Below are 55626 nucleotides of genomic sequence, written 5' to 3'. Positions count from 1 at the left end.
GACGGACCGCGAGTAGATCAACCCGGTCTGCTGGATCCGGCGCCGCCAGTCCGGACGCTCGGGGAACTCGATGCGCTCCATCAGCCGCCGAACCCACCGTGTCCGCCGAAGCCGCCCTTGGTGACGGAGCTCCCACGGGACGAGACGCCGGACTTCGCGGTCTTCCCGGCGGGCAGGGCGCTCGTGCCGCCGGAGACCGCATCTCCCACGCCGGGAACCCTCGTGGCACGGTTGGCGAAGAGCGGCAGGAAGTACCAGCCGGCGTGCCCGCCGTGGTTGTTGCAGTCGTCGTCCGGCAGACGCTTCTCGGTCGCGTTGTCGCGGCAGATCTTCGCGTAGTCGCTGTCGACGCCGGCTCCCTCGCCGCACCCGGTCAACGACGCTGCCAGGGCTGCGACCACCCCGATGGAGACGACACGGGAAGCACGGCGACGAACACTCACGAAGGGGAACAGTACCGCTCACCACGGACCCGTGTCCGCGTCGGCACGTCGGCCAGCGCAGACGATCGTCTGGCGAACCGGTAGCGTGTGCGGTGGCGGCACCCGCCGCACACCGTCCACGAGAGGGTCGACCATGTCGCGGAGCACCGATCGGGTCCGGGTGGCACCGATCGCCCTCGCCGTCGGGGTCGCGGCGCTCGCGGTCACCCTCGCGCTGCCCGCGCCGGCCGCGCCGGGACCCGAGGCGCTCGGGGTGGGGGCATCGGGCGCGCTCGGCACCGCACTCGGCGCGCCGCCCGCGGCGAACAGCACGCACCGGTTCGCGATCAGGCCTCCGCGGACGGTCGGCACGGAGCGGGTGGTGCGCGTCCGGTTCGCCGGCTCGGGGAGGCCCGGCGCCGTCGTGGTCGTCCACTACGCCGCCCCGGAGAGCCAGGTCGCGACCGTCCACGTCGCGGAGGTCGGGCCGGGCAGCAGCACCGTCGGCCCGACCGGCCGGTTCGCCTTCACCGCGGCACTGCCCGAGCTGCCCCGCGACGCCGACCGAGCGTCCTGGAGCGCCCTGCTGATCGACCCCGCGTCGCTGGCCGTCATCGGCCGCGTCGAGGGCGTCCACCTCGTCGAGCAGACCGACCCCTGACGCCCCGCTCCGTGGCCCCGCTCGATGAGAGGGCGCGCAGGGTGCTGGCCGCCGCACCATCCTGCGGTTACGTTCGCTAGACGAACGTCTGGCCAGCAGTCAGCGGCGAGACCTGACCACGAGGAGCCCCCGTGTCGACACCCCACCGCACCCCGTCATCCCGACCCGTGTCCATCGCACTCGGGGCCGCGCTGCTCCTGGCCCTCGGCCTCGCCGGCTGTTCCACGGCCGGGTCCGCGACACCGTCACCCTCACCGTCCCCCGCCGCGCAGGGCGACGCACCCGCGACGACCGGCTCGTCACCCTCGGTCGACGTGACCGTCGCCGCAACGTCGCTCGGCACGGTCGTCGTCGACGGCAAGGGCATGACCGCCTACTACTTCGACGCCGACGTCAAGGACTCCGGCACGAGCACCTGCACCGGTGGATGCGCGACCGCGTGGCCCGCGATCGAGGCGACCACCACGACGCCGAAGGTGTCCGGCATCACCGGCACGGTCGGCACCATCACGGGCGTCGACGGCGGACGGCAGATCACCATCGACGGTCGGCCGATCTACACCTTCGTCGGGGACGAGAAGGCCGGCGACGTGACGGGTCAGGGCGACAAGGGCGTCTGGTACGTCGTGAACCCGGACGGGACCGAGCAGAAGAAGTAGACCGGAGGCCCCGGCGGGACGGCAGACATGCCGGGACCGCCGGGGTCAGTTCTCGGCCAGGCCCGGGTCCCCGCCCACCCGCACGGGCTCCACCCGCTCGAGCAGCGCGTGCACGCCCGGCAGTCCGAGCCCGGTGAACAGCGCCGCCCACAGGTCACGGAGCTGCCCCTCGGTGTCCCGCGTCAGCCGCACGCTCGTCCGGGCCCACATCACCCCGAAGGTGGACGTCAGCACCAGATCCGCCGCACGTGCCCACTCGGGATCGGTGTCCGGGCCGACACCTCCGCTCGAAGCCGACAGGTGCCGACGGACGTAGTCATCCCAGGTGAAGACCCGCGGGATCACCTCCCCCGCACCACGGAGTTCGTGACTCAGCCGGATGGCCCCGGCCGCCACCGAGCACCGCATCGCGTCCGAACAGGCGGACGTCAGCATGACGAGCAGGTGCTCGAGCCCCGCGGGCTGCGTGATCCGCGAGTCGATCGCCGCCCAACGCCCCTGCTGCCGCTCGATGACCGCGAAGGCGAGCTCGTGCTTGGACGAGAACACGTGGTAGCCGATCGCCGACTTCGGCCGGTCCATCGCGGCGGCCACCCGTGCGAACGAGGTCCCCGCGTAGCCGTGGCTCGCGAACTCGGACGCAGCGGCCTCGATGATCTGCTCGCGGGTCTTGGTCTTCGCCTGCTGCCGCTGGTTCATCGCACTCCTCGGTCGGGCCTTCGTTCATCATACGAACGTCTGACCAGGCATGGGCAGTGGTCACACCGGGGGCGATGCCTCTGATCTCCTCAGGTTCACTGTTTCGCTAGACGATCGTCTGACGCGTTGTTAGCGTTCACGCACACCGAGCCGCCCGGCCGCACCGCCACGAACCGAGGAGTCCCATGCGTTCCACACCGTCCACCCACCGCACCCCGTCGGTCCGCCGACTGACCGTGCTCGCGACCTGCGTCACCCTCGGCGGTGCGCTCGCCGCCGGCGTCCTGGTGCCCGCGCAGGCCGGAGCTGCCACGATCTCCCACACGGCGCATGCCCCACACACCTCGACCCGAGCTGCGTCCGTGGCGTTCACCGCGAAGACCCACGGCGGGCCCGACCGGAAGAGCTTCACCGGCATCACCTTCGCCGGGACCGGGAAGCCCGACACCCTGGTCATCGTCTACTACGACGCACCGGGCAAGCCGCGGGGCCTGTTCAACAAGCACATCGCCGAGGTCACCTCGGGGGACGACGTCGTCAGCGCCAGCGGCCACTACCGCTTCACCGCAGCGTTCCCGGACCTGCCGCGCGGCACCACGACGCTGCACTGGCACGCCCGTCTCAGCGACCCGGACACCCTGTCGGTGATCGGACGCGTCAACGGCACCCGCACGCTCGGCTGACCCGTGACCCGCCACGCGCACCCGGCGCTCGTCCGCGCCCTGGCCGTCGCCGTGTCCCTGGCGGCCGTCGTCGGGGCCACCCTCACCTGGGCTCCGTCGGCCTCGGCCACCACGAGCGACCCCGACCGGGTCGCAGCGCCGATCATCGCCGGCACCGAGGTCGGGGTCCCCGGCGGCACCTGCACGGTCGGTGCCGTGCTGGCCGCGAAGGGGTTCCGCAGCCAGTTCACGCAGTACCAGCGGGCGACCCGGTGGGTCGTGCTCGCGAAGCACTGCGCGCCGCTGCAGGCACCCGTGCAGCTCGACGGTGCGACCGTCGGCAGCGTGGTCTGGCAGTCCGCGGAGTCGGACCTCGAACTCGCGGTCGTCCCGCCCCTGGCGTGCACCCGGGCCCGGGCGGCGACCGGGTCGTGCGACCCGTCCGTCGCGACCTGGACGCCCCGGGCATCGGGTCGCGTGTTCACCCGGGTCGGCGGGGTCCTGGCACGTCCCGCCGTGACCGGCATCGGCCAACCGGATGCCGCTCCCTTCTGCACCAGCGGGGCGTCGAGCGGGCTGCTGTGTTCCTGGACGTCCACACGTCTGCCGGCAGCGAGCCGTCCCGGCGCGCAGCACCTCGCCGCCGCGCGCGCCGGCGCCGGCATCGAGCCGGGCGACGCGGGCGGACCGGTGATCAGCACCACGAACCGGCTGTTGGGGATCATCTCGGGCAGCACGACGGGGGCTGCGGGCGCGACGGGCAGCACTGGCTCGACGGTGCTGCTCTACACGCCCGTCCGGCAGGTCCTGACCGAGCTGTTCCGGTACCGGCTGGCCCCGGCGTCCTGAGCCGCTGGCCGCTGGGTGGGCGACTGAGCGCTGCCTCATGACCCGGACACGCCCCGGCCACCTCGCCGCCACACCGCCGACGACCCGCGCCGCGATCATGCGGGGAGCCGGACGCCACCACGTCCGGCTCCCCCGACCCCCGGGTCCTGATCAGATCGAGGTTGCCCCGTGTCCCCGCTCCGCCGCTCCCCACTCACCCATTCCCCACTCACCCGCTCCCCGCGCACCACCCGCGTCGCAGCGACCGCCCTCGCCGGCTTGGCCGTCGTCGCCTCCGCCGCGTTCTCCGTCACGGCAGCCCACGCCGACGACACCCTGCAGCCGGCCTTCACCGCCGCCGACCACCCGATCACCGACGTCCCCGGGCTGGTCAACGGCCGTGAGCTCGCCGCGGTCCACGGCCGGTCTGGTCAGACCGTGAACGCCCCGCGGCTGATCCGCTCCGAGTCACTCGACAAGATCACCGCCGCCGGGGCCACGACCCTGGCCGACGAGTACCACGTCGACCTCGTCGTCGACCTGCGCACCCCGTCCCAGATCGCTGCGAAGCCGGACGTCGCGATCCCGGGTGCGCGCCACGTCGACATCTCGATGTTCGGCGCGGACGGCGACTACAGCGACGACAGCGACGACAGCGACGACAGCGCGATGTACCACGACCTGGTCGACAAGGGCCGGGTCGACCAGGCGACACCCGGGTCGATGATCACCGCGTACCGCCGGGTGCTCCGGATCCTCGCCACGCACACCAGCGGCACGGTCCTGATCCACTGCTCGCACGGCATGGACCGCACCGGCACCGTCGTTGACCTGCTCGACAGGGTCCTCGGCGTGGACAGCGCGGACATCCTGCACGATTACCTGCTCTCGAACACGCAGCTCGGGGTGACCTGGGCCACACCGCAGCTGCTGCAGGGCACCTTCGAGCAGGACATCGCGACCGAGTACGTCGGCATGGGCTCGTACCTGACCGACACGATCGGCGTGACGAAGCACGAGGCCGCCGCCCTGCGCGAGCGCTTCCTCGTGTCGAACGACCCCACCGTGTCCTCGATCACGGTCGCGGGCGTGCGCGTCCACCTGCCCGCCGCTGCCTCGTCGCACGGCGCGACGGTGACCGCCCCGGTCCGGACGCTGCGGGCCTCCGACGTCCACGTGCACACGACGAACCCGAACGCGGTCGCCGCAGTACACGTGTCCGGGCGGACGGCACGCATCACGGTCACCGCCCAGGACGGCACCACGACCAAGGGGTATCTCCTGACGGTCCGTCGCCCGGCGACGAAGCGCTGACCCGGCACCCACGCCGACCGCCCGCGCGCCGCGCCGGGTGGTCGGCGTGACCAACTGTTCACCACCACCGTCGCCCGGTCCGGGCGTCCCTCCGGCTACCGTGACAGTCGTGCAGTCCTCCAGACAACGGCGCCCGCGGTGACCGGACACCCCGCCGTCCCGACCATCCACGACGTCGCCGCCCTGGCCGGTGTGTCGAAGTCGGTCGTCTCCCGCGCCCTCGCCGGCGCGTACGGCGTGGCTCCGTCGACGACCGAGCGGGTCAAGCGGGCCGCGCTCGACCTCGGATACGTCGCGAACGCGAACGCCCGCGGCATGTCGGCACACCGCACGCACACGCTCGGGGTGTTCGTCCGCGATGCCTCCACCCCCTTCTACGGGCACCTGCTGACCGCGTTCCAGCTGCAGGCCGCGGCGCGCGGGTACCGCGTCGTCACCGCCACCGGTGCGGGGTCGTTCCCGGTCAGCGAGGAACGCCGGGCGCTCGAGACCCTGGTCTCCCTGCGCGTCGAGGGGCTCATCGTCTGCAGCGGCGCCCTGCCGATCGCCGACGTCCTGCCGTTCGCCCGGCGCATCCCGACCGTGGTCTCCGGGCGCCCCGAGACGAACGATGTGGTGAGCAGCGCGTACTGCGACGAACGCGGCGGTGGACGCGGCCTCGCCGACCACGTCGCCGACCTCGGACACCGTCGCGTCGCCGTGCTGACGGTCACACCGTCCGGGTCACTGACGCAGTCGGCACGCACCGACGCGATGGTGCGCCGGCTGCGTGCGCGCGGCGCCGAGGTGCTCCGGATCCGCTCCGAGGACCACGGAGCAGATCCCGAGGACCTCGACTCGTTCGTCGAGCAGGTCCTGCGGGCCGGCGGTGTCACGGCGATCATGGCACCGAGCGACCGCTGGGCCGTCGGCGTGCTCGAGTCGATGCGCCGCCGCGGCCTCCGAGCACCGGACGACCTGTCGGTCACGGGCTACGACGGGGTCGCCCCGCTCGCCACCGAGTTGCTCGGCATCACCTCGTGGCGACAGCCGCTCGGCCTGATCGGGCGCCTGTCCGTCGACGACGTGGTCGACCAGATCGACGGCCGCTCGACGGGCGTGACCCACAACGCGGTCGACGGCACCCTGGTACCGGGCCGGACCGCCGCCCGGGTCTGACCCCCTGGCAGAACGCACCCCGGGCCTGCCCGGCCCGCTCCTCAGCCGCGACGTTCGGTCGTTCGAGAGTCCGAGTGACGATGTGGTCGGCGAACACGGTCAGCACGCGGGGAGCGTGACGCTGGCGACGGCACCCCCGGAGGGGACGTTGCGGAGGTCCGCCGTCCCGTTGGCACGTTCGGCGATGCCTCGTACGAGGGAGAGCCCGAGTCCGCTCCCGCCGAGGACGGCACGCCGTGCGCTGTCCGCCCGGGTGAAGCGGTCGAAGGCCTGTGGGAGGAAGTCGTCCCGGACGCCGGGTCCGTCATCGACGACGCGCAGCTCGAGCCGCCCGTCGGCGGACTGCTCGAACGTGACCCGGATCACGCCGCCGTCCTCCCCCGCTGCGATCGCGTTCGCCACGAGGTTGTCGACGACCCGGGCGAACGCCGCGGGCTCGATCCCGTAGTGCTCGTCCGGCGCAGTCAGGCGGACGGCGAAGTCGATGTCGCGCAGACCGACGGACGAGACGGCGCGAGCACGGTCGATCGATCCCATGAGTTCCGTGACGAGCGCAGCGACCGGCGTCGACGGAACGGCGCCGCCTTCACCCAGTCGACTGAGTTCGAGCAGGGCGTTCGCCAGCGCGACCAACCGGGCGGCATCGCTCTCGGCTGCGCGCAGCGCACGTTCGAGGGCCACGGCATCGCCGGACGAGCGATGCGCGAGTTCGAGCCGCGCGGTCAGTGCCGCCAGCGGCGTGCGGAGTTCGTGGCTCGCATCGGAGACCATCCGCCGCTCACGCTCGGTGTTCTCACGCTGCCGGTCGATGAAGGTGTTGAGGGTCCGGGCGAGTGCCGCGAGTTCGTCGTCGGACGCCCCGACGGGCAGGTGTCCACCACCGTTCCCGGCACTGAGGTGCTCGGCGATCCGGCGCATCCGCCCCACCGGGCGGAGGGCGAGCGTCGACAGCAACCACGCCGTCGCGGCGAAGGCGAGCAGCGCCAAGACCGTGCCGACGACCAGTGACCGGTCGACCCGCGCCACCGTCTCCTCTCCGGCCCGACCGTCGTGCGCGGCCCAGACGACGAACGACCCGGCGGCGTTCCGCACCGGCACACCGACGACCGTCACGACCCGGAGCGCGGTGTGGAGCCGCAGCGTGTCGCCGTCGTCCGGCACCGTCGAGGGCAGCGCCGCACGGACGTCGCGCGGCAGGGAGTCCACGACCCATCCGCCGGACGACGACCGAATCCCGACCAGGACGTCCTCTGCCGGACGGTCCGGCGCCTCGTCCGGGTTGCGCCGGAGATCGGAGACGAAGGGCGCGGCGTCACCGGAGGCGAGGGACCGGTCGGTCGCGAGCGTCGCGCGTTCGATCTGCACGTGCAGGACGACCGCGACCCCGGAGAGCACGACTGCACCGACCATCAGACTCCCGAGGGTGATCCGGGCACGGATCGACAGACGGCGCAGGAACCTCACCTCGCCGACACGACCTCGAGGGCGTACCCCACGCCGCGCACCGTCCGGATCACGACGTCAGCGCCCGAGGCCTGCAGTTTCTTGCGGAGGTAGCTGACGTACTGGTCGACGATGGTCGGATCGAAGTGCTCGGGGCTCCCCCAGACCTCCTCGAGCACCTCGGTTCTGGTGCGCGTGTCAGGGGCGCCCTGGATCAGGAACCGCAGCAACGAGAACTCCTTGACGCTCAGCGGCAGGTCCCGCCCGCGCACCGACGCACGCACGGCCAGGGTGTCGAGCCGCACCGACCCGGCCTCCACGATGGTCACCCCACCCGCGGCGTGACGCCGCAGGTGCGCCCGGATCCGCGCGTTGAGCTCGGTGATCGCGAACGGCTTCGTGAGGTAGTCATCCGCCCCGGAGTCCAGCCCGAACACCCGGTCGTCGACGGCGTCCCGTGCGGTCACCAGGATCACCGGGAAGTCCTGGCCGAGCTCACGGAGCCGCCGACAGACCTCGAAGCCCGTCATCCCGGGCAGCATGACGTCGATCGCCGCCGCCTCGAACGACTGGGCCCGGGCCTGGACGAGTGCGGCGATGCCGTCGGTCACGACCGTGACCACGTGTCCTTCACCGGTCAGGCCGCGCTCGACGAGGGCACCCATCTCCGGGTCGTCCTCCACCACCAGGATGTTCGCCATCTCAGACGACCCCGCTCGTGCCGAGCAGGGCCCCGATGACGAAGGTCGCCGCGAGGGCCAGGGCTCCACCGACGACCACCCGGGCGGTGGCGCGGCGCAGCGAGCCTCCGCCGATGCGGGCTCCCGTCGCTCCGGTCAGGGCCAGCGCGAGGAGGACGACGACGAACGTCGCGGGCACCCGGATCGCCTCCGGGAAGAGGAGGATCGCCAGGAGCGGAAGGAGCGCACCGATCGAGAACGCTGCGGCGGATGCGAACGCGGCGTGCCACGGGCTGACCACCTCGTCCTCGTCGATCCCGAGTTCGGTGGTGAGGTGTGCGGCGAGGGCGTCGCGCTCGGTCAGTTCCGAAGCCACCTGTTCGGCCGTTGCTCGTCGGAGACCGCGGGCCTGCCAGAGCTGCGTGAGCTCCTCGAGCTCGGCGGCCGGGTCGTCGGCCAGTTCGCGGCGTTCCTGCTCGATGAGGGACTGCTGGCTGTCCTTCTGGCTGCTCACCGACACGTACTCGCCGAGCGCCATCGACACCGCGCCGCCGACGAGGGCCGCGATGCCGGCCGTCGCGATCGCCGGCACGGACGACGAGGCACCGGCGACGCCGACGACGATGGAGGCCGTCGACACGATCCCGTCGTTCGCGCCGAGGACTCCGGCGCGCAGCCAGTTCAGACGTGCCGCGACGTCGCCGGTGTGCGCTTCTCCGGCGTGCGGCTCCGCGGTGCTCATGGTCTCAGCGAACCATGTCCGGGACGCCCTGTTCGTGTGAGGTTTCGAACGATCCGAGCCGCCAGATCCTGTTGTCTGGTCGAACCGCGCCTGCACCGTCGGGCGCTCGACGTGAAAGGCCGTCATGGACTGGCAGTTCGGCGGGATACCGCTCCACCCCCTCTTCGTCCACCTGACCTCGGTCGCCGTCCCGGTCGCGGCGTTGACCGCGATCGTGGTCGCGGTGTGGCCCGCGGCACGACGGTGGCTCGCAGTCGGCGCACCGATCATCGGCCTCGTCGCCCTCGTCTCGGTCCCCCTGGCGACGTCCTCGGGTGAGTGGCTCGAGCGCCGAGAGCGCGAGAGCGCACTGCTCGAACGGCACACCGAACTCGCCGACGGCCTGCTGCCGTGGTCGATCGCGGTCTTCGCGCTCCTGCTGCTGTGGTGGGCCTGGCACAGGTTCGCGACCGACCGGGTGACGAGTGGCGGAGCGCTGCGCGCGGTCGCGGTCGTGGGTCCCGTGCTGCTGCTCGCCGCCGGCGTCGTTTCGATGATCGAGGTCATCGTCATCGGACACGCGGGCGCCGCGTCCGTCTGGAAGGGCTGACCGCACGGACCGGGACGGCACCTGCTCGGCGCCGCCGACACCCATCGTTCACCGTCCCGCCACGGACCGACGGGTGATACCCGGGCCCGTCCGGTCGATCATGGGGAACGTTCCCGACCATCGGGAACGTTCCCCATCGACCGACCACGGACGGACCCATGCCCCAGAACGTCACCGCCAAGCTGCCGCGCGACCCGAGCGACCCGTACCGCCACGGCATCTACCTGCGCCCGGACGCCCGCACCTGCCGAGCCGTCACGGTCGTCACCGACCAGCTCCGCGCGCAGTACGGCCTGCTGTCGGCCGGCGCCTTCCCACCGCACGCCACACTCGTCGGCAGCCAGCCGTTCGGCAGCCACGAGGACCAGGTCGTCGCGGCCGTCACGGCGCTGCTCGACAGCCGACCGGCGTTCGACGTCCACAACGCCGGCGTCCGTGAACAGGGCATCGGGTTCGTCTACGACGTCGCGACCCGACCGGACGGCTCGCACAACGACGACTTCGTCCGGCTCGCCGCCGACATCGAGGCCGTGGTCGCACCGTTCCGGCAGCCGATGCAGGTCCCGCTGGCGAACGACTACGACCCGGAGCAGTACCGCGCGCACCTCTCCCTCGCCTCGCACGACCTGTACGGCCGGCCGGACCTGCACGACGAGGTCGGCGCGTACATCCGCGAGCTCGACGTCGACGTCCCGACCGGGTTCCGCGGCGACACCGTCGTGCTCTACCGCACCGCGAGCCCGGACTGGTCCGGTCGCTGGTGGCAGACGATGACCTGGGAGCACGTCCACACCTGGAAGCTCGCCTGACCGTGGCCGCGACCCTCCGCGACGTCGCCGAGCGGTGTGCCATCTCGCGATCGCTCGTGTCACTCGCCCTGCGGGGCGACGACGGTGTGTCCCGACCACGTCGGGAACTCGCGGTGCGGACGGCGGACGAGCTGGGCCTCCCGGTCGGTTCGCTCGCCAGGCGGCGCGCGCAGGGCGCGCCGCTCGTCCTCGGGGTGGTCGTCACCGAAGCCGCGAACCCGTTCCACGACGAAGCACTCCGGAGCGCACGCGCGACCGCGCGGACCCTCGGGTTCGCGCTCCGCGTCGTGGACGGGTTCCGTGACCCTGCCCGGTTGGCCGACGGCCTGGAGGCCCTGCACGCCTCCCGCGGATCGGCCGACGGTGTGCTCGGGGTCGCGGTCCTGAGCAGTCGGCTCGCCCCGGGACGGCTCGCTGCGGTCGCGCGCGACCTGCCGGTCGCGGTCCTCGGATCGAGCGGCTCGACTCTCGCCGGTCTCGGACTCGACACCGTGCGTGCCGACGAGGAGTCGGGCATGCGGGCACTGGTGCTCCACCTCGCCGCACTCGGGCACCGACGCACGTGCTTCGTGGCGGAGTCCGGCCACGCGTCGACGACCCGTCGTGCCGTCGCGCACGCCGCGGTCACCGCGCAGCTCGGCGCACCGGGCGAGCACCGCGTCGACGACGTCGAGGCCCTGGCGGCGGACCCGGCACGGATCGCGCGGCACCTCGGTGACGGGGTGACGGCCTTCGTCGCGACGAACGACGCGACCGCGGCGCGGCTCGTGTCGATCGCCGACGGCGCGGGGCTCGCGCTCCCCCGGATGGCGGCGGTGACCGGGTTCGACGGCACCGGTCTCGGCGAACGGCTCGACCTGACGAGTGTCGACCAGCCGCGCGTCCGGATGGGCGCGCGGGCGATCGAACTCGTGGTCGAGCGGCTCCGGGGCCGCCGCGGCGACCGGCACGAGGTGCTCCCGACACGCCTGCTGCCGCGTGGGTCCACCGCGCGGGCGGTCGCCGGGCACCCGCTCGGCTGACCGCTCGCGTCGCCCGCGCCGGGTCGCTCGGCGGGGCAGACCGACGGGCGGGCCGGCGGGCCGACTGGCGGCCCGGTCAGCGGCTCAGTCGGCGACGGTCGTGGCCGACAGCTCCTGCACCCGGCGCACCAGCTCGGCGTGCGATCCGCCGGCGCCGGCGGCGACGTAGTCGTCCGCCAGGTGTGGGCGGTCGACGGCTCCACCCCGACGGAAGCCCCGGAACCACCCACCGGCGCGCTCGAGCACCAGCGCTCCGGCGGCGACGTCCCACGGATGCGTGGCGAAGCCCATCGTGGCGTCCGACCACCCGGCGGCGACGTGCACCAGGTTGAGGGCGCCGCTGCCGAGGCTGTGGTGGTGGCGGTACCGGAGCGTCAGGTCCCGCAGCAGGTCGAACGCCGCGGCCTCGCCCAGCAGGTCGAGGTCCTGCTGCACCGGGAAGCTCGTCAGGACCGTCGCGGCGTCGTCCGGCCCCGACGACGAGTGCATCGGCGCACCGTCGAGCCAGGCGCCGACGTCGTCCGCCGCGAACACGTGGTCCGCGACCGGGTCGAAGACCACCCCGGCGACGACCTCACCGTCGACCTCGGCCGCGATCGAGATGCACCAGTACGCGAGTCCGCGGGCGAAGTTCGCGGTGCCGTCGATCGGGTCCACGATCCACCGCACCACGGGGTCCGCGGAGCCGTCTTCCCCGGTGGTGCCGGTGGTGCCGGTACTGCCGGTGGTGCCGGTCCTGCCGGTTTCTTCGCCGAGGACGACGGAGCCGGGCACGGCTGCGGTGAGCACCGCCGTGATCGCCTCTTCCGCCGCGCGGTCGTGCAGGGTCACCACGTCGTGCGCGTCGCGCTTCGTGCTGATCGTCATCGGGGCGCGGAACACGGCGAGCAGGTCGGGCGCGACGGCGCGCGCGGCCTCCTCGGCGATCGTCCGGAGTGTCTGGGGAGCAGGAACGGTTCGCATGGTCCCCGGTTCTACGACGTCGAGGCCACCTGGACGGCGAACCCCGCCGGTCGACGGACCGAACCCGAGGTGAACGCGCGGCGTGCGGCGGTGAACGTCGGCACCCGATCGGCGGAGGGGTTGAACGCGGCGTGAACGGGTGACGGCGGGTGGTCGACGTGCCTTGACCGGTCTCCGGCCCCCGCCGCACAGTGGAGTCGTTCCCGGTTAGGGAACGTTCCCTACTCGGAGGAGTCCGCCCCATGACGGTCCCCGTCAGGTCCGGCCTGGTCGCCGGTCCCCCGCGTACCGCAGGGTCGCCGCGGTCGCCGCGTCCACCCCGAGCGACCCGGACGACCCGGTCCTCGTTGCGCTCGGACCGCCGACTCGGTCTGGTGCTCCTCGCCCCGGCGCTGCTCGCGTTCGCGGTCTTCGTCTTCTACCCGCTCGGCCGCGTCCTGGTCCTCAGCACCCAGGGCACCGACATCTTCGGTCAGCCGGCGGGCTCGGTGGGGCTGCAGAACTACGTCCGCACGTTCACCGACCCCGCCTTCGGACGGACGATGCTGACCACCGCGGTCTTCTGCGTCGGCGTGGTCGTCGGCCGGATCGTGTTCGGTCTGCTCGTGGTGATCCCCCTGACCGTGAAGCTCCGCGGCCTGCCGGTCTTCCGCGCACTCCTGACGGCGCCCATGGTCGTGTCCGTGTCAGCGGGGTCCGTCGCGTTCGCGGCGATGCTCGCACCCGGCAACGGGCTGCTGAACACGGTGATCACCCAGTTCGGCGGCGCGCCCGTCCCGTTCCTGACGAGCACGCAGTGGGCCCTGGCGAGCGTCATCGTCGTGACGATCTGGGGGTCGCTCGGGTTCACCGTGCTGCTCCTGCTCGGAGCGTTCGGCGCCATCGACCAGGACGTCATCGAGGCGGCGCACCTGGACGGTGCCGGGCCCGTGCGGACACTCTGGTCGATCTCCCTGCCGCTCGTCACGCCGACGCTCTTCTTCGTCGTCGTGACCGGCACCGTCGAGGCACTCACGACCTTCGGGCAGATCCAGATCCTCACCGGCGGCGGTCCGGCCGACTCGTCGAAGACCCTCGTCTACGCGATCTACCAGCAGGCGTTCGGGTCCGGCAGCGCGAACTTCGGCCTCGCCGCCGCGCTCGGGGTCGTCCTGTTCCTGCTGGTCCTCGGGCTGTCGCTGGTGCAGTTCGGCGTGCTCGAGAAGCGGGTGAACTACTGATGCGCCCCGTCACGGCACGCCGACTCCGGAGCGTCTTCGTCTACGCCTGGCTCGTCATCGCGGTCGTCGTCGTCTGCTTCCCGCTCTACTACGTGTTCGAGGGCGCGCTCACCCCGACCCGCTACCTGGACCAGGGCCTGGCCGGTCTGGTGCCGATCCACCTGACGCTCGACAACATCGTCCGGGCCACGCAGGTCGTCCCGCTCGGGCAGCAGTTCCTGAACAGCGTCGTCGTCACCCTCGCCCAGACGGTGCTGCAGGTCGTCATCGGCATCATCACCGCCTACGCCCTGGTGTTCTGTCGACTCCGGGGCACCCGTGCCCTGTTCCTCGTCCTGCTCGCCAGCATGATGATCCCCGGCGAGACGACGCTGATCGCGAACTACCTGACCGTCTCGTCGTGGCACCTCATCGACACGCTCCTGGTCGTCTTCCTGCCGTTCGTGGCCTCGGCGCTGACGATCTTCCTGTTCCGCCAGGCGTTCCTGAGCTTCCCCGACGAGCTGCGCGAAGCCGCGGTGCTCGACGGCGCCGGACACTTCCGGTTCATCCGGTCCATGCTCCTGCCGCTCACCCGCCCGACGCTCGTCTCGGTCACCCTGGTGAGTGCGACGGCCGCCTGGAACGGGTTCTTCTGGCCGCTCCTCGTCACGAACTCGCCGGAGCACCGCACCGTGCAGGTCGGCATCGCCCAGCTGTCCGACGCCGAGGCCGCCGACATCGGCGTGGTCCTCGCCGGTGCAGCCATGGTGACCCTCCCCGTCCTGGTCCTGGTCCTCGTCGCCCAGCGGTTCCTCGCCGGTGGCCTCACCGCCGGCGCGCTCAAGTGACGACACGTCCGCTCCCCTCCCCGACCCCCGCCCGCCCCACACCCGAAGGACGCACCATGCCCGCACGTCGCTCCACCACCCTCACCGCACTCGCCACCGGGGCCGTCGCGGTCCTCGCCCTGACCGGGTGCTCCACGTCGAGCTCCGCGTCGGACAGCTCCGGCCCCGTCACCGTCGACTTCTGGCACGCCATGTCCGGGCCGCCCGCGACCGAGCTCGACGCGCTCGTCGCCCGCTTCAACAAGGAGAACGACCAGCACATCACCGTCAAGTCGTCGTTCCAGGGCGACTACGCGGCCGTCCAGACGAAGTACACGGCGGCGGTCCAGTCCGGCTCGACGCCGGACCTGCTCATGATGAACGACGTGTCGACCGGTTTCATGATCGACTCCGGCCAGACGGTGTCGCCCGCGAAGATCAGCGGCTCGAAGTCGGGCACCGACACGATCGCGCCGGCCGCCGCGACGTACTACAGCGACGGCAAGCAACTCGCGGCGATGCCGTTCTCGGTTTCGATGCCCGTGCTCTACCTGAACAAGGCACTCGTCGCGAAGGCCGGCCTCGACGCCACGAAACCGCCGAGGACGCTGGCGCAGGTCGCGACCTGGGCCGAGAAGATCCACGCCGCGACCGGTGGCTACGGCATGAGCATGAACATGGGCGACTCGTGGATGCTCGAGGAACTCACCGCCTCGGGCGGCCAGGCGTTCTGCACGCCGGAGAACGGGCGGAAGGGCAAGCCGGTCACCGGCGTCTCGCTCACCTCGGACACCCAGGTGCAGTTCATGACCACGCTGCAGAAGCTCTACCAGGACGGTGCCGCCCTGAACCCCGGCACCGACTCGACCGTGCAGAACTCGGCGTTCTCGAGCGACAAGGTCGGGATGCTGCTGACCTCCTCCGGCGCCTACACGACGGTCGACCCGGACGGCTCCAAGTCCGTCGTCGCCCGGTTCCCCTCCACGTCGGCCTCCGACGACGCGGGTCAGGTCATCGGCGGCAACGCGCTGTGGATCTCCGGCAAGGGCCACTCGTCCGCCGAGCAGCAGGCGTCGTACACGTTCGCCGAGTGGCTCCAGACGCCGGACGTGCAGGCCGAGTGGGCGAAGGCGACCGGCTACGTCGCGATGAACACCGACGCCCAGGACACCACCGTCGGCAAGCGCTCCCTGTCCGACCCGAACATCGCCACGATGTACCAGCAGCTCACCGACGACCCCACGAGCGTCGCCGCGGCCGGCTGCATCACGGGCGCGTTCCCGACGGTGCGTGCCACCGTCATCGGCGCCTTCAACCGGATCGTCGAGGGTGCCGACGTCGAGTCGACGATGCAGGACGCGGAACAGCAGGCCGGCAAGCAGATCGAGTCCTACAACGAGGCCGCCGGCAAGTGAGCACGGTCGGCGCGTGAGCGCCCCGCGAGGCTGACCAAGGGTTCATGGAGCGCGACCGCCGTTCGCCATACGGTTGTCTGACGAAGCGGGCAGGCAGCCCGCACGGACGATCGGAGCCCTGTGGTGTCTGCTGCGAACGGCCGGCCCGGCTACCGGGCTCCGGCGCCCCTGCGCATCGTGTTCTCGTTCCCACGGGGCCGGGGACACCTCGCGCCGATGCTGCCACTCGCCCGCGCGGCCAGCGCAGCCGGACACCGGACCGCACTGAGCGGCGCACGCGAGGCCGTCCTCGAACAGACCGGGTTCTCGCACCGGCAGCCGCGCAACGTGGAGCTGCCGGCGAGCAGGCCGGGCACCGGCACCCTGACCCCGATCGACCCGAGCACGGTGCTCACCCGCGTCCCTCAGGTGTTCCTGGGGGACGCGGCCGCCGGGGCAGTCATCGACGTCGGACGGCTGGTCGCTCGGTGGACGGCTGACCTCGTGGTCTGCGGGGAGTTCGACTTCGGCGCGATGACCGCCGCCGAACGAGCCGGGGTGCCGTGCGTGGTGGTCCTGGCCTTCGCCTCGGCCGGCGGGACCTGGCGCGACGCGGTGCGGGAGCCGCTCGAGGCGCTCCGCCGACGCGCAGGGCTCGGGCCCGACCCGCAGCAGCAGATGCTCGGCGGGGCGCTCACCGTCATCCCGTTCCCGGCGTCGATGCGATCCGGGCACGAGCTGCGTGGCCGGGTCATCCGGATGCGACCGGACACCTGGTCGTCACCGCCGTCGGATGCCGCGGCGTGGTTGGCCGCCGGCGACGGACCGCGCGTCTACGTCACGCTCGGCACCGAGTTCAACACGAAGTCCGGCGACCTGTTCGCCCGACTCATCGACGGGCTCGCCGCCCTGCCGGCACGGATCCTCGTGACGACCGGACCCTGGGTCGACCCGACGACCTTCCCGGTGCCGGAGGGCCCGGGAGCGATCCGGATCGAGCAGTACGTCCCGCAGGACTCGGTGCTCGGGCTCGTGGACCTCGTGGTGAACCACGGCGGATCCGGATCGGTGACCGGGGCGCTCGCGCACGGCGTGCCCCTGCTGGTCCTGCCGCTCGGCGCGGACCAGCTGCCGAACGGCAGCTGCGTCGAGACCCTGGGCGCCGGACTCGTCCTCGACGCCGCGACGGCGACCCCGGAGGACATCCGCACCACCGCGTCGCGACTCCTGACCGAGCCGGCGTTCCGCGTCGCGGCCGGACGGATCCGGACCGAGATCGCGACAGGCGAACCCCCGGCCGTCGTCCTGGCCGCCGTCGAGCGCCTGGTCGGCTGGTCGCCCTGACCAGCGCTGACGAATGCTGACGAGCGGACGACCCGACGACCCGCGGGTCACCGCACCAGGCAGATCGTGCGGAAGTCGACGTCCGGGCCGGGCCGTGTGTACGACGAGCCGCTCTCGAGCCAGTCGGCGGTCGGCGCGATCTGGTCGGGGACCATGTCCTCTTCCGACCGCGCGTCGATGCCCTCGGACGCCCAGTACTCCCGGACTCCGTCCACGTCGCGGTTCGCACCCTCGATCACGGTGTGGTCCTCGGGCAGGAGCTCGTTGCCCTGCTCGTCGGTGTACTCCCCCGGGTCGTACCAGTACATCCACCGCACGCCCTGGTGGGCGTTCGACAGCTGGCAGTCCTCGCTGTACGCACCACCGGCTCGCTCGCCATCGCGGTAGGCGGACTTCCGGTCGCCGCCGAGGATCCGCACCGTGCGGTCCCCGATCCGCTCGAGCGTGGCCCGGGCGTCACCGTCGGCGAAGTGCCGCTCGGCGGCGGTCGGCGGCTGCGCCCACTGCTGGGCGTCGGCGGCCATGCTCCGCACCTGTGACGTCAGGACCAGGCCGTTCCACGGCACGGCGATGACCAGCACGATGACCGCCGCGACGACGGCGACCAGTGAGTGGCGCGGTTCACGCCGGCGAGCCCGGACCTGCACGACGAGCACCACCACGGGGATCGCCACGGCGAGCACGGCGCCGATGACCAGCCGCGTCAGCACGCCCCCTGCTCCGAGCCGGTCGTCCATCGACCCGAAGTCGCGCGCCAGGTACGCCCCGATCTGGACCGCCCAGCTCACGACGAGCAGCACCGGCAGCACGAGCGCGATCGCGATCGCGTTCCCTCGCCCCGTCGTCGGGCCCGTCCCCTGGTCACGCCAGTCCTGCTGTTCCGTGCCCATGCCGGCCCCCGCCCCCGTGGTGTCGGGACCATCCTGCCAGCAGAACGCGCCCCGGGCCGCGAGCGACGCCTCCGCCCACCCCCGAAGCGGTGGTGCCCCAACGGCACCTGTTGCTGCCAAGATGACCGACGTGACCACGACCACGTCTCGCGCCGATCCCGACGCCGCTGCCGACGGCTTCGAAGGCGGCTGGTTCCGCGTCGACGACGACCTGGAGCACCTGGACGACGTGGTGTGGCGACTCGCCACGGACGCGGACGACACCGCGACCACCCCCGGCCCTGCCGCCGTCATCGTCGGTGGCGAGCCCCGCGAGCACGTCGGTTCGACGCTGCCGTTGGCGCAGCTGGCGGAGATCGACGTGGCACGTCAACGCACCGTGCGGAAGCTCTGGCTCAGCCCGATCACCATCGTGGTTTGTCTGCTCGTCGTGACCGCGCTCGAGGTCTCGGGGCTGCCCTGGCGCACCGACCTCGGTCGGCAGCTCCTGGTCGGACTCGGTGCGATCGTCCCGGTCGACGCGCTCTGCACCGCTATCTGGTGGCGCATCACCCGCGACCCCTCGGGCGCCGTCGTCCGCAAGATGGGCGGACACCGGACCCGCCAGCAGTACGACCAGCAGCGCGCCGTCCTCGAACGCTGACCGCGCCCCGCCCCCTCAGCGAACCGGCGCCGACACCGCGGCTGCACCCGCAGCAGGCTCCGCCTCCGACGACGGCCGCACCCCTCGACCAGGACGCAGCACCGCGTCCACCCGCTCTCGGTCGAGCTCGCCCTGCCACCGCGCCACCACGAGGGTCGCGACGCAGTTGCCGAGCAGGTTCACGCTCACCCGCATCGCGTCCATGATCCGGTCGGCACCGAGCAGCAGCGCGACGCCAGCGACCGGGAACAGCCCGAGGCTCGTCGCCGTCGCGGACAGCGCCAGGAACGACGAGCCCGGCACCCCGGCCATGCCCTTCGACGTCAGCAGCAGCACCCCGAGTGCGGCGACCTGCTGCTCGAGCGTCAGCGGCACCCCGAACGCCTGGGTCAGGAACAGCAGCGAGATCGACAGGTAGATCGCCGCCCCGTCGAGGTTGAACGAGTAGCCCGTCGGCACGACGAGCCCGGCGACGCTCCGTGAGACGCCGACCTCGGTGAGCCGCGTGATCATCCGCGGCAGCACGGCCTCGGTCGACGCGGTACCCAGGGCCAGCCCGAACTCCGCGCGGGTGTGCCAGACGAACCGCCAGATCGGCACGCCGGACAGCAGCCGCCCGCCGACGAGCAGCGCCACGATGAACACCGCCGCCGCGCCGTAGCAGGCCGCGATCAGCAGCCCGTACGACCCCAGGGTGTCGATGCCGTACTGCCCGACCACGTACGACATCGCCCCGAACGCACCGAGCGGCGACAGACGCATCACCCAGCCCAGGATGCGGTAGACGACCTCGAGGCACAGGTCGAGGCCCCGCACGAGCGGCCGCGCACGGTCACTGCCGATCGCGGCGATCGCCGCGCCGACGAACACCGCGAAGACGAGCACCTGCAGGATGTCGTTCGTCGCGAACGCGTTCCCGACGCTCGACGGGATGAGGTCGAGGATGAAGGTCCCCGCGTCCGGAGCCGTGCCACCGGCGGTCTTCGCCGCCACGGCGGAGGCGTCGAGCGACGACGGGTCGATCCGCAGGCCGGCCCCGGGGCGCACGAGGTTGCCGACCAGCAGGCCGAACACGAGCGCGCACGACGACGCGAGCAGGAAGTAGACCATCGCCTTGCCGGCGATCCGTCCCACGGAGCGCAGGTCGCCGACGTGCACGATGCCCGTCACCACGACGATGAACACGAGCGGCGCGATCACCATCTCGATCAGCCGGATGAACCCCTGCCCGACGACGTTCAGCACCGGCGCCGCCGCAGGGAAGCAGACCCCGACGGCGATGCCCAGGGCCACGCCGATCGCGATCTGCACGAACAGCGAGTGGTACCAGCGGGCGGGAGCACGATCCGTGGTGGTGACGTCCATGCATCCACCCCACCGCGCGCGTGTTTCGACGACGTTGCGAGTCTGTTCCCACCTGCCGCGCCGCACGCCCCCCGAAACAGGGCCGCACGCCCACCGAAACAGGGCCGCACGCCCACCGAAACAGGGCCGCACGCCCACCGAAACAGGGCCGCTCGCCCACCGGAACAGGGGCCGCCGTCCGGGTCAGCTGCCGCCGACGACCGTCAGGGTCGGGCGGTGCCGAGCACCGGACTCGTCCTGGCTCGTCAGCACGCTCCACGACCGCACGACACCGGCCGACGGACCGACCAGGGTGTGGTCGATGGGCATCGCCAGCCGCGGATCGAGCCACGTCGGCCACGTGCCGAGCGCCGCGGCGTGCACGGTCGACGCGGCATCGCTGCACGACCCGAGCCGCCCGCCGTCGAAGCTGTCGACCGATCCGTTGAAGTCCCCCGACACGACCACGTCAGCGCCGCGGCCGCACTGTTCGCCGACCCACCGCAGATCGGTCCGCCAGCCCGCCAGGCCCCGCCCGATCGGATGCGGCGCGTGCACGGCGACGATCGTCGGGATCGACGGCCCGGACACCGTCATCGTCTTCACCGGATCGACGCCGGGCGACATCGACGCGCCGGACGCGCGGTCGGCCCCGACGAGCACCGCCACCTGCGTGTCGTCACCACCCATGAAAAGACGCACTGGCCGACCGTGCTGCCCCATCGCCCGCGCCACCGCAGCGGCGGCCCGTTGGTCGCCCGCGTCGGGGAGCACGACGACGTCCGCGCGTGCGGACAGCGCCGCACGGGCGATTCTCTGCGGACCGACGAGTCCTCCGTTGGTGTTCCACTCGAACACCCGGAGCGCACCCCGGGCACCGTCGCCCGGCCGCACGTCCCATCCCCGCACGCCGAGCACCGCCGTGTTCGCGACGGCGACGACGAGCAGGAGCGCACCGAGTGACGCAGCGCCCAGCCGCACGGCTCGCGTGCGTCGCAGGACGACGGCGACGAGCACCAGGGCGACACCGACGGCGGCCAGTCCCGCGGTCACGAGGGACCGGGCCGGCAGCACGGCGGCGAGCACCGGAGCCCGCCCGACACCGAGCCACGGAGCGGCGACGAAGACGGCACCGAGGACGGCACCGAGGACGGCACCGACCAGCAGCACGATCACGACCACCACGGCGGTCTGGACGGCAGCACGACGACGAGGCACCCTCGGATCATCGCGGACGGCAGCCTGCAGCCGCCGGTGAACGGCGACCTCCCGCTGAGGATCCTGCTGGATCCCTGCGCGCGCCCCACCCGCAGCGGCACCGGGGACCTGCCCACGCCGTGGGGCGTCACGACACCGGACTGGAGGCCCGGTGCCAGCTGGCACCGGGCCTCCAGTCCGTCGCCGCGCACGTCGCGGGCCGCGCGCGCGACCGCGGGCAGCTAGCTGCCGTTCGCCTCGACCACGTGCCACACGAGCATGCCGACCGTCACGAGGGTGCCGAGCACCGAGACGATCGCCGCGACGACGCCGAGTCGGCGACCGCGGCCAGGCGGCACGATCGCGACCACCGCCAGGATCGACGCGACGAACTGGAACGGCCACCCGAGCACGAACACCGACGGCCAGCAGCTGCTGTACAGCCCGGTCAACGCGAGGAACAGCGCGAGCAGGGCGATCCCGAGCCGGTTCGCCCCGGCGGTCTCGGCGGTCCCGCCGTCCGAGTCGTCGCCGAGTGGGCCGCCCGGGTACGGGTTGTCAGGGCGGAGCGCCTGCAGCGCCCGGATCCGTTCGGCATCGAGCGCACCGTCGCGGGCACGCGCCGCGTCGGCCAGCGCGAGGGCGTCGTTGCCGTGCCCCGCAGCCTCGTGCTGGGCGATCGCCCACGCGAAGAGCGCGCGCTGCCGGGGGTCCGAGCGGGTCGCGGCGTCGACCGCCCAGCCGAGCGTGGTGAGGAAGAGCAGGCCCCCGAACGCGAGCAGGACCGCGCGCCCCGGCTCGTCGGGATCCACGCGGAAGAGCACCACGCTGCACGCCACCATGCCGACGCCGAACAGGGCCGTCGCCCCGATCTGGCCGCGCCAGTAGCCGTTGCCCGAACTCGCCCCCGCGGGTGTGGTCATGCAGCGACCCTAGCGTCCGGGTGCCGATGCTCGAGGACCCGCAGCGAGCCGATCGTTCGTCGACTCGCTCGTGCCCCCCCTGGGAGCGGAGGCGGGAGGATCAGGTCGGAGTGCCGAGCTGGTAGCCGGTGCCGCGGATCGTCGTGATGAGGTCCCGGTCGGTCTTCCGCCGGATGTAGTGCACGTACGTGTCGACCGTGTTCTCCTGCTCGCCGTTCTCGAACACGGCGGAGAGCAGGTGCTTCCGCGAGAACGCGCGCGCTGGCTCCGCCGCGAGGAACCGGAGGAGGGCGCTCTCCTTCTCGGTGAGCAGGATCCGCCCGGAGTACGGCGAGTGGATGCTGTGGTCGTCGGGGTAGAAGGTCCAGCCTCCGATCTCCACCCCGGTCCCGGTGCCGGTGTAGTCCCGGGTGAGGGCTCGGAGTCGGGCAGCGAGTTCGTCGAACTCGAACGGCTTCACGAGGTAGTCGTTCGCTCCGGCGTCCAGACCGGAAACGCGGTCGCGGAGTTCACCGAGTGCGGTGAGCATGAGGACCGGGGTACTGATCCGTCGGCTCCGGATGGCACCGACGAACTCGGTGCCGTCCATGCCGGGGAGCCGGCGATCGACGACCATGACGTCGAAGTACTGCTCCACCGCCGCGATGAGCGCCTGCTCACCGTCCGGCGCGAGGACCACGTCCCAGTCGTCGCGGAGCACCTCGGCGACGAGCGGCCCGAGCCTGGGGTCGTCCTCGACGAGGAGCAGCCGCTGTCCCATGGCGTTCATCCTTCCCCGATCGTCCGTGTCGTGGTCGGGATGTCCGTCGGTGCGTGGCGTGTCGGGATCCAGAGGGCGAAGACTGTTCCCTGATCGCCGGTGGACTCGACGGTGACGGCTCCTCCGGCGCGGACCGCGATCTCCCGGACCAGCGCGAGCCCGATGCCGTACCCCGTGCGCGTCGCGGCGAGTTCCGGGCCGGGCCCGGTGCCGTGCGCGAAACGTTCGAACACCCGCGCCGGGGCGATCCCGGTGATGCCCGTGCCGTCGTCCTGCACGCGGACGCACACTCGGTCGGGCTCCGATGTGGTGGTCACGGTGACGCTGCCGCCCGGTGGGGTGTGGCCGATGGCGTTGTCGGTGAGGGCGACGAGACACCGGTGCAGCTGTGTCGGCGTCAGGGCCACGGTGGCGCTGTGGTCGGCCACGCGGAGGCGTACCTGCCGTTCGGCGGCCAGCACGCTCATGTCGCGGCGGAGCACCGCCAACCCGTCCTCCAGACGTGTGACGCCCGGTTCGGTGGGTGTCCCGGCAGCGGCTCCGAGGAGGTCGTCGACGATGTCGATCAGGATCCGCGTGTCGCCGGTGACCTCGTCCACGATGCCGCGGCGCGGATCGTCGGCGGGTGTCTGCATGCGGAGTCGTTGCACGCGGGCATGGAGGACGGCGAGCGGTGTGCGCAGTTCGTGACTGGCGTCCGCGACGAAGGTCCGCTGCACACGCAGCGCCTCGGTCAGCGGGCGGACCGCGCGGCGCGCGATCAACCAGGACGCGACTCCCGCGAAGACGATCGCGAGCCCGCCGACCCCTGCGATCGCGACCGTGAGATCGACGGTGTCCAGGGTGATGTGCACGTCGAACGGGCCGGCCTGCTCCCGCTGCTGGCCGGGGGTGAGCTGCCAGACCACGTACGCGACGACCAGGGCGATGATCCCGACGACCAACGCGGCTGACACTGCCGCGACGCGCACGGCGATCCCGATGACCGAGCGTCGAGACGCGAGGCGATCCGCGTCCTGGTCCGGCTCGCGACGGAGCGACCAACGTGCAACGGCATCGACGAGTCGATGCCATGTGGTGCCGATCATGCGGTCGCTCCGTTCCTTCCCGCGAAGCCGACCAGATCGGTCCACCGGGATTTCTTGGTGAAGTCTTGCAGGCCCCTTCGTACCGTCGTCAAACCGAACCGGGCAGCAGGCCCACGGCACGACGAGGAGCACGCCATGACCCATCTGACCGACAGGCCCCGCCCGCTGCGCAACAAGGTCCCCGACCCGACCCCGTCGTTCTGGATCATCAAGGTCCTCGCCACGACCGTCGGTGAAACCGCAGCCGATCTGCTCAGCGACACCCTCGGGTTCGGTCTCCCGCTGACGACGGCCGTGATGGCCGCAGTGCTCGTCGTGTTCCTGGTGCTGCAGTTCCGGACGCGGGCCTACCGGCCGGTCACCTACTGGGTCACGGTCGTGCTGATCAGCATCGTCGGGACCTGCATCACCGACAACCTCACCGACGGGCTCGGCGTTCCGCTGGGTGTGAGCACGACCGTGTTCGCGGTCGCTCTCGCCGTGGTGTTCATCGCCTGGTACCGGACCGAGCGCACGCTCTCGATCCACGAGATCGACACCACCAGGCGGGAAGCGTTCTACTGGCTGGCGATCCTGTTCACCTTCGCGCTCGGCACCGCGGCCGGTGACCTCATCGCCGAGCAGACCGGCCTCGGCTACCTGCCGTCCCTGCTGTTGTTCGCCGCAGCGATCGCCGCAGTCACTGCCGTCTGGTTCATCGGCCGTCGCGGTGCCGTCACCTGCTTCTGGATCGCGTACATCCTCACCCGTCCGCTCGGTGCGTCGACCGGGGACCTGCTCTCCCAGCCGACACACGACGGCGGGCTCGGCATCGGGACCATCACCACGAGCATCGTCTTCCTCGCCGTCATCGCAGCGCTCATCGCATGGATCTCCGTCGGCCGCCACGAACGCGTGCGGACCGGCGCCCACGAGCAGCTGTCGTCGTGATCGCCCGGTCCCGCTGACCGAGTCCCCTTCGCCCGCACCCAGCCGGAAAGGCCACGATGCTCACCGTCCCGCTCGCCGTCCACCTGTTCGACGCCGGATCCGTCCTGCACGCGTTCGGCCCCGCCGTCCTTGCGGGGATCGCAGTCCTCATCTTCATCGAGTCCGGGGTGCTGTTCCCGTTCCTACCCGGTGATTCGCTCCTGGTCACCGCAGCGATCACGAGCGCTGCACTGGGCATCGCGCCATGGCAGGTCGCGGTCGTCGCGTCGATCGCTGCCGTCGCCGGGGACCAGGTCGGCTACTGGATCGGTCGACGCTTCGGCCGCCGGCTCTTCCGTGCGGGTGCACGGGTACTCACGACCGCTCGGTTGGACGAGGCCGAAGCGTTCTTCACCAGGTGGGGCGGGCTCTCCCTGGTCCTCGGTCGGTTCGTTCCGGTGGTCCGGACCTACGTCCCGCTCGCGGCGGGAACAGCGGACATGCACTACCGCAGGTTCATCCTGTGGAACGTCGTCGGTGCGGTGGGCTGGGCCTGCGGACTCACGGTGGTCGGGGTGCTGCTCGGCGGGATCCCGTTCGTGGCGCGCAACATCGACGTCCTCATGATCGTCGTCGTCATCGTCTCGATCCTGCCCATCCTGATCGGGGTGGTCCGAAAGCGAGCGCGCAGCCGGACCGACAGGAGCCGCCCGGACGAGCAGCCCGTGGCGAGCGACCGATGAGCGTGACCGGCACCCGGACACTCCCGAACCGGGTCGCGGAACCGTCCGGGTCGTTCTGGGTGATCAAGATCCTCACCACGGGGATGGGTGAGGCGCTGTCGGATCGGCTCGTGACCCGCTTCGCCCCGGCCCCCACGGTACTGATCACCGCGGTCGTGTTCGTCGTGGTGCTCGCTGTCCAGTTCCGGTCTCGCCGGTTCTCGCCGTGGAAGTACTGGTCGGCGGTGGCGATGGTCGCAGTCTTCGGCACCATGATCGCCGATGTCGCGCACGTGGTGGCAGGGATTCCCTACCTCGTCTCCACACCGGTGTTCCTCGCAGTCCTCGTCATCGTGTTCGCCGCGTGGCGACGAACCGAGGGGACCCTCGACGTGCACACCGTCACCACCACCCGACGTCAGGGGTTCTACTGGGCAACCGTGATCGTGACGTTCGCCACGGGCACTGCGGCGGGTGACCTCATCGCCTCGACGCTGCACCTCGGGTACCTGCTCGGTGCCGGCGTCTTCCTGGGCGGGATGGCGGTGGTCGTCGCGCTGCGGCGGACGAGGACCCTCGGCCCGGTCGCGGCGTTCTGGACCGCGTACGTCCTGACCAGACCGCTCGGCGCATCGGTCGCGGACTGGCTGGCCGTCTCCCCGCTCCGAGGTGGACTCGGCTACGGCACCGGCTTGGTCAGCGTGATCGCGATGCTCGCGATCCTCGTCGTCATCGCGATCACGAGCGACCGCCGACGTTCTGGTCCACGCACGGCAACTGACGGCTGACACCGTTCCGGCCGTACAGTGCACCAGATGAGCGAGCAGCTGACATGACCGAAGACGTCCTGGTGCGCACGGTGCTCGGCGTCCTTGCGCTCGTCGCGACGGCGACCGTCGTCCTGCTCGCTGCTCGCGCGTCGGCACCCTGGGCTCCGGCAGCGGCGATCGCGCGAGGTGTCCTGCAGCTCGCTGCCGTCAGCCTCGTGCTCACCGGTGTCATCCGATCGCCCGTCCTGATCGGTCTTGCGCTCGGGGTGATGTTCATCGTGGCGACGTGCACGTCGGCCCGTCGGCTCGGGGACCTCCGGACGATGGTGCTGCCGGTCGCCGGAGCGATGGCGTCCGGCATCCTGGTCAGCGCGGTCGTCGTCTTCGGGAGCGGAGCCATCGCGCTCTCGCCCCGCTACGCACTTGCGCTCGGCGGCATCGTCATCGGCAACGCGATGTCGATCGCGACCATCGCCGGTCGTCGCTTCCGCGAACTCGTCGACGATCGGTGGGACGAGGTCGAGGGGTGGCTCGCGCTCGGAGCGACACCCGGCCGCGCCACCGCGGACCTGGTCCGACGCGCCGTGAGTGCCGCCCTGGTGCCGACGGTCGACCAGACGAGGACGACCGGGCTCGTCACCCTGCCCGGCGCATTCGTGGGGGCCGTGTTCGGTGGCGTGTCCCCGCTCGAGGCCGGGCGCTTCCAGATCGTGGTGCTCGCCGCGATCATGGCGACCGGCAGCATCACCGCCGTGCTGCTGACCCGTCGGCTCGCCCCGGTACGGACCAGGCCGGCCGTCGAGACGACCCGCTGACCGCTTCGCGAGGCCGGCAGCGTGCGCCGGTCCGGAGCGCGAGCGGTACTGCAGCGGGAGCGCCCCGACTACTGCAGACGGAGTACGTCAGCCATGCGCCGACGTGTGTGCGGTCGTGTGCTCGAGGACTCTCACCCACTCCCAGTCCGTGCCGCGCCACGCGCCTGCTCGCCGCGCCTACGCTCCGAGCGTCCGGCCATCCCCGACGGAAGCGGCCCCGTGTCCTCGTACCTGCTCTGCGCCCCGCCCGTCTACGGCCACCTCGCGCCCCTCGTCGACGTGGGACGCGACCTCGCCGAGCGCGGCCACGAGATCACCGTGCTGACGGGGTCCAAGTACCGCGACCTCGTCGTCGGCGCCGGGCTCCGCTTCGTGGCCCTGCCGGCCGACGCCGACTTCGACGACGCCGAGCTGCAGGACCGGCTCGCCGACGCCACGGCGGCCCGCGGGATGGCCGTCGTCCGCGAGGGCATCATCGCGATGTTCGTGCGGCCGATCCCCTCCCAGTACCGCGCGTTGACGGCCCTGCTGGCAGCGAGTCGGTTCGACGCGGTGCTCGGCGAGGCGACGTTCACCGGGCTCGCCCCGTACCTCGCGCTGCCGCCGGGCGACCGCCTGCCCGTGCTCGGGATAGCGACCACCCCGGTGACGCTCACCAGCGTCGACGCCGCCCCGTTCGGCACCGCACTCGCGCCGGGTCGCGGGCCGCTGGCGCGCGTGCGCAACCGACTGCTCACCGCCGCGATCCGGCCCGTCCTCACCCGCCCGCTGCAGCAGGCCGTCGACGCCGTGCTCGCCGAGGTGGGGGCGCCGCCGTCGCAGACCGGGACCTTCGACTTCGCCTACCGCTGCTTCGACACCCTGTTCCAGCTGAGCGTCGCGGAGCTCGAGTACCCGCGGCGCGAGCTCCCCGACTCGGTCCGGTTCGTCGGTCCGGTCGTGGCCCGCTCGGCACCGACGCCCGCGGCCGACCTGCCCGCGTGGTGGGGCGACCTGGACACCGACACCCCGGTGGTGCTCGTGACCCAGGGCACGATCGACACCGTCGACCTCGGCCGGCTCATCACGCCGACGCTCCGCGCGCTGGCGGACGATGACGTCCTCGTCGTCGCGACCACCGGTGGCCGCCCGGTCGACCAGGTCGAACGCACGCTCGGCACGGGGCTGCCCGCGAACGCCCGGGTGGCGACCTTCCTGCCCTACGACCAGCTCCTGCCGCGGTGCAGCGTCGTCGTCACGAACGGCGGGTTCGGCGGGGTGCAGCGTGCCCTCGCACACGGCGTGCCGCTCGTGGTCGCTGGTTCGACCGAGGACAAGCCGGAGGTCGCCGCCCGGGTCGCGTGGGCCGGGTGCGGGCGGAACCTGCGCTCCGGGACGCCACGGCCGGTGGCGATCCGTCGGGCGGTCCGCGAGGTCCTCGCCTCGCCGACCCACCGCGCCCGCAGCCGTGAGGTCGCGGCGTCGATCGCGACCCTGCCCGACCCCGTGGACGTCATCGAGGCCGGGCTGGCGGCGGCCGTCGCCGCCGCCGCGGACGGCTCACAGCGACGCTGATCCCGCCTGCCGGCCCACGCCGTGCGGTCGAGTGGAGCCGGACGGGAGGCACGGTGCCAGCTGACACCGGGCCTCCCGTCCGGCTCATCCCGCGTCGTCGTGCCCGGTGCCGGTCAGCGGTGTCGGTACCGTTGCGGACGCCGTCCGGATCCGGAGCGGCACGGTGCCGGCGACGTACCGGTCGTCGCCCGCCTCGAGCGGGCGGCCGTCCTCGGCGGTGCTGGACCGACGCACCTGCAGGAGCGCCGCTCCGGGCCGGACCCCGAAGAGCGCGGCGTCGGCGTCGTCCGCCAGCAGCGCGTCCACGGTGGTGACGGCGGCACCGACCCGGATGCCGAACCGGTCCTCCAGGGTCGCCGACACCGACGTCTGCCCGCCCGGGATCGTCCGGATGACGGCGGCGACCCACGGCGCGTAGGCGGTGCGCTCGAGCATGACGTCGACACCGTCGAGGGAGCGCACCCGCACGACGTGCAGGACACGCTCGTCGTGCGCGGCGCGGAAGAGGCGGCGCTCACGCACGGTGGCCGGCCGTTCCTCGACCGCCACGACCCGACCGCCGGGCTCGTGCCCCCGTGCCCTGGCCAGCTGACCGAAGGACTCGAGCGCGCCGGCGTCGTGGCCGAGCGACGTGGTGCGGACGCGCCAGCGAGACCCGGCCCGTGCTGTCAAGACCCGCCGGTCGCGGAGCAGCCCGAGCGCGTTCCGCACGGTGCCACGGGCGACGGCGTAGTCGGCCGCCAGGTCGTGCTCCGCCGGCAGGACGCCGGTGTCGTCGAACTCACCGCGGAGCACCCGGTCGGCGAGGTCCTCGGCGAGGTCCCGGAACAGTGGTCGCACCCGGTGATCCTCCCCCGCCCGGCACGAGCTGTCCAGGTGCGTCGTGGTTCTCGTGGCAGGGACCCCGGAAGCACAGGGCCGAGCCGCGGCGCACCTGGACAGGTCGATCCCGACTCCACCGGACGCGTTCACCCCGCTGCCACGACCGGGCAAGGCACGGTTCAGCGCACCTCGTTGTCATGCTGACGGGCGCTCCTCCCCCGCAGCGCCCGCACTCCCACCGACCTGGAAGGCCTGCGATGAGCACGAGGAAGCCCGAACACGGCGCACCCGACGTCAACCTGGACGCCGCCCCACCGCTGACCCCGGACGCCGCGTACTCCGCCGCGGTCCGACCCGGAGTCAGTCGCCGGAACGTCCTGATCGGCGGCGCGGCCGCGATCATGGCCGGTGTCGCCGCCGGCTCCGCCTCCGGTCCGGGCGCGGCCGACCGTGCCAGCGCCGCGACCGCCCGTGCCGTCCCCACCGGCACGATCGCCGATGTCGAGCACGTCGTCGTGCTCATGCAGGAGAACCGGTCCTTCGACCACTAGTACGGCACGATGCCCGGGGTCCGCGGGTTCTCGGACAAGCAGGCGCTCGAGCTGCCGACCGGACACGACGTCTTCCACCAGCCGTCGGCGGCCCGCACCGACGGTGGTGCGATGCTGCCGTTCCGGCTCGACACCACCCGGTTCAACGCGCAGAACGCCGACGGCCTCGACCACTCCTGGGGCGGTGGGCACACCGCCTGGAACGGCGGTGCCTGGAACCGGTGGGTCGACGCGAAGAGCGCCCAGACGATGGGCTACTTCACGAGCGAGGACATCCCGTACCAGCGCGCACTCGCCGGCGCCTTCACGGTCTGCGACGACTACCACTGCTCGCTCAACGGGCCCACGACGCCGAACCGCCTGTACCAGTGGTCCGGCACCATCGACCCCCGCGGTGCCCAGGGCGGACCGGCGACCGACAACCCGGCCGACTACGAACCGGTGTTCGCCTGGACCACCTACGCCGAACGACTGCAGGCGGCCGGGGTCACCTGGAAGACCTACGCCAACGACGAGGTCGGCGACAGCTCCGCCGACCCGTACGTCGGCGACTACGGCGACAACCCGCTCTGGCTGTTCGAGCAGTACCACCGTGCGCTCGCGTCCTCCGACCCCGCCCAGCAGGAACTCGCCGCGCGTGCCGGGCTGCACGACGGGTGGAAGCCCAACTCGGGCAAGGGCCTCGACGTCACCCACCTGCTCAGCCAGTTCGGGCAGGACTGCGCGACCAACAGCCTGCCGACCGTGTCGTACGTCGTCGCCCCCTACGGCTGGAGCGAGCACCCGGCGGCCAGCCCGGACTACGGCGCCCACTACACGAACGCCGTCGTGCAGGCGCTCTTCAGCAACCCGGACACCTGGGCCTCGACAGTCCTGCTCGTCAACTACGACGAGAACGACGGGTACTTCGACCACGTCGTCCCCCCGTTCGCCGAACCCGGCACCCCCGACGAGTACGTCGACGGCCTGCCCATCGGCATGGGCGCCCGCGTGCCGATGACCGTGGTGTCCCCGTGGAGCCGTGGGGGGTGGGTCAACTCGCAGGTGGCGGACCACACGTCCGTGATCCAGTTCCTCGAACACGTCACGGGCGTCCGCGAGCCGAACATCTCCGACTGGCGACGGACCGTCTCCGGGGACCTGACGAGCTGCTTCGACTTCAGCGCCGCCGACACGAGCATCCCCGGCGCCGACGTGGTCCCCGGCATCGAGCAGACCCGCGCGCTGGTCGCTGCCGCCGACGCGGACCAGGCGAAGCCGCCCATCGAGGAACCCGCGATCGGCGCGCAGACCGTGCCCGTCCAGGAGCCCGGCACCGTCCGCCGTCGGAGCCTGCCCTACCGGCAGCACGCCGACGCGACCGTCGACCACCGCACCGGTCGGGTCACCGTGACGCTCGCGAACGACGGCCGTCAGGGCGTCAACTTCCTGGTCTACCCGAACACCGCGATGCCGTTCGCCGCCCACCCGAAGACCGTCCCCGTCGGCGCCACCGCCGACTGGGCCTGGGACACCACGACGACCGCCGGTGCCTACGACGTCAGCGTCTACGGACCCGACCGGTTCCTCCGGCGCTTCGCCGGCACCGTCGCCGTCGGTGCTCCGGCGACCGGCGGCGTCCCGCACGTCTCGGTCGTCCGGGACACCCGCGGTCGGCGCACCCTGCAGCTCCTGCTCGAGAACACCGGCAGGGGCGAGCTCCGCTTCGTGCTCGTGGCCAACGACTTCGTCGAGCACCGCGAGACCGCACACGTCCGCGGCTCCGGGCACAAGACGATGCACTGGCCGCTCGACGAGTGGGGGTACTACGACGTGGTCGTCACCGCGGACGGTGTGCCCGGGTTCCGGTACCGCTTCGCCGGACGCGCGGAGCGCTGAGGCGGGCCGACCCGCGTGGGTCGGCAGGGGCGGTCAGGCCGCGTCGACGACGAGACGGGAGGCCCGGCGCCAGCTGGCACCGGGCCTCCCATCTCGTCTCGTGACCGTCTCACGTCCGTCCCGCGTGCCGTCTCACGCGTCGGCTTCGGCTTCGGCTTGCGCAGTCTGCCGAGCCAGCGCCGCGTCCAGGAAGCGTTCGACGAACGGCAACGCCACCACGATCGCGCCGACGGCGGCCGCGACGGGGACGTTCAGCGTCCAGCCGCGCAGGATCGAGTAGATGGTGGCGCCGAGGACGACCCACACCACGACCGTGAGCGGCCGCACCGGACCGGCGTCGGCGAGCAGGTTGACCGCGTCGACGGCCGCGGGCAGCCCTCGCCGTCCGAGCAGTGTCAGCATGACCCCGATGACGATGAGCCCCGTCGCCCGGACGGTGCCGACCCACGCGACGTCGCTCGCCGGATCCGCCAGCACACGCTGGATGAAGACCACCGCTGCCAGGACCCCGACGGCGAACAGGGCGACGATCACGAGGACGGTCAGGAGACGGACGGAGCGGCGCACGAGGACTCAGCATAGGGACCCGTCACGGCGACCCGTCGCACCGGCTCGCTAGGCGACGACCACCTGCGCGTTGACCAGGATGTCGTGCAGGTCGGGACGGAGCGCATCCTGCGAGGTCGTCCGCACCTTCACGATGAGCGCAGCGCCGGGCTTCGCGAAGGCCCGCGCGACCGTCGCCGACCAGGACCCGTCCGTGTTGTGCCCGGCGATCGACAGGAACTGCGCGGTGCCGCCGGTGATCGTCGGCAGGAGCTGCTCCTCGAGCCGGTCGGCCGGCAGCCCTGCGGCAGTGAACAGCTGCTCGGTGGCGGTGCGGTCCCCGATCGTCGGGTCGAGGTCGGTCAGCCGCTGCTGCGTGATCGTCGCCACGGAGCCGTCGGCGTTCGTGTACTCCCGCGACCCGGTCGTCGGGTCCTCGCCGGTCTGCTCCCAGCCGTCGAGCGCCGAGACCTGGAGCCCGAACGCGGGCAGCGTGCTCGCCGAGAGCGCGTCGCCGTCCTCGAACGTGAGGTCCTTCGTGGCGGAGTCGGCGGTGGCCGGCGCGGTCGGCTTCTCCGTCGGTACCTGCGTCGGTGCCGATGTCGGTGCCGATGACCGCGGTGTGGCGCGCTCCGCTCCCGGTGCCGTGGTGCCGGTCCCGGCGCAGCCGGACAGTGCGAGCACGGCGATCACGGTCGCCGTCCCCGCGGTGGTGATCCTGGATGTGATGGACATGTGGTTCCCCCTCGGATCCCGCCGTGCGCCCCGTGCACCGGTGGGTCCGACTGGAGAGCCTACGGGTCGGAGCGGTGGTGCGCCCAGGACCGCGGCCACCACGAGGACGCCCCTTGACGACGTGTCACTCGGTGACGTCGAACCGTGCCTGGTGTGCGGCGACGTCGTCACGGTGGGCCCCGACCAGCGCTTGAGCTGACGGACGGTCTCGTGCAGCGACAGTCCGAGTCCGGTGAGCTCGTAGGTCACGGACACGGGGACCGTCGCGATCGCGGTCCGTGCCACCAGGCCGTCGCGCTCGAGGGACCGGAGCGTCTCCGTCAGCATCTTCGGACTCACCCCGGCGAGCACCCGCGCGAGCTGACTCCCCCATGAACGACCCCATCACCGCAGGACTCCCCGGCGGCGCCTGGACACTCGGCGATCGCGTCGTCAGCCGGTTCGGGTACGTCGCGATGCAACTCGCCGGCCCCTGGGTCGTCGGCCTGCCGGAGGACCACGACGGCGCGATCGCGGTGCTCCGCGAAGCAGTCGCCAGCGGCATCACCCACGTCGACACCTCCCAGACGAAAGGCCCGCGGGTCGTGAACGACCTGATCCACGAGGCCTTGCCCCCTTACCGGTCCGACCTGCTCATCGCGACCGAGGCGGGCGGGCGACGGGGACGCGCAGGGCGGTTGGCCGCCCGGGAGCCGGACGAGATCCGGACGCGTGCAGAACGGCTACAACCCGGCTCGGAGCGACGTCGATGTCCGTCGCGCTCGCCTGGCTGCTGCAGCGTTCCCCGAACGTACTGCTCACCCCGGGCACGTCGTCGGTGGCGCACCTGCGCGAGAACATCGCCGGTGCAACGATCACACTGTCGAAGGACGACGTGCGGCAGCTCGACCAGATCGCGGGGTGATCCGCGGTGCCGGGCGTGCGCACACGCGACGTCCGACACCGGTTCGGCTACGAGTCCTCGGCCGCGTTCCGAGCACGGTTCCGTTCCTGCCTGCGGGTGAAGGACACCGACGCGAGTTGCAGGGCGGCGAGGATGATCCAGACGATCGCCATGGTGGTGTGGAACCCGGACGGTTCGACGATGGCGAGGACGAGCCAGATCAGGGCGAGGACCACCCACGTCCAGGCCAGCCACGGTAGGGGCCTCCCGATCATCCGTTCGAGCAGGGTGCGCTGCTTCGTCTCGGTCATGGGGGTGACGCTACCGCTCCTCCCGACGCCTCCGTCAGCCTGCTGGTGGCGTCTCGCGCAGTTCTGGGGACGTCGTCGTCCGGCGCAGCGGTCACGGAGAGGAGGCCGATCGAGACGTGGCCGGCGGACGCTTCCCTTCGCTGCCTTCACCCGGAAGCGTCTCGTCCTTCTCGAACTGGACTGCCGCTGGCTACTGCTGCACACGGCGGGCAGTCGCCGCGGTGACGATGAGGCCCGACCCGGTGACCCATCTGACGTCGATGTGCACGCCAGGCAGCCCGGGTGTGGTCTGGATCGTTCCGTCTGCATGTACCTCGGTGATCGCGATGTGGAGTGCTGGTTGGAGTTGGGTCTGCAGCTTGAAGACGGATTCCTTGGCGCTGAAGAGCAGGCGGTCCCAGTTGGTGCCGGCCGACAGGTAACGGGTTGCTGCGGTCTCCCCCGCGGTGAGGATTCCTTCTGCGACCCCGGGCGGCAGGGGTGCGTCGGGTTCGGCATCCACGCCGACGGCGAGGACGTGTTCGCGTTTGGCGACGACCGCGGCCCGGTACCCGACGCAGTGGGTGATGCTTCCGACGATTCCTGCCGGCCAGACAGGCGCACGGTCCACGCCGACGGGGATGCTGGTCATGGGTTCGCCGAGCGCCCGGAGGGCTTCTCGTGCGCAGGACCGTGCTGTGCGGAACTCGGCGAGGCGTTCGGGCGATGCGTACGCGAGGGTCGTCTCTTCCTGTTCGAAGAGTTCGAGGTCAGTTCGGTTGCCGAAGGTCTCGTCGGTCGCCGTGTGGTTCTCGAAGAGGGCGGCGGCAAGGGAGCCTGATCCGTTCACACTTGCCGCCGCCCCTGGCCGTCACATGGAGTAGCCCGGTTTGCGGACGAGGTCTTCGTGGCGCGGAAGGATCTCGACGTCGAACACGTCGGCCTTCCAAGCGTCCTCCGGAACGCCGATCTCGTCGACGGACACAGCGCTCGGCGAGGTTCCGAGGATGTCCACCGCGACGGTCTCGAGGGCAGCCGCGAGACGCTGCCGTTGGTCATCGGTGAGCTCTGGGTGGAAGTGCCAGATCTTGAAGTGGGGCATCAACCCTCCTGCAGTTGTCGGTCGCCGAGCAGTTCGGCGATGATCGCTGCCGTCCGGTCACGGAGGATCGTGTAGTGGTCGACGGGGAGGTGGCAGAGCCGACCAGCGTCTTCGAGGGTCGTCTCCGTTGCTCGGAGGAACGACGGGCTGTCCCCGGTGGCGGTGAACACTTCCATGCTCTCCAGCAGCCCGGTGACGTCCGGGGCTGGCGCTGCCCGGAACTGGAACGTGGTCGATGCGACCCGGAGGATCCTCCTTGCGAGTTCGGTGTCGAGATCGGGCCGCCATGCCTGCAACGCGGCAAGGAAGTGCCCCTCGTCGGTGATCGTGTCCAGGCGTCCAGACGCGTCGGCGTCCGGGAGCCGCCCGAGGAAGACGGAGTACGCCATCCTGAGGAAGTACGGGTCAGTGAACCGGTCGCCGGGGGTGACGTGGAGCCCCGGAACGAACGGTGAACCCGGAGCGACGAGGATGAGCCGACTGATCGTGCGTCCTCCCCGCTGCAGGGCGGCGGCAACGGTGGTCGCGACTCGAGCGCCGAACGAGTAGCCGGCGAGGGTCAGGTCCTGGTCGGGGAACGCTCCGCCGAGGAGCGCGACGTCCCGGTCGACCATCTCCTGCAGCGTCGGGTACGGGGTCTCTCCGACGTTCAGCCCATGGGTTTGGACGGCGTAGACGGCGAACTCCGAAGACAGGTGCTTCGCCAGCGCGCGGAGGTTCATCGGGTAGCCACCGAGGCCCGGCCAGATGATGCAGGGCTGCCCTGGGCCGTCGGCGAGTTTGATCAGCCTGGACGTGGGCGGGTCGGCGCTCAGCGCCGCGGCAAGGGCGCGGACCGTGGGCCGCTCGAAGACGGTCTGCACCGGGAGCGTCCCTCGGAGTTCCCGGTTGATGCGGTTGATCAGTTGCACCGCGTCGAGGGAGTTCCCACCGACGTCGAAGAAGTCCGCTGTGACGGAGTGCTGCTCGGCGCCGAGTACCTCGTTCCAGAGGGTGAGGATGCGCCCCTCGACGTCGCTTCCTGGTGGAACCGTTTCCACCGCGGGTGCGACGGTCGTTTCCATCGTGGTGATGAGCGCGGATCGATCGTGCTTCCCGCTGTTGGACACGGGGATGCTGTCGGTGACGGTGACCCGTGACGGCACCATGTAGTACGGGAGGGTCTTCCGGAGATCGTCGCGGAGGATCTCCTCCGGACCGCGCGTGTGCACGGAGTCTTCACGCATGCCGACCGACTCGACCTGCCCGTCGGACACCGCCCCGGCGACAGCGAAGTACATCAGAGGGTCACCTCCGACGATGCTCCGGTAGCGAACAGCGGATGGCAGGTCACGTCCCGTCATCGATGAGTACCCCGCCGACATCAGTCCGATGTTCGATGAGTTCATCTGCAGCCGTTGCAGGGTTCGACCGAGTTCCACGAAACCACGCCAGCCTGCTCCGGCGGGCACTGACATCGCCACTCCGAAACTGGACCGGTCGTACGTTTCCTGGTTGATGGCGATGACGTGCCGTCGTTCGATGACGTCCGCGCTCACACGTTCCAGGCCGTTCGGCCCGACATCGTAGGTTCCGGCGCGTCCGTCGGTGACGTTGCTGTGGAGCTGCACTGTCGTCCGCACCGGGAAGTCGTCCGGAGCCGGCCGTTCCGTGTGGAGGTCGATGACGGCGGTGCAGACCCGGTGGGTGTCGGAGATCCGCGGATCTTGCACCGGGGTGCGGTGGTTGGTGAAGTAGCCGAGCTCGGCGGACGCGTGGTCGAGGAGGCCAGCAATGTGCCCTGCTTCGAAGTGCAGCACCTCGTCGACGTTCGTGGCGTACACCGCTTCGATCGCGTCGCGGTCACCGACGAGCTGCACGCGGATGAGTCCGGGTGCTGTCTCGGTGGGCGCTGCTCCGACCTGCTGGAGCGCGTGGGTGTCGGGGTGGTACTCGTGGAGTCCGTCGTCGATACCGTCGACGCCGACGACCTCGAGGTAGATGGTGGTGGCGTTGAGGGCGCCAGGGGACGCGTATGCGTACTTGGGAAGGAGCCGTTCACTGCTGCTGAACGGCCCGAACCAGCGGAGCAAGTGTCCGATGCGTTCGACGTTCATCGGCGCGGGCGGCACGGCCGGTTCCGGTTGCCGGGAGTCGGCGATGAACGTGGCGATGTCGTCCTTGGTTAGGTCGCCGCCGTCGAAGAAGCGGTACGTCTTCCGGGCGAACGCCGTCTTCCGCTGTTCGGGGGTGCCGTTCGCGGTGGGAAGGGCGGTTTCGTCCGATGGCGAGTGGGCGCTGTCGCGCTTGAGCGCGGCGAGTTGTGCCCGGACTTGGTCGTGTCCCTTCTTCGACCGGTGATGCTGTCCAGCACGGTCGGCGTCCATGACCGCGGCCTCTTCCGGGTCGAGTTCCACGAACGCGGCGAGGCGCGCGAGGCCGTCGCGTGGGTCGGTCCAGGGGACGACCGCGGCGGAGCGCACCCAGTGATGCTGTTCGATGGCGAGGCGGACTTCTTCCGTCTCCACACGGTGGCCGTTGATCTTCACCTGGTCGTCCACGCGGCCGTGGAAGTGCAGGTCCCCGTTCGGGTGCTGGGCGACGAGGTCCCCGGTGACGTACACGCGCGTGCGTTCCCCATCGACGTCGATGTCGATGAACCGTTCCGCTGTTCGCTCCGGGTCGTTCTTGTACCCGGATGCGACCTGGGGGCCTCCGATGACGAGCTCACCGACGTCTCCGGCGGCGACGGGTCGGCGTGCGTCGTCCAGGACATGGATGGTGCAGCCGGGTACCGGCTGTCCGATCGTGATCACCGACTGGACATCGTCGATGTCGCGTGGGCCTACCCGGTGGAAGGTGGCGTTGATCGTCGTCTCGGTCGGGCCGTACAGGTTGATGAGCGCCGCGCGGGGTACCGCGTCGACGAGCTCTCGCGCGTCAGCGTTCGTCAACGCCTCGCCGCCGCTGAACACGTGGGTGAGCGTGTCGTTGGCGGTGAACGACGGCTCTCGGACGAGTGCGCGCCACAGTGTTGGAACGCACTGCAGATGCGTGACCCGTTGGGCGTGGACGAACTGCGCGATCCGTGCCGGGTCTCTGTGGATACCGGCGGGGCCGATGATGATGGTTCCGCCGGTGGCGTTTGCGAGGAGTTCCCACTGCGCGGCATCGAAACTCGTCGGCGTCTTGAGGAGGACGCGGGAGCTGCTGAGTGTCATCTCCTGGGCGAGCCACCGCATCTGGTGGCTGATCGCCCGATGCGGAACCACGACGCCCTTCGGCTTCCCGGTTGAACCGGACGTGAAGATCACGTACGCGGGTCCGGCGGGATTCGAGATGTGCTGGTCCGCCGTCGGGTTGACGGTTGACAGAGCGTGGTCGCCCGTCTTGTGCACCCGCACGGTGTCCGGCGTCAACCTCCGGACGGCCGCGCCGGATCGCTCATCGGTGATGACGTGCTCGAGCTTCGAGTGGTTGATCATGTACCGGATGCGTTCCGCGGGGTAGTCCACAGCCAATGGGACGTACGCGGCGCCGGCGAGGAGGACACCCCAGGCCGCGGTGATGAGTCCGGCACCCGGTTCCAGGAAGAGCCCCACGGCATCGCCGGGGCGGACACCGGACTTCATGAGATGCGTCGCCTGTGCGTGCGCATGTGTCCACAGATCCGCGAAGGTGACGGTGGTGTCACCGTCGATGACCGCAGCGTTCCGAGGATTCTCCTCGACTGCGGCTCGCAGCAGTGCGGTGAGTGTCTCTGCGTCCCCAGATGCAGCGACCGATGTGAGTGTTGCCATCAGATTCCCCTTCCTGACGGTGGTGCTTACGAGATGGCTTGGCGCAGAGCGGCGCGTGGCTTGTACGCCGGTGTCAGCTGCCCGCCGAGCGAGCCGCCGAGCGCGACGACGAACCCGATGATCTGCACGGGGGTGAGTGCCTGCCCGAGGACGACCCAGCCGAGGACGGCTGCGGTGACCGGGCTGAGGACACCGAGGAGTGCGATGCCGGTGGGAGCGAGGGTCCGAGCCCCTCGGAACCACAGGCTGTACGCGAGCGCCCCGCCGACGAAGGTCAGCCATGCGTACCCCACGAGGCCGCCCGTTGTCGGGTCCCACGGCCCCCGGTCGAAGACAGGGATGAGCGGGATGATGGCAGCACCACCGACGATGAGCTGCCAGGCAGTGGAGTTCAGCGGATGTGTGTTCGGTGGGGTGCCCCACCGACGGGTGAGGAGGATGCCGGACGCCATCGACACGGTGCCGAGAACGGACGCGCCGAAGCCGAGCAGGTCGAACGACGCTCCCCCGGTCACGGACACCAGGGACACTCCGAGGAGGGCGACGATGCCCCACAGCAGGTGTGCCAGCGACGGTCTCCCCCATCGAAGCATCAGCGTCAACGCGATGATGATGAGGGGTTGCAGTGCGCCGACGACCGACGCGAGTCCGCCGGGAAGGCGGTACGCGGCGATGAACAGCAGCGGGAAGAAGCAGCCGATGTTGAGCATTCCGAGGACCGCGGTCCGGAGTCGCCAGCCACGAGGCGGGATGCCGGGCCGCATCGCCAGCAGCAGCAGCCCCGCCGGCAGCGCGCGGAGGACGCTGGCGGTCATCGGGTGGGCGGCGGGGAGCAGCTGGGTGGTCACGACGTAGGTGGTTCCCCAGACGATGGGTGCCACTGCGGCTGCCGCGGTGATGCCAGCGACACCGATGGCTGGCGTGTTCGCGGGGGCGGTCATCGGTACGTTCCGTAGTACCTGTCGCCGAAGTCTCCGATACCGGGACGCATGAACGCCTGTTCGGTGAGCCCCTCGTCGATGAAGCTCGTGACGACGCGGATCTCCGGGTACTCGTCGAAGAGCCTCTCGAGCGCCTCAGGGCAGGTGAGGAAGTTGACGAGGATGATGTCCGCTGGCCGGACGCCGGCAGCAGCGAGGACGCTGACCGCCATCTTCACTGTGCCCGCGGTCGCCATCATCGGGTCGAGGAGGAGCACCTCGCTGCCGGCGAGGCCGTCCGGCAGCTTGCTCCAGTGGAAGACGGGGACCTTCCGGTCGGGGTCCCTCTGGATGAGGATCTTCCCCAGCCGCGCATCCGGGACGATCGCCCGCAGCTCCGCTTCGAGGGCGTCGCCTGCCCGTGGCACCGACACGGCGAAGGTCTCCTGCTGGACTCGGCGGCGTCCGGGGAACGGAGCGCCGATGGGAGTGGTCGGGGTGCTGTCCGTGTGTTGCAGCCTGCCGAGTGCGTCCTCGAGGAGGAGCCGCATGATCCGTTGCGTTGTGAGGACGAACTCCAGATGGGTGGCGTCGGCGTCCCGCGCTGCCGCGTGCAGGGTCAGGAGGGCGTCAGTGCGGGCGAGTTCGTGGACCTGACGGCCAGCTCCTGTCGGCCGGTCGAGCGTTTCGGTGCTGTGGTTGCTCACGAGTGGACCGCATCCTTCGCAGTGGAGTCGAAGGCGAGCGCCGATGCGACCGCCGGGAAGTTGTTCGCGATGAAGGTGGGGTGCAGGGCTGCCATCGCCGCTGCGCTGGTCGCCCCGTAGGTCACCCCGATGGACCGCATGGGGACCGCGTTGGCCATGTGGATGTCGTCGGCGGTGTCCCCGACCATCACTGCCGCAACCGGGTTCGCGGAGAGCAACTGCAAGGCGTGCTGGCCAGCGTCCGCCGCGGGTTTCGGGGTTCGGACGTCGTCAGCGCCGACGATGACGTCGAAGAACGGAAGGAGGCCGGCCGAGTCGAGAATCAGTTCCGCGGCACCGTGGTTCTTGCTGGTGACGATGGCGAGCTGCTTCCCGTCCGCTGCCAGCGCCGCGACGCCGGCGGCGACGTCGGGGAACAGCAGGTTCTTCGCGTTCGGGACGATGTCGCGCCGGTAGTGGTCCTGGTACGCGGCGGTGACAGCGGTCGTCACCGGGTCGTCTTCGTCCCGGTTGACGAGCTTCCCGCACAGTGCCGGCAACGGTCTGCCGATCAGCGGGATGATGCTGGCGAGGTCCAGTTCCGTACCGGTGGTGTCGACGACCGCCGCGCGAAGCGCGACCGCGATGGCGGGAGGGGTGTTGATGAGTGTGCCGTCGAGGTCGAACAGGACCACTTCGACCGCGTTCACGACCGCGGCTCCCTCGTTGCTTCGGCGTACGCGACTGCTGTCTCCGCGCCGATCGTGGTGGTGCTGATGAGGACGGCCGCGTTCGCTGTGCTCGCCCGCCCCTGCGTCGCGACGTCCACCGCGTCGAGGAGGTACCGGGTGACGCGTTGCCCGCTGATGCGTTCCGATGCCACCCGGAGGAGCGCTTCGTCGATGGCTGCGTCGACCTCGGCGGATGGCAGTGCGTCCGCTTCGGGGATCGGGTGCGTGACGAGGACCGCCCCGCTGTCCCGCATCGACCAGTGGCTGAGTGCTGTTCGCACGATCTCTGACATGTCGTCGGCTCGGTGTGGCACCGGGAGGCCACTGGAAACGCAGTAGAACGCCGGGAATTCATCGGACCGGTAGCCCACGACGGGGACGCCCGCTGTCTCCAGGTACTCCAAGGTGGCCGGCAGATCCAGGATCTTCTTCGCTCCTGCGGACACGACGATGACCTTGGAGCGCACGAGTTGTGGCAGATCTGCGGAGATGTCGAAGCTCTCGCTCGCACCGCGATGCACGCCGCCGAGCCCCGCAGATGACACGACGGCGATGCCGGCGAGGTCCGCGATGGCCATGGTCGCAGCGATCGTCGTCACGCCGGTGCCGCCGCGTGCCAGGCACGCGCCGAGGTCTCGGGTGGAGAGTTTCGGCAGTGTCGGCGAGGACGCGACCCGTTCGAGTTCCTCTCGGGTGAGGCCGACGCGGACGACACCGTCGAGGACCGCAGTGGTCGCGGGGACGGCGCCAGCCTCCCGCGCCGTTTCCTCCACCCGCAGCGCAGTGTCGAGGTTCCTCGGGTACGCCAGCCCCTGGGCGACGACGTTCGATTCGAGCGCCAGTACGGCAGCACCGTCGGCGAGTGCGTCGGCGACCTCGTCACCGAGGTGCAGTTCCATCGCGCCTCGAGTGGCGCTCCTCGTGTTGTTGCCCATCCGCTCGTCCCCCCATTTCTCTCAACGTCGTACTGTTGAACGTTGGCCAGTATAGGCAGCGTAGGGTTGATGTCAAACAGTTCAACGTGAAGGAGTGTGGATGCCGGACGCTGTCGATCGCGTGCTCGCGCAGTGGGCGAAGGAACGTCCAGAACTCGATGTGAGCCCGATGGCTCTGATCGGACGCATCAGCCGCGCGGAAGCGATCCTTGACAGGCGCATCGCCGCGGTCCTCGCGGAACACGACCTCCTGCCGGGTGAGTTCGACCTGCTCGCAGCGCTGCGCCGCGCCGGCTCACCACACCGGCTGACCGTCGGAGAGGTACTCGCCAGCACGATGGTCACGTCCGGCGCCATCACGAACCGCCTCAACCGGCTGGTCGCGAAAGGGTTCGTGACTCGAGAGACCGACCCCGAGAACCGCCGCAGCGTCATCGTGACCCTCACAACCCAGGGGCTGGCAACCGTCAATGACGCGCTCGTCAGCCACGTCGAGAACGAGCGGACCCTCCTCGCGGCGCTCGACGACGACGAGCAGTCGCAGATGATCGGCCTCCTCAGGAAGTTCCTCGAAGGCCTCGGCGACGTCGACGGCCGTCAGCCGTGACCTGCAGGACCATGCGGACACGACCGAGCTGGCGGACAGAGGCGGTCCGCTAGCCGATCCACTGCCCTCCACCCGCGTGTCGACGTTCCGCCCGGTCGGCCACTCGCTGCTCGCTCGCTGCGACGCTGCGGAGCAACTCAACGCTGGGCCGCAGGCCGCACGACGATCTCGTTCACGTCGACGTCGGGTCGCTCGGCCACCGCGTAGGAGACGGCGCGGGCGATCGCGTCGGCGGAGATCGACTCGGCACGGTAGACGACCATCGCTGCGGCGGCGGAGGCGTCGGTGATGGTTGCGGCGAGCTCGGACACCGTGACTCCCGGTGACACGGTGGTCACACGGATGCCGCGCGGTGACTCCTGACGCAGCCCCTCGGTGATCGCCCGTGCTGCGAACTTCGTGCCGCAGTAGACGGCAGCCGTGGGCGAGACGTCGTAGGCGCCGACGGACGCGATCGTCACGACGTGGCCGGTACCCTGCGCGAGCATGGTGGGCAGGGTAGCCGTGATGCTGTGGAGGAGGCCGCGGACGTTGACGTCGATCATCCTGTCCCACTCGTCGACGAGGCCTGCGGCGAGGGGTGACAGCGGCATCACGCCGGCGTTCGCGACGAGCACGTCGATCCGCCCGAAGCGTGCCCGGGCGGCAGCCGCGAACTCCTGCACCGAGGCGAGGGCGGTGACGTCGAGCGGCACTGCCATCGCCGTACCGCCCGCCCCCTCGATCTCGGTGACGAGCTCGTCGAGCCGGTCGGTGCGCCGGGCCCCGAGCACGACGGGGTGGCCGGCCGCGGCGAGGCGGACGGCCGTCGCGCGTCCGATGCCACTCGAGGCGCCGGTCACGAGGACGACCTTCCGCCGGTGCAGCACCATGCCCGCGTGGTGCAGGACGTCGTCCCTGAAGTCGCCGTCCGCGGTGAAACCGGTGTCGTCTCGGTAGTCGATGTGGTCGCCGTCGACCTCGTAGGTGCCCACGTAGGCCGCCTCATGGTCACCTCGGGCCTCCACGTAACGGCCGTCGGGCCGCAGCTCGTGGCGGATACGACCATCGGCGGTGGCCCAGAGGCCGAGGTAGGGGTGAACGGGCTGGGGTGCGCTGTTGGTGTCCATGCGCCCAGCCTCGACGCCGTGCAGCCCCCGACCATCGCCCTGTCCTGCCGGGGTGCGGCAGGACCAGGGAGGCGCAGTTCCTGCCACCTACCCTGGTCCCGTGCCCGCCGACGACCTCACCCTCGCCGCGTACCTGCGCGCCGTCCGCCGCCGCCTCACCCCGGAGTCGCTTGGGCTGCCAGGTGGCGGTGTCCGACGCGTGCCCGGGCTCCGCCGCGAGGAACTCGCGGTGCTCGGCGGCCTCAGCGTCGACTACTACACACGCCTCGAGCAAGGGCGGGAGGTGAGCCCCGGCGCCGCCGTGCTCGAGGGCATCGCCGACGGGCTCGAGCTCGAGGGCGACGAGCGCGCCCACCTGTTCGCGTTGGCAGGACTGGGTGCTTCCCCGCGAGTCCCCCGCGTGGCGACGTCGGTGACGCCGGCTCTCGGGCAGCTGCTGGACTCGTGGTCGACACACCCCGCCTTCGTGATCGACCCCGCGCACGAGGTCCTCGCCGCGAACGCTCTGGCCCGTGCGGTATACGCACCCTTCGGACGGTTCGACAACCTCGTGCAGATGACCTTCCTCGACCCGACGGCGCGGCACTTCCACGCCGACTGGGCCCGCGCCGCAGACGCAACCGTCGCGAGCCTGCGGGCGGCGACCGCGGAGTTCGGGAGCGACCCGCGCCTCCTCCGTCTCATCGAGGAAGTGAACGACGCCAGCCCGGAGTTCGCCGAACGGTGGAGCACGCAACGGGTACGGCGCAAGACGACCACCGCGAAGCAGTTCGCGCACGGGGAGGTCGGGCGGCTGGAGTTCGACACACACACCTTCGCCGTCGAGGGGTCACCCGGCCTGCAGCTCGTCGTCTACGGCTACGAGGCCGGCTCTGCAACGGCGCGCGCGCTGATCCTGCTCTCCATGGGCGCGGCGAGCACATCGACGATCAGCGAGTAGTGCTCCCGTCAATCGGGGCGCTCACCTGCGCGGGCGACCGTTCGGTACCGCCCGGGCGGGAGCGACCGTTCACGACTGAACGCTCGGCTGAACGCGTAGACGGAGGTGTACCCGACGTCGGCGGCGATCTTCTGGAGGCCGTCGTCGGTGTCACGGAGTCGACGCGCTGCGAGGTCCATCCTCCAGCGGGTGAGGTACTCCCCCGGCGTGGTGCCTGCGAACGTCCGGAAGCGGCGCACCAGCGTCTGCTTCGACGTCGCGATGTCACGTGCGAGCGCCTCGGTCGTCCAGGGGTGACCGGGAGCCTCGTGGATCCTCGTGACAGCCCGCATCAGGAGCGGGTCGCGGAGGACTCCCCACCACGAGGCGCCGGATTCTGGCGAGGAGGCGAGCCAGGTCCGCAGGATCGCGACGAGGAGGACGTCGACGAGACGATCGAGGACGAGGTGGGTCGCGAGGCCGGGACGAGCGAGTTCATGCCCGATGAGTCGGACGATGTCCGCGAGGCTCGCGTCGAGCTGCTGTGCTCGGAGGTGGATCACCGGAGGAAGCAGGGCGAAGACCGGTGTGGATCCAGCGGGGTCGTGCGAGTACGAAGCGCCCAGGATCTGCGTCTGCTCGTCCCCGTCACCCAGGCGCAGGAGGCCACCACCGCGGCGTGCCTCGTCGGCGGCCGCGACGTCGCAGGAGTGGATGCCGACGCCGGGCGCACTGGAGAGCGCATGGGCGGCGCCGGTGGTGAGGACGACGACGTCGCCCGTCGTCATGAGCCTTGGAGCCCCGCCCTCGACCGTCAGGTAGGCGACACCGGCAGTGACCGCGTAGACGACGGCGTCGCGATCCCGGACCCACTCCACGCCCCAGTCTCCGGCAGCCGCGATCCGGGCGCCGGCACTCCCCCGGACTCCGGAGACGTCGAGCACTTCGGAGAGGACGTCCACGTCGACGAAGGTACGCCGGACTTCCCGGATGGACCAGGGAACGATTCCGGATGGTCCTCGCGGACATGAAACTGGTCCTCAGGGTCATTGAACGTCCCACCGGCCGCTCCTAGCGTTGGCGACGTCCGGAGCACTCGTTCGGGACGGCAACGACACGAAGGAAGCAGTCACCATGAGCACGACCGAAGACACCGTCCCCGATGGCCTGATGCCCGCTGACGTCCTGGCCTCGACGACCCCGGTGGCCGTCTACGGGTTCGCCCGCGCCCGGGCCGGCAAGGAGCAGGAACTCGAAGACGCGATCCGCGCGATCATCCCCGCGGTGCGATCCGAGCACGGCTACGAGCAGTACTCGGTGCACACCACGAAGGAGCAGCCCGGGGCGTTCGCGTTCTACGAGCGGTGGTCCTCCGGGGCGGACATCGCGCGCCACGTGCAGCAGCCGCACATGCAGGACTACTTCGGCAAGCTCGCGGACCTCGTCGAAGGCGACCTCGAAGCCGAATGGCTGTCGCCCCTCAGCGACTGACTGATCGCTGGCCGGTCCTGGTGGGAGACCGGCCAGCGGTGGATCGGTGGGCCCTGCCGGGATCGAACCGACGACATCCACGGTGTAAACGTGGCGCTCTACCAGCTGAGCTAAAGGCCCTCACGACGATCCTAGGGCGTCGGCGCTCCATCGTCGTCGAACCCAAGTGGGCACGTCACGACACCCCGCACCGGGGTCGGTCGCAGCGGATCACGAGTCCTTGCACGTCCTCGTCCCGGTCCTCCGACACGCCCCCCGACAGCACGATGGGGGTGTCGTCGGCGCTGAGGCCGATCGCCAGCGTGCTGGTGCCCGACCGTTCGTCCTGCACCGGCGGGATCCGGGCGATCGTCGTCTGCTCGGAGTTGGTGCACCGCGCGTCACGGCACGAGAGCAGTCCCAGAGTGCCGCGTTCCTCGTCACGGACCGCGACGAGTGGCCGCCCCGATCGGTCGATGACGAACGCCGGAAGGAGTCTCGTCGGCCCGTTCGGCGTGATGTCCGTGTGCGACGAAGACGAGCACGACGCATCCGCGCAGAACGTCAGCCGTTGGGTCGAGACACCGTTCGACCGCGCGAGCACGACCGGGTTCCCGTCGCCGCCGATCGCCACCCGCGCGTCGTACGCCTCATCCCACTCCCGGACCGGCTCCCCCGGCGGGATCGCGTGCGACAGGTCGCGGACGACGGGCTGGCCACCGTCCGGACCGAACGACACCAGCCGCAGCGCGGAGAAGGTCGAGTCCTGGTAAGTCTCGGACACCAGCGAGACCACGGCCGTGCCGTCCGTTGCGACGGCGACGTCCACGCCCTGGTGGTCCAGCGGCGGGATCCACGGCATCGCCACCTGCCGAACCGTGTGTTCGACGCAGGACACGTCCTCGCAGAACACGGCGACCAGGTGCGAGCGTCCTTCCGGTTCACCGCCGCGGGCGATCCCGACCACGACCGGCCGGTCGCCGGAACCCGCGATGGCGACGTCCGTCATCCAGTAGCTGACGTGATCCCGGTCTCCGTCGACGATGTCGACGGCAGTGACCGTGGTGCGGCGCCCTTCCGGGCGATCGACGGCCGGCGCCTCGTCGGCGGAGTCGCGCTTCTCCGCCCGTCTCCCCGCGGGCCAGGCGGCACCGTCCGACTTCGGCGCCGCATCGAGTTGGTCCGACCGGGAGTGCACGACTTCGAGCTCGTACTGCTGCGCTTCCTCGCCGTCGAACCGCACCTTCCACTGGGCGGTGAGCAGCCCGCCGTCACCCGCGCTGCCGACCGCGGATCCGAGTGTCCGGCTGGGCATCTCCATGGCCCCGTCACAGGACGCCTGTCGACACATCCGAAGGCTGCTCGGAGGCGTGTACGGCGCACTCACGACAGCGGTCTGCCCCGTGACGTCGGCGACGTCTCCACCGGAGATGGCGCGCGCAGCGACCGACGCGGCGTCGTACTGCACGGCGCCGAGCGGGTTGCTCGAGACGACCACCGCGAACACCACCGCCGGGACGAGCACCGCCGTCGCTCCGACGAGGCCGGGCCTCGCCCGTCGTCCCCCGGCCACCGAGTCCGCCGCCAGCGGTGACCGAAGCCGACCGCCTTCGTTCCGTGTTGCGGCCCCACGCACCGCGATCGCGACGATGACCAGCACCAGACCGGTCACGGCGACGCAGCACCAGGCCACGACCACGCTGCTCCGGAGCACGGACGGCGGCAACAGGCGCAGCAGCACCAGGACGCCGACCCCGAGCACCGTCGTCAGTGTCGCTCCCCCGACGAGCGCACGACGCGGCGTCGCCGTCGCCTCGTGTCCACCACGGACGACGACCCGACCAGATCCCCAGGCACGACGGAAGGCCGATCGACGGGGCACACCGGCCACGAGCAACGCCCAGCCGAGCAGCAGGGGCGCCGCGATGACGGCACCGAGCACCAGCAGCACGACGATCACGACGGCGCCCCATCCACCTGCCCGCCACGACACAGCGGTGGCTGTCCCCGCCGCCACCGCCACCAACGCGACGAGAGCGGCCTCGACGACGAGCCACCGGTGGTGGACCGACCACCGCCAGGCGTCGCGCGGCCCCGCCACCGCGTCGTCTGCGGCCGCGAGCATGACCACGGTGGATGCGGTCACCCCGAAACCGAGCCCGAGCGCCGCGATGACCGTGCCCACGGCGAGCAGGGCCACGGGTACCCCGGCCCCGTCGAGCGCCACGAACGCACCGTTCACCAGGGCGACTCGACCACCGGGGACGCCGAGCAGCAGCACCACCCCGGCCAGCACCAGCCCGGCAGCGAACGGCACGACGAAGGCGAGCACCGCGCGACCCTCGCTCCACGCGATCGACGGCACGGGTGGCGGACCGTACTGCCGCCGCACCGCGGTCTCGGTCGGTCCCGCGCTGGCGACACCCGTCCCCGGTCGTGCACCATCCATCTGCTCGTCCCCCTCCGACAGCGTCCGCCCATGCTGTCAGGTTCGACGCCGGACGTCCAGAAGGTGACATTTCAGCCGCCTGCCCGCGCGGTGGCGAGAGTGGCTGACCCGAATGGTTTAGCCCGAGGCTTACTTTCGACGATATGAAGCTCTAGGCTTAACCCATGCAGTCCGAGTCCGTGATCGCCGTGATCGTCGACCTGGTCGACTCCCGCACGCTCGAGGACCGCTCCGCAGCCCAGCAGGACGTCGAGCACGCCTTCGACAGTACCGCGGACGTCACCGCGCTCGACCCCCTCCGTGCCACGGTGGGCGACGAGTTCCAGGTCATCTACGGCACGCTCACCGACGCCCTCGTGGCGACGACGGCCGCGACCCTCGCACTCCCCCCGACCGTGCAGATCCGCCTCGGCCTCGGCCGAGGGCAGGTCCGGACGATCGGCACCGGCGGCGCCGGCCCGCTGCAGGACGGCCCGGGCTGGTGGTCGGCGCGGGACGCCATCAACGAGACCCACCGGCGCGAGGACGGCCGGACCGCGTTCCTGCGGTCCTGGTACCACGACGCCGACGACCGCCACGGAACGACGGAGCGACTCGTGAACGCCTACTTCCTCAGCCGCGACCACGTCGTCTCGCGACTCGCACCCCGCGCCCGCCGGATCGCACTCGGTCTGGTGCAGGGCCGGACGCAGGCACAGATCGCCGCGGACGAGGGGATCACCCCGTCGGCGGTGTCCCAGTCCGTGCAGAAGTCGGGCGTCGCCGCCCTGGTCGAGGGCCTGCGTGTCCTCGGGGACGGGGGCCGCTGATGCTCGCCGGAGTCCTCCTGACCCTCGTCGGGCTCGCCGACGTCGTCCGCGCACGGACCGGGACCGACGCGGCACCACGGCGCGTGCTGACCACCACGGTGATCGTCCTGCTCTGGGCCGCCGTGGCGACTGTGGCGGTGCTCGGCCTCGGCCTCGCGGTCTGGTCGGTGCTGGTCGCGGTCGTCCTCGCAGCCCTGTGGGTCGCGACGACGATCCCGGTGCGGTCCGGCGGTGCACCCGGCGGTCGCGATCGGGCACTCCCCTGGCTCCGACGCTCGGGATCCTGGCCGGCCGTCCTGCTCGCGGTCGCCGTCGCCGTGCTGCTGCTCTGGGTACCGGCTGCTGACGCGTCCGGCTTCGTGGTCGACTGGCACCGTGACGCCGGCCCGGCGTTCGTCGGAGCGGTGCCGCTCGCGGCGCTCGTCGCCGGCATCGGGTCCGCACTGTTCCTGGTCGACTCGGCCAACGTGGTCGTCGCCCAGGCGCTGCCGCCGGGACTGTCGCCCGACGCACGGCCCGGTGCCGTGGCGGCCGAACCGACCCGCCGGAAGCGCTTCGACCGGCGCCGCACCACCCGGGCGCGCGGAGCCGACGGGACCGCAGACGCCGACGCCGACACGGACGGCACGGTCACCCTCAAGGGCGGGCGCATGATCGGCCCGATCGAGCGCCTGCTGCTCGCCGGGTTCTCGTTGGCCGGCGCCTTCCCCGTCGTGGCGGCGCTGATCGCCGCGAAGGGGATCGTCCGCTTCCCCGAGATCCGCCGCGAGACGACCGGGTACCAGGCCGAGTACTTCCTGATCGGCAGCCTGGTGAGCTGGGCGATGGCCTTCGCCGCCGCCGGCATGTGCTGGTTGCTGGCACTGGGCTGACGAACGCACCCCGCCCCCGATCACCGCAGGTACGCTCTCCCCCGTGAACGGTGTCGGAGTCGGTGTCCTCGACGAAGCCGGGCGGCTCCGCCTGCTCGGCGCCGGTGTGACGGGCGCGGCCTTCGCCGTCGTCCTGGTCATGCTGGTCCTGTCCTCGTGGACCGAGGCGACCACCGCCGTCCTGGTCTCGGTCGGCATCCCGACCGCTGGGGCGGGTGCCGCGATCGCCGTCGTCCTGCAGCGCCGCGCCTGGCGCGCCGAGGGCGGCTACGAACGGTCGATCGTCGTGCGCGAGTGGATCGCCGACGGCCAGGTGCCCGACGGTGTGCCGGCGGACCAGTGGATCCCGCTCGTGCAGGCCCAGGCCGACCGCGAGGGTGCCGGCTGGGGCAAGGTCGTCCTCGGCGTCCTGTGGATCGCGATGACGTGGTCGATGCGCGACCAGCACGGCACGCTCATCACGACGATGCTCATCCTGCTGTGGAGCGCGATGGCCCTGTGGGCAGCCGTCTGGGTCATCCCCCGCGCCCGGGCAGCGCGAGCGCTGCTGCGCCGCGGCGTCTCGACGATCGGCTGAACCCCGCCCGTGCGCCTCTGACTACGCTCGGACCCATGCAGAGTCGCACCCTCGGCCGCACCGGCCGCTCCGTCTCCCCCATCGGCCTCGGCACCTGGCAGTTCGGCGGTGACTGGGGTCCCGTCTCCGAAGCCGACGCGAACGCGGTCATGGACGCCTCCGTCGAGTCGGGCGTCACCCTGTTCGACACCGCCGACGTCTACGGCGACGGCCGGAGCGAGCAGCTCATCGGCGCGTGGCGTGCTGCGAACCCCGACCTGCCGCTGACGATCACCACGAAGATGGGTCGTCGCGCCGACCAGGTCCCCGAGAACTACGTCGCCGCGAACTTCCGCGAGTGGGTGGACCGCTCGCGGAAGAACCTCGGGCAGGACACCCTCGACCTCGTGCAGCTGCACTGCCCGCCGACCCCGGTCTACGAGGACGACGCTGTCTACGACGCCCTCGACGCGCTCGTCGCCGACGGCTCGGTCGCCGCCTACGGCGTCAGCGTCGAGACCGCCGACCAGGCCCTCACCGCGATCGCCCGGCCCGGCGTCGCGAGCGTCCAGATCATCCTCAACGCGTTCCGCCTCAAGCCGCTCGACCGCGTGCTGCCGGCCGCCCTGGAGGCAGGGGTCGGCATCCTGGCGCGCGTCCCGTTGGCCTCGGGGCTGCTCTCGGGCAAGTACACGACCGACACGTCGTTCGCCGAGGGCGACCACCGCAACTACAACCGCCACGGCGAGGCCTTCGACCAGGGCGAGACCTTCAGCGGCGTCGACTACGACGACGGCGTGCGCGCCGCGCAGACCTTCGCAGCGTCCCTGCCGGACGCCGTCTCGGTCCCGCAGGCTGCGCTCGCGTGGATCATCGCGCAGGACGGCGTCACCGCAGCGATCCCCGGCGCGCGCAACCCGGAGCAGGCGCGCTCGAACGCCGCCGCCGGCGACCTGCCGCCGATCGAGGGGCTGGACGCCACCGTGCACGACCTGTACGAAACGTGGTTCCGCGCGAGCGTCCACGACCGCTGGTGAGACGCCGGAGCGTCGCGGTCGCGGTGGCCGCACTCCTGCTGCTGTCCGGGTGCGCCGCATCCGGACCGGCCACCGTCCGCGACGCTCCGCCCTGGCCACGGCCGACCGACCTGACGGCCCGCGCCGAGTCCGCAGGGCTCCGGAACGTCTGGGGCGAACGGCTGGCCGAGCACGTGCACACGCACCTGACGATCCTGGACGGCGACGAACCGGTTACCGTCCCGGCGAACGTCGGGCACTCGGACAGCCGGAAGTTCGCCGCCGAGATCCACACGCACGACACCTCGGGCATCGTGCACGTCGAGTCCCCGACGGAGCAGACGTTCACGCTCGGGCAGTTCTTCGACGAATGGGGCGTCTCGCTCGGTCCGGAGCACGTCGGTGGCCTGCGCGGCGAACTGACGGTGTGGGTCGACGGGCACCGGAGGATCGGCAACCCGCGCTCGATCGAGCTCACGGACCTGCGCCAGGTCGTCCTCGTCGTCACGACCGTCGGCGAGGTCCCGCACCTGCCGGCGCCCTTCGACTGGCCGCCGCAGTACGACTAGCGCCGGAACCGGCTCGGCTCAGGCCTCCTTCGCCGCGACCCACGACAGGTCGAGGTCCCACTGCGCGACCGACCCGGCCGGCAGCTGCCACACGTACTCGTTCTTGAGCTTCTTGCCGTCCTCGCGGAACGGCCCCGTCCGGTACGGGTAGAACGCCACCGTCGGCAGCGTGCCGGGCGGCGCCGTGCGGATCGCGTTCGAGAAGTCCTTGTTCAGCCGGCGCAGCTCGGCGATCACGTCACCCCGGGCGGCATCCGCGTCGAACCCGCCAGCACCCGAGGCGAGCTGGAACGCGATGTGCAGCTGCCGGTCACCGCGGTCGTCCTCGTAGCTGATCAGCCGGTGGTTCTCGACGGCCTCGAGCAGTTCCGGGTCGCCGTACACGACGTCCCGCACCACGTCGGGTGCGACGACGGCCCCGTTGTAGTCGACGGACAGGTCGGACCGGCCGTAGTGGAACAGCAGCGGCAGGTCGAGCTCGGCCTCGGCGGCGAGCGCCGCGTGTCCGGTCGCACGCAGCACGGACCGCAGCTCCTTCATCCGCACGACGTGTCCGCGGTCGTGGATGTTGTAGCGGATGCGTGGGCTGATGTTCTCGGAGCGGGCGATGGTGACGACGAGTTCGCCGAGGTCGTTCGTCTCGATCAGGTAGCCGAACGGGTTGAACTGGAACACCATCGGCAGCACCCCGTACTCGCCCTGCTTGGTGAGGGCGGCGGAGAGTTCCGGTGAGGCGGCGATAGCCCGGCGCAGCTGCACGCTGAACGGGGTCTCGATGCCGAGGTTGATCTCGAGGTCGCTCGCCCCGTAGGAGCCGAGCACGGCCTGCGCGTACTGCTCGATGTGGGCGCGCATGTTCTCGCTGATGCCCTCGCCCCCGAACGCGGCGACGATCGTGTACTGGCTCCAGTCGAGCCGGTCGTCCTCGAACAGGGCCTTCAGGAACGGTGGGTAGCTGCAGATGATGTAGGTGAAGTCGGTGCCGAACTCGCGCATCGTCTGCACGATCTTGTCGCGGTCCGGGCCGATCGACTTGATCATGGAGGACTCGGTGAGCGAGGCGGTCACGTTCATCCCGGTGGCCCAGGCCCCGAGCGAGAAGGCGTTGAGCACGAACGGCTGCTTCGACAGGTCCTTGGCGGTGCGGGAGAACCCGAGCTGCAGCAGCTGTCGGGTGGCCTGGCGTTCGTCGGGGCCGCGCACCCAGCTGGTCGGGGTGCCGCTCGATCCGCTGGACTCGTCGACGACGACGCCGCGTCGGGGCAGGCGTCCGTCGATGCAGCGCTCGGGGATGCTCCAGCGCTTGACGTAGGAGTCCTTGTCCATCTCGGGCAGTCCCGAGATCGCCGCGGCGATGCCGCCACGGGTGTCGAGCCTGGGGGCCCGTCCGGACTCCGCCAGGAACGCGCGGTACGCGGGGACCCGCTTCGCAGCCCGTTCCGCGGTCCGCCAGGCGCGCCAGCGTCCGAGGGTCCAGCGGAGCGGCTCGATGCCCGGCGTGAGCAGGAGCTTGTGGGTGCCGACGCGGGGCATGAACAGTGCGACGAAGGTCTCGACCACCCACACCACCGAGAACACCGCTGCGCGCTTCACCGGGTCCCCCCGACGGTCATCGCTGCTGCGGGTCGGCGGTGTGCCAGGGGTGGTGGGTCGCTGTGTCCGAAGCGGAACAGCATCCAGGCCATCCGCCCGTCGGACTCGTCGACGCCCGCGCGTTCGACGAACGCGGCGTGTGACCGCGGGTTGGTGATCACGGTCCCGAAGGGGTGCATGGCGATGCCGCGTGAGGAGAACGCGAGCCAGATGCGCATGAAGACCCGTCCGGCCTCGACGTACTCGGCCGGGGTGCTGAACGGTCCCTCGAGCCAGGCGAGCTGTCGGACGCCCCGCATGGTGGACAGGTACACCCTGCGGAAGACCCCGCCGATGCCCGGGGCCTGCCAGAGTCCGCGGTGCTCCATGGCGAACCGGAGCACCGGGCCGGGCATGAGCATCGTCTCGGCGGACAGCCCGTCGCCGGTGGCCGCTGCCTGTCGCTTCGAGAACCGCAGCCAGTGCAGGATCTCGTCGTGCACGGCGTCGTGCTGCAGGTCGTCGAACAGGGTCTCCTGGTTGACGCGCACGATCTCGTCGACGGTGGCCCGGTCGTCGGTGGTGCGGAAGCGTTGTCCGGCCGCCGATGCGATGGCGGACGCGGCCTCGATCGCGGTGGTGTCGACGAGCGTTGCGTCGTAGGGCCTGCGTGAGGTGCGCCGTGCGAGGAAGCCGGCCAGGGCCTCCCGGTCGTCCGTGGTGACCACGTGCGGACGCAACGTCACCGTGCCCAGCCGGTGCAGGTGGTCGTCCGCACCGGCGTCGA

Annotated in this window: 59 protein-coding genes, 1 tRNA gene and 1 pseudogene (2 of these 61 cut by a window edge); 30 read left to right on the top strand and 31 right to left on the bottom strand. The window is 71.2% G+C overall.

Annotated elements, in window-relative coordinates:
• On the bottom strand, positions 1-81 hold the 5' portion of the coding sequence (locus FFG40_RS10855; RefSeq protein ID WP_138803180.1) for a glutathionylspermidine synthase family protein. 1224 nt of this gene lie to the left of the window's left edge; only the first 81 of its 1305 coding nucleotides appear in the window; its start codon is at positions 79-81; its stop codon lies off the left edge, out of view.
• Positions 81-443, bottom strand: a complete 363-nt coding sequence (locus FFG40_RS10850; RefSeq protein ID WP_260678862.1) for a tRNA-dihydrouridine synthase — start codon at positions 441-443, stop codon at positions 81-83. The genes FFG40_RS10855 and FFG40_RS10850 overlap by 1 nt, the downstream gene beginning before the upstream one ends.
• Positions 444-576: 133 nt before the next feature.
• On the opposite strand from FFG40_RS10850, the gene FFG40_RS10845 reads away from it, so the two are divergent.
• Both FFG40_RS10845 and FFG40_RS10840 read left to right on the top strand, forming a co-directional pair.
• Positions 577-1083 carry a hypothetical protein gene (locus FFG40_RS10845; RefSeq protein WP_138803178.1) on the top strand — a complete coding sequence of 169 codons (507 nt, stop codon included), beginning with the start codon at positions 577-579 and terminating at the stop codon, positions 1081-1083.
• 131 nt (positions 1084-1214) lie between these two features.
• The gene (locus FFG40_RS10840) at positions 1215-1742 is read left to right on the top strand and encodes a hypothetical protein (protein ID WP_138803177.1); all 528 of its coding nucleotides are present in this window, start codon (positions 1215-1217) and stop codon (positions 1740-1742) included.
• A gap of 45 nt (positions 1743-1787) precedes the next feature.
• Here FFG40_RS10840 and FFG40_RS10835 read toward each other — a convergent pair whose 3' ends face one another.
• Entirely contained in the window at positions 1788-2441 is a 654-nt protein-coding gene (locus tag FFG40_RS10835; RefSeq protein WP_138803176.1) for a TetR family transcriptional regulator, read from the bottom strand.
• A gap of 185 nt (positions 2442-2626) precedes the next feature.
• On the opposite strand from FFG40_RS10835, the gene FFG40_RS10830 reads away from it, so the two are divergent.
• From FFG40_RS10830 to FFG40_RS10815, 4 genes are all read left to right on the top strand, one after another.
• Positions 2627-3124 (top strand): hypothetical protein, encoded by a 498-nt coding sequence (locus FFG40_RS10830; RefSeq protein ID WP_138803175.1) that lies wholly within the window; start codon positions 2627-2629, stop codon positions 3122-3124.
• Between the two features lie 3 nt (positions 3125-3127).
• Positions 3128-3952 (top strand): hypothetical protein, encoded by an 825-nt coding sequence (locus FFG40_RS10825; protein ID WP_138803174.1) that lies wholly within the window; start codon positions 3128-3130, stop codon positions 3950-3952.
• Positions 3953-4120: 168 nt separating this feature from the next.
• The gene (locus FFG40_RS10820; protein WP_138803173.1) at positions 4121-5245 is read left to right on the top strand and encodes a tyrosine-protein phosphatase; all 1125 of its coding nucleotides are present in this window, start codon (positions 4121-4123) and stop codon (positions 5243-5245) included.
• 138 nt (positions 5246-5383) lie between these two features.
• A complete protein-coding gene (locus tag FFG40_RS10815) occupies positions 5384-6403 on the top strand; it encodes a LacI family DNA-binding transcriptional regulator (RefSeq protein ID WP_138803172.1) in 1020 nt (339 codons plus the stop codon).
• 99 nt (positions 6404-6502) lie between these two features.
• On the opposite strand, the gene FFG40_RS10810 is transcribed toward FFG40_RS10815, so the two are convergent.
• Genes FFG40_RS10810 through FFG40_RS10800 form a run of 3 tightly spaced genes read right to left on the bottom strand, consistent with a single transcriptional unit; the run spans position 6503 to position 9268 of the window.
• On the bottom strand, positions 6503-7813 hold the full coding sequence (locus FFG40_RS10810) for a HAMP domain-containing sensor histidine kinase (RefSeq protein WP_138803171.1): 1311 nt from the start codon (positions 7811-7813) through the stop codon (positions 6503-6505).
• A 50-nt stretch (positions 7814-7863) separates the two neighbouring features.
• Positions 7864-8547 carry a response regulator transcription factor gene (locus FFG40_RS10805; protein WP_138803170.1) on the bottom strand — a complete coding sequence of 228 codons (684 nt, stop codon included), beginning with the start codon at positions 8545-8547 and terminating at the stop codon, positions 7864-7866.
• Between the two features lies 1 nt (position 8548).
• Positions 8549-9268, bottom strand: a complete 720-nt coding sequence (locus tag FFG40_RS10800) for a VIT family protein (RefSeq protein WP_138803169.1) — start codon at positions 9266-9268, stop codon at positions 8549-8551.
• Positions 9269-9392: 124 nt separating this feature from the next.
• Here FFG40_RS10800 and FFG40_RS10795 point away from each other — a divergent pair, with 124 nt between their 5' ends.
• From FFG40_RS10795 to FFG40_RS10785, 3 genes are all read left to right on the top strand, one after another.
• Positions 9393-9857, top strand: a complete 465-nt coding sequence (locus tag FFG40_RS10795; protein ID WP_138803168.1) for a DUF2231 domain-containing protein — start codon at positions 9393-9395, stop codon at positions 9855-9857.
• Between the two features lie 158 nt (positions 9858-10015).
• On the top strand, positions 10016-10666 hold the full coding sequence (locus FFG40_RS10790) for a 2'-5' RNA ligase family protein (protein ID WP_111224541.1): 651 nt from the start codon (positions 10016-10018) through the stop codon (positions 10664-10666).
• Positions 10667-10668: 2 nt separating this feature from the next.
• Positions 10669-11688 (top strand): LacI family DNA-binding transcriptional regulator, encoded by a 1020-nt coding sequence (locus FFG40_RS10785; RefSeq protein ID WP_185974161.1) that lies wholly within the window; start codon positions 10669-10671, stop codon positions 11686-11688.
• Positions 11689-11772: 84 nt separating this feature from the next.
• Here FFG40_RS10785 and FFG40_RS10780 read toward each other — a convergent pair whose 3' ends face one another.
• On the bottom strand, positions 11773-12651 hold the full coding sequence (locus FFG40_RS10780; protein WP_138803166.1) for an inositol monophosphatase: 879 nt from the start codon (positions 12649-12651) through the stop codon (positions 11773-11775).
• A gap of 347 nt (positions 12652-12998) precedes the next feature.
• Here FFG40_RS10780 and FFG40_RS10775 point away from each other — a divergent pair, with 347 nt between their 5' ends.
• The 4 genes from FFG40_RS10775 (at position 12999) to FFG40_RS10760 (ending at position 17418) form a co-directional block, all read left to right on the top strand.
• Positions 12999-13871, top strand: coding sequence for a carbohydrate ABC transporter permease (locus FFG40_RS10775; RefSeq protein WP_228516251.1), 873 nt, complete (start codon positions 12999-13001; stop codon positions 13869-13871).
• Positions 13871-14701 (top strand): carbohydrate ABC transporter permease, encoded by an 831-nt coding sequence (locus tag FFG40_RS10770; RefSeq protein WP_111224544.1) that lies wholly within the window; start codon positions 13871-13873, stop codon positions 14699-14701. Before FFG40_RS10775 ends, FFG40_RS10770 begins: the two co-directional genes overlap by 1 nt.
• Positions 14702-14757: 56 nt before the next feature.
• The gene (locus FFG40_RS10765; RefSeq protein WP_138803164.1) at positions 14758-16095 is read left to right on the top strand and encodes an ABC transporter substrate-binding protein; all 1338 of its coding nucleotides are present in this window, start codon (positions 14758-14760) and stop codon (positions 16093-16095) included.
• A gap of 123 nt (positions 16096-16218) precedes the next feature.
• Positions 16219-17418 carry a glycosyltransferase gene (locus FFG40_RS10760; protein WP_260678861.1) on the top strand — a complete coding sequence of 400 codons (1200 nt, stop codon included), beginning with the start codon at positions 16219-16221 and terminating at the stop codon, positions 17416-17418.
• A 47-nt stretch (positions 17419-17465) separates the two neighbouring features.
• Here FFG40_RS10760 and FFG40_RS10755 read toward each other — a convergent pair whose 3' ends face one another.
• Positions 17466-18308 (bottom strand): hypothetical protein, encoded by an 843-nt coding sequence (locus FFG40_RS10755; RefSeq protein ID WP_138803163.1) that lies wholly within the window; start codon positions 18306-18308, stop codon positions 17466-17468.
• 130 nt (positions 18309-18438) lie between these two features.
• Between FFG40_RS10755 and FFG40_RS10750 the strand changes: the two genes are divergently transcribed.
• Positions 18439-18951: a hypothetical protein gene (locus FFG40_RS10750; RefSeq protein ID WP_138803162.1), complete on the top strand. Its 513-nt coding sequence runs from the start codon at positions 18439-18441 to the stop codon at positions 18949-18951.
• Positions 18952-18966: 15 nt separating this feature from the next.
• Here the strand turns inward: FFG40_RS10750 and FFG40_RS10745 are convergent, their stop codons facing one another.
• From FFG40_RS10745 to FFG40_RS10725, 5 genes are all read right to left on the bottom strand, one after another.
• The gene (locus tag FFG40_RS10745; protein WP_138803161.1) at positions 18967-20316 is read right to left on the bottom strand and encodes a cation:dicarboxylate symporter family transporter; all 1350 of its coding nucleotides are present in this window, start codon (positions 20314-20316) and stop codon (positions 18967-18969) included.
• A 183-nt stretch (positions 20317-20499) separates the two neighbouring features.
• Positions 20500-21513, bottom strand: coding sequence for an endonuclease/exonuclease/phosphatase family protein (locus tag FFG40_RS10740; protein ID WP_138803160.1), 1014 nt, complete (start codon positions 21511-21513; stop codon positions 20500-20502).
• 221 nt (positions 21514-21734) lie between these two features.
• Complete coding sequence (locus tag FFG40_RS10735) at positions 21735-22415, bottom strand: hypothetical protein (RefSeq protein WP_138803159.1); 681 nt, start codon at positions 22413-22415, stop codon at positions 21735-21737.
• Positions 22416-22515: 100 nt separating this feature from the next.
• The gene (locus FFG40_RS10730; RefSeq protein ID WP_260678860.1) at positions 22516-23175 is read right to left on the bottom strand and encodes a response regulator transcription factor; all 660 of its coding nucleotides are present in this window, start codon (positions 23173-23175) and stop codon (positions 22516-22518) included.
• A 5-nt stretch (positions 23176-23180) separates the two neighbouring features.
• Entirely contained in the window at positions 23181-24263 is a 1083-nt protein-coding gene (locus tag FFG40_RS10725) for a HAMP domain-containing sensor histidine kinase (RefSeq protein ID WP_185974160.1), read from the bottom strand.
• A gap of 135 nt (positions 24264-24398) precedes the next feature.
• Between FFG40_RS10725 and FFG40_RS10720 the strand changes: the two genes are divergently transcribed.
• The 5 genes from FFG40_RS10720 (at position 24399) to FFG40_RS10700 (ending at position 29033) form a co-directional block, all read left to right on the top strand.
• A complete protein-coding gene (locus tag FFG40_RS10720; protein WP_138803156.1) occupies positions 24399-25193 on the top strand; it encodes a hypothetical protein in 795 nt (264 codons plus the stop codon).
• Between the two features lie 56 nt (positions 25194-25249).
• Positions 25250-25915, top strand: coding sequence for a DedA family protein (locus FFG40_RS10715; RefSeq protein ID WP_138803155.1), 666 nt, complete (start codon positions 25250-25252; stop codon positions 25913-25915).
• Entirely contained in the window at positions 25912-26682 is a 771-nt protein-coding gene (locus FFG40_RS10710; RefSeq protein ID WP_138803154.1) for a hypothetical protein, read from the top strand. Before FFG40_RS10715 ends, FFG40_RS10710 begins: the two co-directional genes overlap by 4 nt.
• Positions 26683-26726: 44 nt before the next feature.
• Positions 26727-27479 carry an ABC transporter permease gene (locus FFG40_RS10705; RefSeq protein WP_138803153.1) on the top strand — a complete coding sequence of 251 codons (753 nt, stop codon included), beginning with the start codon at positions 26727-26729 and terminating at the stop codon, positions 27477-27479.
• Between the two features lie 219 nt (positions 27480-27698).
• Positions 27699-29033, top strand: coding sequence for a glycosyltransferase (locus FFG40_RS10700; RefSeq protein ID WP_138803152.1), 1335 nt, complete (start codon positions 27699-27701; stop codon positions 29031-29033).
• 84 nt (positions 29034-29117) lie between these two features.
• Here FFG40_RS10700 and FFG40_RS10695 read toward each other — a convergent pair whose 3' ends face one another.
• On the bottom strand, positions 29118-29873 hold the full coding sequence (locus FFG40_RS10695) for a GntR family transcriptional regulator (RefSeq protein ID WP_138803151.1): 756 nt from the start codon (positions 29871-29873) through the stop codon (positions 29118-29120).
• Positions 29874-30112: 239 nt separating this feature from the next.
• Here FFG40_RS10695 and FFG40_RS17315 point away from each other — a divergent pair, with 239 nt between their 5' ends.
• Both FFG40_RS17315 and FFG40_RS10690 read left to right on the top strand, forming a co-directional pair.
• On the top strand, positions 30113-30406 hold the full coding sequence (locus FFG40_RS17315; RefSeq protein WP_260678859.1) for a hypothetical protein: 294 nt from the start codon (positions 30113-30115) through the stop codon (positions 30404-30406).
• A gap of 9 nt (positions 30407-30415) precedes the next feature.
• Positions 30416-32284: a phosphocholine-specific phospholipase C gene (locus FFG40_RS10690; protein ID WP_260678858.1), complete on the top strand. Its 1869-nt coding sequence runs from the start codon at positions 30416-30418 to the stop codon at positions 32282-32284.
• 132 nt (positions 32285-32416) lie between these two features.
• Here the strand turns inward: FFG40_RS10690 and FFG40_RS10685 are convergent, their stop codons facing one another.
• From FFG40_RS10685 to FFG40_RS17405, 3 genes and pseudogenes are all read right to left on the bottom strand, one after another.
• On the bottom strand, positions 32417-32851 hold the full coding sequence (locus tag FFG40_RS10685) for a hypothetical protein (RefSeq protein ID WP_138803150.1): 435 nt from the start codon (positions 32849-32851) through the stop codon (positions 32417-32419).
• Positions 32852-32899: 48 nt separating this feature from the next.
• A complete protein-coding gene (locus FFG40_RS10680; RefSeq protein WP_138803149.1) occupies positions 32900-33565 on the bottom strand; it encodes a hypothetical protein in 666 nt (221 codons plus the stop codon).
• 240 nt (positions 33566-33805) lie between these two features.
• Positions 33806-33892 (bottom strand): annotated as a pseudogene (locus tag FFG40_RS17405) (winged helix-turn-helix transcriptional regulator); the annotation flags it as partial.
• Positions 33893-34313: 421 nt separating this feature from the next.
• On the opposite strand from FFG40_RS17405, the gene FFG40_RS17305 reads away from it, so the two are divergent.
• Positions 34314-34469, top strand: coding sequence for an aldo/keto reductase (locus FFG40_RS17305; protein WP_260678857.1), 156 nt, complete (start codon positions 34314-34316; stop codon positions 34467-34469).
• A gap of 47 nt (positions 34470-34516) precedes the next feature.
• Here FFG40_RS17305 and FFG40_RS10665 read toward each other — a convergent pair whose 3' ends face one another.
• The 8 genes from FFG40_RS10665 to FFG40_RS10630 form a co-directional block, all read right to left on the bottom strand.
• Positions 34517-34759: a hypothetical protein gene (locus FFG40_RS10665; protein ID WP_071247969.1), complete on the bottom strand. Its 243-nt coding sequence runs from the start codon at positions 34757-34759 to the stop codon at positions 34517-34519.
• 190 nt (positions 34760-34949) lie between these two features.
• Entirely contained in the window at positions 34950-35588 is a 639-nt protein-coding gene (locus tag FFG40_RS10660) for a 4'-phosphopantetheinyl transferase (RefSeq protein WP_138803148.1), read from the bottom strand.
• A gap of 21 nt (positions 35589-35609) precedes the next feature.
• Positions 35610-35840: a tautomerase family protein gene (locus FFG40_RS10655; RefSeq protein WP_071247975.1), complete on the bottom strand. Its 231-nt coding sequence runs from the start codon at positions 35838-35840 to the stop codon at positions 35610-35612.
• Positions 35840-39619 (bottom strand): amino acid adenylation domain-containing protein, encoded by a 3780-nt coding sequence (locus tag FFG40_RS10650; protein WP_260678913.1) that lies wholly within the window; start codon positions 39617-39619, stop codon positions 35840-35842. The genes FFG40_RS10655 and FFG40_RS10650 overlap by 1 nt, the downstream gene beginning before the upstream one ends.
• 26 nt (positions 39620-39645) lie before the next feature.
• Positions 39646-40560, bottom strand: coding sequence for an EamA family transporter (locus FFG40_RS17300; RefSeq protein ID WP_071247981.1), 915 nt, complete (start codon positions 40558-40560; stop codon positions 39646-39648).
• Positions 40557-41246, bottom strand: coding sequence for a uracil phosphoribosyltransferase (gene upp, locus FFG40_RS10640; protein ID WP_071247985.1), 690 nt, complete (start codon positions 41244-41246; stop codon positions 40557-40559). Before upp ends, FFG40_RS17300 begins: the two co-directional genes overlap by 4 nt.
• Complete coding sequence (locus tag FFG40_RS10635) at positions 41243-41935, bottom strand: HAD family hydrolase (protein WP_138803146.1); 693 nt, start codon at positions 41933-41935, stop codon at positions 41243-41245. The genes upp and FFG40_RS10635 overlap by 4 nt, the downstream gene beginning before the upstream one ends.
• Positions 41932-42855, bottom strand: coding sequence for a pseudouridine-5'-phosphate glycosidase (locus tag FFG40_RS10630; RefSeq protein WP_138803145.1), 924 nt, complete (start codon positions 42853-42855; stop codon positions 41932-41934). The genes FFG40_RS10635 and FFG40_RS10630 overlap by 4 nt, the downstream gene beginning before the upstream one ends.
• A 136-nt stretch (positions 42856-42991) precedes the next feature.
• Between FFG40_RS10630 and FFG40_RS10625 the strand changes: the two genes are divergently transcribed.
• The gene (locus tag FFG40_RS10625; protein WP_138803144.1) at positions 42992-43498 is read left to right on the top strand and encodes a MarR family winged helix-turn-helix transcriptional regulator; all 507 of its coding nucleotides are present in this window, start codon (positions 42992-42994) and stop codon (positions 43496-43498) included.
• Positions 43499-43635: 137 nt separating this feature from the next.
• Here the strand turns inward: FFG40_RS10625 and FFG40_RS10620 are convergent, their stop codons facing one another.
• The gene (locus tag FFG40_RS10620; protein ID WP_138803143.1) at positions 43636-44607 is read right to left on the bottom strand and encodes an SDR family NAD(P)-dependent oxidoreductase; all 972 of its coding nucleotides are present in this window, start codon (positions 44605-44607) and stop codon (positions 43636-43638) included.
• A 100-nt stretch (positions 44608-44707) separates the two neighbouring features.
• Between FFG40_RS10620 and FFG40_RS10615 the strand changes: the two genes are divergently transcribed.
• On the top strand, positions 44708-45547 hold the full coding sequence (locus FFG40_RS10615) for a helix-turn-helix transcriptional regulator (RefSeq protein ID WP_138803142.1): 840 nt from the start codon (positions 44708-44710) through the stop codon (positions 45545-45547).
• Between the two features lie 8 nt (positions 45548-45555).
• Here the strand turns inward: FFG40_RS10615 and FFG40_RS10610 are convergent, their stop codons facing one another.
• On the bottom strand, positions 45556-46488 hold the full coding sequence (locus FFG40_RS10610) for an AraC family transcriptional regulator (protein ID WP_138803141.1): 933 nt from the start codon (positions 46486-46488) through the stop codon (positions 45556-45558).
• Positions 46489-46660: 172 nt separating this feature from the next.
• Between FFG40_RS10610 and FFG40_RS10605 the strand changes: the two genes are divergently transcribed.
• Complete coding sequence (locus FFG40_RS10605; RefSeq protein ID WP_110864707.1) at positions 46661-47017, top strand: putative quinol monooxygenase; 357 nt, start codon at positions 46661-46663, stop codon at positions 47015-47017.
• A gap of 47 nt (positions 47018-47064) precedes the next feature.
• Here the strand turns inward: FFG40_RS10605 and FFG40_RS10600 are convergent.
• Positions 47065-47137: transfer RNA gene (locus tag FFG40_RS10600), tRNA-Val, on the bottom strand.
• Positions 47138-47192: 55 nt separating this feature from the next.
• Positions 47193-49361: a hypothetical protein gene (locus FFG40_RS10595; protein WP_138803140.1), complete on the bottom strand. Its 2169-nt coding sequence runs from the start codon at positions 49359-49361 to the stop codon at positions 47193-47195.
• A gap of 248 nt (positions 49362-49609) precedes the next feature.
• Here FFG40_RS10595 and FFG40_RS10590 point away from each other — a divergent pair, with 248 nt between their 5' ends.
• From FFG40_RS10590 to FFG40_RS10570, 5 genes are read left to right on the top strand one after another with little or no spacing between them, the layout of a single operon-like run.
• Complete coding sequence (locus FFG40_RS10590) at positions 49610-50254, top strand: SatD family protein (RefSeq protein WP_138803139.1); 645 nt, start codon at positions 49610-49612, stop codon at positions 50252-50254.
• Positions 50254-51126 (top strand): hypothetical protein, encoded by an 873-nt coding sequence (locus tag FFG40_RS10585; protein WP_138803138.1) that lies wholly within the window; start codon positions 50254-50256, stop codon positions 51124-51126. The genes FFG40_RS10590 and FFG40_RS10585 overlap by 1 nt, the downstream gene beginning before the upstream one ends.
• Before the next feature lie 43 nt (positions 51127-51169).
• Positions 51170-51703 carry a hypothetical protein gene (locus FFG40_RS10580; protein WP_138803137.1) on the top strand — a complete coding sequence of 178 codons (534 nt, stop codon included), beginning with the start codon at positions 51170-51172 and terminating at the stop codon, positions 51701-51703.
• 35 nt (positions 51704-51738) lie between these two features.
• Positions 51739-52719 (top strand): aldo/keto reductase, encoded by a 981-nt coding sequence (locus FFG40_RS10575; RefSeq protein WP_138803136.1) that lies wholly within the window; start codon positions 51739-51741, stop codon positions 52717-52719.
• On the top strand, positions 52716-53267 hold the full coding sequence (locus tag FFG40_RS10570) for a hypothetical protein (protein ID WP_138803135.1): 552 nt from the start codon (positions 52716-52718) through the stop codon (positions 53265-53267). Before FFG40_RS10575 ends, FFG40_RS10570 begins: the two co-directional genes overlap by 4 nt.
• A gap of 18 nt (positions 53268-53285) precedes the next feature.
• Here FFG40_RS10570 and FFG40_RS10565 read toward each other — a convergent pair whose 3' ends face one another.
• Both FFG40_RS10565 and FFG40_RS10560 read right to left on the bottom strand, forming a co-directional pair.
• Entirely contained in the window at positions 53286-54860 is a 1575-nt protein-coding gene (locus FFG40_RS10565) for a CoF synthetase (RefSeq protein WP_260678856.1), read from the bottom strand.
• Positions 54857-55626, bottom strand: the 3' portion of a protein-coding gene (locus FFG40_RS10560; protein WP_138803134.1) for a hypothetical protein. 268 nt of this gene lie beyond the right edge of the window; the window shows 770 of its 1038 coding nt (coding positions 269-1038); its start codon lies off the right edge, out of view; the stop codon is at positions 54857-54859. The genes FFG40_RS10565 and FFG40_RS10560 overlap by 4 nt, the downstream gene beginning before the upstream one ends.

Source organism: Curtobacterium sp. KBS0715 (assembly GCF_005938005.2).
GTDB classification, from domain to species: Bacteria; Actinomycetota; Actinomycetes; order Actinomycetales; family Microbacteriaceae; genus Curtobacterium; species Curtobacterium flaccumfaciens.
The sequence above is the reverse complement of the archived record's forward strand: the minus strand, read 5'-3'. Positions and strand labels throughout refer to the sequence as shown.

Bases quoted from the DNA above. Each gene is read 5' to 3' on its own strand.
- FFG40_RS10845 (WP_138803178.1), top strand. From the start codon at position 577: ATGTCGCGGAGCACCGATCGGGTCCGGGTGGCACCGATCGCCCTCGCC.
- FFG40_RS10835 (WP_138803176.1), bottom strand. From the start codon at position 2,441: ATGAACCAGCGGCAGCAGGCGAAGACCAAGACCCGCGAGCAGATCATC.
- FFG40_RS10830 (WP_138803175.1), top strand. From the start codon at position 2,627: ATGCGTTCCACACCGTCCACCCACCGCACCCCGTCGGTCCGCCGACTG.
- FFG40_RS10810 (WP_138803171.1), bottom strand. From the start codon at position 7,813: ATGGTCGGTGCAGTCGTGCTCTCCGGGGTCGCGGTCGTCCTGCACGTG.
- FFG40_RS10805 (WP_138803170.1), bottom strand. From the start codon at position 8,547: ATGGCGAACATCCTGGTGGTGGAGGACGACCCGGAGATGGGTGCCCTC.
- FFG40_RS10800 (WP_138803169.1), bottom strand. From the start codon at position 9,268: ATGAGCACCGCGGAGCCGCACGCCGGAGAAGCGCACACCGGCGACGTC.
- FFG40_RS10795 (WP_138803168.1), top strand. From the start codon at position 9,393: ATGGACTGGCAGTTCGGCGGGATACCGCTCCACCCCCTCTTCGTCCAC.
- FFG40_RS10790 (WP_111224541.1), top strand. From the start codon at position 10,016: ATGCCCCAGAACGTCACCGCCAAGCTGCCGCGCGACCCGAGCGACCCG.
- FFG40_RS10780 (WP_138803166.1), bottom strand. From the start codon at position 12,651: ATGCGAACCGTTCCTGCTCCCCAGACACTCCGGACGATCGCCGAGGAG.
- FFG40_RS10770 (WP_111224544.1), top strand. From the start codon at position 13,871: ATGCGCCCCGTCACGGCACGCCGACTCCGGAGCGTCTTCGTCTACGCC.
- FFG40_RS10765 (WP_138803164.1), top strand. From the start codon at position 14,758: ATGCCCGCACGTCGCTCCACCACCCTCACCGCACTCGCCACCGGGGCC.
- FFG40_RS10755 (WP_138803163.1), bottom strand. From the start codon at position 18,308: ATGGGCACGGAACAGCAGGACTGGCGTGACCAGGGGACGGGCCCGACG.
- FFG40_RS10745 (WP_138803161.1), bottom strand. From the start codon at position 20,316: ATGGACGTCACCACCACGGATCGTGCTCCCGCCCGCTGGTACCACTCG.
- FFG40_RS10735 (WP_138803159.1), bottom strand. From the start codon at position 22,415: ATGACCACACCCGCGGGGGCGAGTTCGGGCAACGGCTACTGGCGCGGC.
- FFG40_RS10730 (WP_260678860.1), bottom strand. From the start codon at position 23,175: ATGGGACAGCGGCTGCTCCTCGTCGAGGACGACCCCAGGCTCGGGCCG.
- FFG40_RS10725 (WP_185974160.1), bottom strand. From the start codon at position 24,263: ATGATCGGCACCACATGGCATCGACTCGTCGATGCCGTTGCACGTTGG.
- FFG40_RS10720 (WP_138803156.1), top strand. From the start codon at position 24,399: ATGACCCATCTGACCGACAGGCCCCGCCCGCTGCGCAACAAGGTCCCC.
- FFG40_RS10715 (WP_138803155.1), top strand. From the start codon at position 25,250: ATGCTCACCGTCCCGCTCGCCGTCCACCTGTTCGACGCCGGATCCGTC.
- FFG40_RS10710 (WP_138803154.1), top strand. From the start codon at position 25,912: ATGAGCGTGACCGGCACCCGGACACTCCCGAACCGGGTCGCGGAACCG.
- FFG40_RS10705 (WP_138803153.1), top strand. From the start codon at position 26,727: ATGACCGAAGACGTCCTGGTGCGCACGGTGCTCGGCGTCCTTGCGCTC.
- FFG40_RS17315 (WP_260678859.1), top strand. From the start codon at position 30,113: ATGAGCACGAGGAAGCCCGAACACGGCGCACCCGACGTCAACCTGGAC.
- FFG40_RS10690 (WP_260678858.1), top strand. From the start codon at position 30,416: ATGCCCGGGGTCCGCGGGTTCTCGGACAAGCAGGCGCTCGAGCTGCCG.
- FFG40_RS10680 (WP_138803149.1), bottom strand. From the start codon at position 33,565: ATGTCCATCACATCCAGGATCACCACCGCGGGGACGGCGACCGTGATC.
- FFG40_RS17305 (WP_260678857.1), top strand. From the start codon at position 34,314: ATGTCCGTCGCGCTCGCCTGGCTGCTGCAGCGTTCCCCGAACGTACTG.
- FFG40_RS10665 (WP_071247969.1), bottom strand. From the start codon at position 34,759: ATGACCGAGACGAAGCAGCGCACCCTGCTCGAACGGATGATCGGGAGG.
- FFG40_RS10655 (WP_071247975.1), bottom strand. From the start codon at position 35,840: ATGCCCCACTTCAAGATCTGGCACTTCCACCCAGAGCTCACCGATGAC.
- FFG40_RS10650 (WP_260678913.1), bottom strand. From the start codon at position 39,619: ATGGCAACACTCACATCGGTCGCTGCATCTGGGGACGCAGAGACACTC.
- FFG40_RS17300 (WP_071247981.1), bottom strand. From the start codon at position 40,560: ATGACCGCCCCCGCGAACACGCCAGCCATCGGTGTCGCTGGCATCACC.
- FFG40_RS10630 (WP_138803145.1), bottom strand. From the start codon at position 42,855: ATGGAACTGCACCTCGGTGACGAGGTCGCCGACGCACTCGCCGACGGT.
- FFG40_RS10625 (WP_138803144.1), top strand. From the start codon at position 42,992: ATGCCGGACGCTGTCGATCGCGTGCTCGCGCAGTGGGCGAAGGAACGT.
- FFG40_RS10620 (WP_138803143.1), bottom strand. From the start codon at position 44,607: ATGGACACCAACAGCGCACCCCAGCCCGTTCACCCCTACCTCGGCCTC.
- FFG40_RS10605 (WP_110864707.1), top strand. From the start codon at position 46,661: ATGAGCACGACCGAAGACACCGTCCCCGATGGCCTGATGCCCGCTGAC.
- FFG40_RS10590 (WP_138803139.1), top strand. From the start codon at position 49,610: ATGCAGTCCGAGTCCGTGATCGCCGTGATCGTCGACCTGGTCGACTCC.
- FFG40_RS10585 (WP_138803138.1), top strand. From the start codon at position 50,254: ATGCTCGCCGGAGTCCTCCTGACCCTCGTCGGGCTCGCCGACGTCGTC.
- FFG40_RS10575 (WP_138803136.1), top strand. From the start codon at position 51,739: ATGCAGAGTCGCACCCTCGGCCGCACCGGCCGCTCCGTCTCCCCCATC.